54 protein-coding genes, 2 tRNA genes, 3 pseudogenes and 1 riboswitch (1 of these 60 only partly in view) are annotated in these 56085 nt (G+C 72.6%); of the genes and pseudogenes, 23 read left to right on the top strand and 36 right to left on the bottom strand.

Annotation, left to right across the window (positions count from 1 at the left end; all coding sequences use genetic code 11):
* Nucleotides 1-788: the 3' portion of a 3D-(3,5/4)-trihydroxycyclohexane-1,2-dione acylhydrolase (decyclizing) gene (iolD, locus tag ACFWJB_RS27240; RefSeq protein WP_386925435.1), read on the top strand. The gene continues 1084 nt to the left of window position 1, outside the view; the window shows 788 of its 1872 coding nt (coding positions 1085-1872); its start codon lies off the left edge, out of view; its stop codon occupies nt 786-788.
* A gap of 58 nt (nt 789-846) precedes the next feature.
* On the opposite strand, the gene ACFWJB_RS27235 is transcribed toward iolD, so the two are convergent.
* The gene (locus ACFWJB_RS27235; RefSeq protein ID WP_385460202.1) at nt 847-1311 is read right to left on the bottom strand and encodes an SRPBCC family protein; all 465 of its coding nucleotides are present in this window, start codon (nt 1309-1311) and stop codon (nt 847-849) included.
* Between the two features lie 840 nt (nt 1312-2151).
* Between ACFWJB_RS27235 and ACFWJB_RS27230 the strand changes: the two genes are divergently transcribed.
* Nucleotides 2152-2478 (top strand): GNAT family N-acetyltransferase, encoded by a 327-nt coding sequence (locus ACFWJB_RS27230; RefSeq protein ID WP_386925433.1) that lies wholly within the window; start codon nt 2152-2154, stop codon nt 2476-2478.
* Between the two features lie 121 nt (nt 2479-2599).
* On the opposite strand, the gene ACFWJB_RS27225 is transcribed toward ACFWJB_RS27230, so the two are convergent.
* Complete coding sequence (locus tag ACFWJB_RS27225) at nt 2600-2947, bottom strand: MerR family transcriptional regulator (RefSeq protein ID WP_386925431.1); 348 nt, start codon at nt 2945-2947, stop codon at nt 2600-2602.
* A gap of 491 nt (nt 2948-3438) precedes the next feature.
* Here ACFWJB_RS27225 and ACFWJB_RS27220 point away from each other — a divergent pair, with 491 nt between their 5' ends.
* Complete coding sequence (locus ACFWJB_RS27220) at nt 3439-4185, top strand: hypothetical protein (protein ID WP_386925462.1); 747 nt, start codon at nt 3439-3441, stop codon at nt 4183-4185.
* A 9-nt stretch (nt 4186-4194) separates the two neighbouring features.
* Here the strand turns inward: ACFWJB_RS27220 and ACFWJB_RS27215 are convergent, their stop codons facing one another.
* The gene (locus ACFWJB_RS27215) at nt 4195-4920 is read right to left on the bottom strand and encodes a dienelactone hydrolase family protein (RefSeq protein WP_386925429.1); all 726 of its coding nucleotides are present in this window, start codon (nt 4918-4920) and stop codon (nt 4195-4197) included.
* Between the two features lie 119 nt (nt 4921-5039).
* On the opposite strand from ACFWJB_RS27215, the gene ACFWJB_RS27210 reads away from it, so the two are divergent.
* Both ACFWJB_RS27210 and ACFWJB_RS27205 read left to right on the top strand, forming a co-directional pair.
* A complete protein-coding gene (locus ACFWJB_RS27210) occupies nt 5040-5480 on the top strand; it encodes an ankyrin repeat domain-containing protein (RefSeq protein ID WP_386925427.1) in 441 nt (146 codons plus the stop codon).
* Between the two features lie 242 nt (nt 5481-5722).
* Nucleotides 5723-7291: an MFS transporter gene (locus ACFWJB_RS27205; RefSeq protein ID WP_386925425.1), complete on the top strand. Its 1569-nt coding sequence runs from the start codon at nt 5723-5725 to the stop codon at nt 7289-7291.
* Nucleotides 7292-7433: 142 nt separating this feature from the next.
* Here the strand turns inward: ACFWJB_RS27205 and ACFWJB_RS27200 are convergent.
* A tRNA-Pro gene (locus ACFWJB_RS27200) sits at nt 7434-7507 on the bottom strand.
* Between the two features lie 100 nt (nt 7508-7607).
* On the opposite strand from ACFWJB_RS27200, the gene ACFWJB_RS27195 reads away from it, so the two are divergent.
* Together ACFWJB_RS27195 and cobF are read left to right on the top strand one after the other, a co-directional pair.
* Nucleotides 7608-8135: a DUF309 domain-containing protein gene (locus ACFWJB_RS27195; RefSeq protein WP_386925423.1), complete on the top strand. Its 528-nt coding sequence runs from the start codon at nt 7608-7610 to the stop codon at nt 8133-8135.
* Between the two features lie 69 nt (nt 8136-8204).
* A complete protein-coding gene (gene cobF, locus ACFWJB_RS27190) occupies nt 8205-8978 on the top strand; it encodes a precorrin-6A synthase (deacetylating) (RefSeq protein ID WP_386925421.1) in 774 nt (257 codons plus the stop codon).
* Nucleotides 8979-9033: 55 nt separating this feature from the next.
* On the opposite strand, the gene ACFWJB_RS27185 is transcribed toward cobF, so the two are convergent.
* Together ACFWJB_RS27185 and ACFWJB_RS27180 are read right to left on the bottom strand one after the other, a co-directional pair.
* A complete protein-coding gene (locus tag ACFWJB_RS27185) occupies nt 9034-9783 on the bottom strand; it encodes a cobalt-precorrin-6A reductase (RefSeq protein ID WP_386925419.1) in 750 nt (249 codons plus the stop codon).
* 140 nt (nt 9784-9923) lie between these two features.
* Entirely contained in the window at nt 9924-10625 is a 702-nt protein-coding gene (locus tag ACFWJB_RS27180; RefSeq protein WP_386925417.1) for a DUF4232 domain-containing protein, read from the bottom strand.
* Between the two features lie 281 nt (nt 10626-10906).
* Here ACFWJB_RS27180 and ACFWJB_RS27175 point away from each other — a divergent pair, with 281 nt between their 5' ends.
* The gene (locus tag ACFWJB_RS27175) at nt 10907-13216 is read left to right on the top strand and encodes an ATP-binding protein (RefSeq protein ID WP_386925415.1); all 2310 of its coding nucleotides are present in this window, start codon (nt 10907-10909) and stop codon (nt 13214-13216) included.
* A gap of 84 nt (nt 13217-13300) precedes the next feature.
* On the opposite strand, the gene ACFWJB_RS27170 is transcribed toward ACFWJB_RS27175, so the two are convergent.
* Genes ACFWJB_RS27170 through ACFWJB_RS27160 form a run of 3 tightly spaced genes read right to left on the bottom strand, consistent with a single transcriptional unit; the run spans nt 13301 to nt 16889 of the window.
* Complete coding sequence (locus tag ACFWJB_RS27170) at nt 13301-14074, bottom strand: sulfite exporter TauE/SafE family protein (RefSeq protein ID WP_385460180.1); 774 nt, start codon at nt 14072-14074, stop codon at nt 13301-13303.
* Nucleotides 14075-14134: 60 nt separating this feature from the next.
* A complete protein-coding gene (locus ACFWJB_RS27165) occupies nt 14135-15649 on the bottom strand; it encodes a long-chain fatty acid--CoA ligase (RefSeq protein ID WP_386925413.1) in 1515 nt (504 codons plus the stop codon).
* 52 nt (nt 15650-15701) lie between these two features.
* A complete protein-coding gene (locus ACFWJB_RS27160; protein WP_386925411.1) occupies nt 15702-16889 on the bottom strand; it encodes a thiolase family protein in 1188 nt (395 codons plus the stop codon).
* A 182-nt stretch (nt 16890-17071) separates the two neighbouring features.
* Between ACFWJB_RS27160 and ACFWJB_RS27155 the strand changes: the two genes are divergently transcribed.
* The 9 genes from ACFWJB_RS27155 to ACFWJB_RS27115 all read left to right on the top strand — a co-directional run bounded on the left by ACFWJB_RS27155 (nt 17072) and on the right by ACFWJB_RS27115 (nt 23696).
* A complete protein-coding gene (locus tag ACFWJB_RS27155; RefSeq protein WP_386925409.1) occupies nt 17072-17881 on the top strand; it encodes an alpha/beta hydrolase in 810 nt (269 codons plus the stop codon).
* Between the two features lie 47 nt (nt 17882-17928).
* Complete coding sequence (locus tag ACFWJB_RS27150; protein WP_386925407.1) at nt 17929-18201, top strand: WhiB family transcriptional regulator; 273 nt, start codon at nt 17929-17931, stop codon at nt 18199-18201.
* A gap of 53 nt (nt 18202-18254) precedes the next feature.
* Complete coding sequence (locus tag ACFWJB_RS27145) at nt 18255-18587, top strand: DUF3140 domain-containing protein (protein ID WP_385460170.1); 333 nt, start codon at nt 18255-18257, stop codon at nt 18585-18587.
* A complete protein-coding gene (locus ACFWJB_RS27140; protein ID WP_385460168.1) occupies nt 18587-19237 on the top strand; it encodes an endonuclease in 651 nt (216 codons plus the stop codon). Before ACFWJB_RS27145 ends, ACFWJB_RS27140 begins: the two co-directional genes overlap by 1 nt.
* Before the next feature lie 180 nt (nt 19238-19417).
* On the top strand, nt 19418-20281 hold the full coding sequence (locus ACFWJB_RS27135; protein ID WP_386925404.1) for a hypothetical protein: 864 nt from the start codon (nt 19418-19420) through the stop codon (nt 20279-20281).
* A gap of 137 nt (nt 20282-20418) precedes the next feature.
* On the top strand, nt 20419-20541 hold the full coding sequence (locus ACFWJB_RS27130) for a hypothetical protein (protein ID WP_386925402.1): 123 nt from the start codon (nt 20419-20421) through the stop codon (nt 20539-20541).
* Nucleotides 20538-21941, top strand: a complete 1404-nt coding sequence (locus ACFWJB_RS27125) for a glutamine synthetase (RefSeq protein ID WP_386925400.1) — start codon at nt 20538-20540, stop codon at nt 21939-21941. Before ACFWJB_RS27130 ends, ACFWJB_RS27125 begins: the two co-directional genes overlap by 4 nt.
* A 1-nt stretch (nt 21942) precedes the next feature.
* Nucleotides 21943-23088 carry an amidohydrolase family protein gene (locus ACFWJB_RS27120; protein WP_386925398.1) on the top strand — a complete coding sequence of 382 codons (1146 nt, stop codon included), beginning with the start codon at nt 21943-21945 and terminating at the stop codon, nt 23086-23088.
* 80 nt (nt 23089-23168) lie between these two features.
* Nucleotides 23169-23696, top strand: coding sequence for an NUDIX hydrolase family protein (locus tag ACFWJB_RS27115; protein ID WP_385460226.1), 528 nt, complete (start codon nt 23169-23171; stop codon nt 23694-23696).
* A 115-nt stretch (nt 23697-23811) separates the two neighbouring features.
* On the opposite strand, the gene ACFWJB_RS27110 is transcribed toward ACFWJB_RS27115, so the two are convergent.
* The 15 genes and pseudogenes from ACFWJB_RS27110 to ACFWJB_RS27040 form a co-directional block, all read right to left on the bottom strand.
* Nucleotides 23812-23885, bottom strand: a tRNA-Pro gene (locus ACFWJB_RS27110).
* A 108-nt stretch (nt 23886-23993) separates the two neighbouring features.
* A complete protein-coding gene (locus ACFWJB_RS27105) occupies nt 23994-25325 on the bottom strand; it encodes an MFS transporter (RefSeq protein ID WP_386925396.1) in 1332 nt (443 codons plus the stop codon).
* 208 nt (nt 25326-25533) lie between these two features.
* Entirely contained in the window at nt 25534-25893 is a 360-nt protein-coding gene (locus tag ACFWJB_RS27100) for an MmcQ/YjbR family DNA-binding protein (RefSeq protein WP_385460156.1), read from the bottom strand.
* A gap of 41 nt (nt 25894-25934) precedes the next feature.
* Nucleotides 25935-26468 carry a GNAT family N-acetyltransferase gene (locus tag ACFWJB_RS27095; protein WP_386925393.1) on the bottom strand — a complete coding sequence of 178 codons (534 nt, stop codon included), beginning with the start codon at nt 26466-26468 and terminating at the stop codon, nt 25935-25937.
* A complete protein-coding gene (locus ACFWJB_RS27090) occupies nt 26465-27058 on the bottom strand; it encodes a helix-turn-helix domain-containing protein (protein ID WP_386925391.1) in 594 nt (197 codons plus the stop codon). The genes ACFWJB_RS27095 and ACFWJB_RS27090 overlap by 4 nt, the downstream gene beginning before the upstream one ends.
* A 33-nt stretch (nt 27059-27091) precedes the next feature.
* Nucleotides 27092-28477, bottom strand: a complete 1386-nt coding sequence (locus ACFWJB_RS27085; protein ID WP_386925389.1) for a B12-binding domain-containing radical SAM protein — start codon at nt 28475-28477, stop codon at nt 27092-27094.
* Nucleotides 28478-28560: 83 nt separating this feature from the next.
* On the bottom strand, nt 28561-29463 hold the full coding sequence (locus ACFWJB_RS27080; protein ID WP_385460147.1) for a LysR substrate-binding domain-containing protein: 903 nt from the start codon (nt 29461-29463) through the stop codon (nt 28561-28563).
* A gap of 42 nt (nt 29464-29505) precedes the next feature.
* Entirely contained in the window at nt 29506-30699 is a 1194-nt protein-coding gene (locus ACFWJB_RS27075; protein ID WP_385460145.1) for a glycine C-acetyltransferase, read from the bottom strand.
* A gap of 29 nt (nt 30700-30728) precedes the next feature.
* Nucleotides 30729-31757, bottom strand: coding sequence for an L-threonine 3-dehydrogenase (gene tdh, locus ACFWJB_RS27070; RefSeq protein WP_385460143.1), 1029 nt, complete (start codon nt 31755-31757; stop codon nt 30729-30731).
* A gap of 166 nt (nt 31758-31923) precedes the next feature.
* Nucleotides 31924-32499: a GAF domain-containing protein gene (locus tag ACFWJB_RS27065; protein WP_385460141.1), complete on the bottom strand. Its 576-nt coding sequence runs from the start codon at nt 32497-32499 to the stop codon at nt 31924-31926.
* Nucleotides 32496-33131, bottom strand: a complete 636-nt coding sequence (locus ACFWJB_RS27060) for an ATP/GTP-binding protein (RefSeq protein ID WP_386925386.1) — start codon at nt 33129-33131, stop codon at nt 32496-32498. The genes ACFWJB_RS27065 and ACFWJB_RS27060 overlap by 4 nt, the downstream gene beginning before the upstream one ends.
* On the bottom strand, nt 33109-33483 hold the full coding sequence (locus ACFWJB_RS27055) for a DUF742 domain-containing protein (RefSeq protein WP_386925384.1): 375 nt from the start codon (nt 33481-33483) through the stop codon (nt 33109-33111). Before ACFWJB_RS27055 ends, ACFWJB_RS27060 begins: the two co-directional genes overlap by 23 nt.
* Before the next feature lie 2 nt (nt 33484-33485).
* Nucleotides 33486-33920, bottom strand: coding sequence for a roadblock/LC7 domain-containing protein (locus ACFWJB_RS27050; protein ID WP_385460135.1), 435 nt, complete (start codon nt 33918-33920; stop codon nt 33486-33488).
* A gap of 68 nt (nt 33921-33988) precedes the next feature.
* Nucleotides 33989-36181 carry an ATP-binding protein gene (locus ACFWJB_RS27045; protein ID WP_386925381.1) on the bottom strand — a complete coding sequence of 731 codons (2193 nt, stop codon included), beginning with the start codon at nt 36179-36181 and terminating at the stop codon, nt 33989-33991.
* A 373-nt stretch (nt 36182-36554) separates the two neighbouring features.
* Nucleotides 36555-36803 (bottom strand): annotated as a pseudogene (locus ACFWJB_RS27040) (long-chain fatty acid--CoA ligase); the annotation flags it as partial.
* 277 nt (nt 36804-37080) lie between these two features.
* Between ACFWJB_RS27040 and ACFWJB_RS27035 the strand changes: the two are divergent.
* From ACFWJB_RS27035 to ACFWJB_RS27025, 3 genes are read left to right on the top strand one after another with little or no spacing between them, the layout of a single operon-like run.
* A complete protein-coding gene (locus ACFWJB_RS27035; protein ID WP_386925378.1) occupies nt 37081-39156 on the top strand; it encodes a serine/threonine-protein kinase in 2076 nt (691 codons plus the stop codon).
* A gap of 47 nt (nt 39157-39203) precedes the next feature.
* A complete protein-coding gene (locus tag ACFWJB_RS27030; RefSeq protein WP_386925376.1) occupies nt 39204-39698 on the top strand; it encodes a hypothetical protein in 495 nt (164 codons plus the stop codon).
* A gap of 43 nt (nt 39699-39741) precedes the next feature.
* Nucleotides 39742-41391, top strand: a complete 1650-nt coding sequence (locus ACFWJB_RS27025; protein WP_386925374.1) for a serine/threonine-protein kinase — start codon at nt 39742-39744, stop codon at nt 41389-41391.
* Here ACFWJB_RS27025 and ACFWJB_RS27020 read toward each other — a convergent pair.
* The 5 genes and pseudogenes from ACFWJB_RS27020 to ACFWJB_RS27000 all read right to left on the bottom strand — a co-directional run.
* A pseudogene (locus tag ACFWJB_RS27020) lies at nt 41332-41526 on the bottom strand (hypothetical protein); the annotation flags it as partial. The gene ACFWJB_RS27025 and the pseudogene ACFWJB_RS27020 overlap by 60 nt on opposite strands.
* A 231-nt stretch (nt 41527-41757) precedes the next feature.
* Nucleotides 41758-42252, bottom strand: a complete 495-nt coding sequence (locus ACFWJB_RS27015; protein ID WP_386925460.1) for a hypothetical protein — start codon at nt 42250-42252, stop codon at nt 41758-41760.
* Between the two features lie 110 nt (nt 42253-42362).
* A complete protein-coding gene (locus ACFWJB_RS27010; RefSeq protein WP_386925372.1) occupies nt 42363-44144 on the bottom strand; it encodes an alpha/beta hydrolase in 1782 nt (593 codons plus the stop codon).
* Nucleotides 44145-44150: 6 nt separating this feature from the next.
* Nucleotides 44151-44615, bottom strand: a complete 465-nt coding sequence (locus ACFWJB_RS27005; RefSeq protein WP_386925370.1) for a hypothetical protein — start codon at nt 44613-44615, stop codon at nt 44151-44153.
* Nucleotides 44616-45634: 1019 nt separating this feature from the next.
* Nucleotides 45635-46828 carry an MBL fold metallo-hydrolase gene (locus ACFWJB_RS27000; protein WP_386925368.1) on the bottom strand — a complete coding sequence of 398 codons (1194 nt, stop codon included), beginning with the start codon at nt 46826-46828 and terminating at the stop codon, nt 45635-45637.
* Nucleotides 46829-46997: 169 nt separating this feature from the next.
* On the opposite strand from ACFWJB_RS27000, the gene ACFWJB_RS26995 reads away from it, so the two are divergent.
* Nucleotides 46998-47582 carry a carboxymuconolactone decarboxylase family protein gene (locus ACFWJB_RS26995; RefSeq protein WP_385460123.1) on the top strand — a complete coding sequence of 195 codons (585 nt, stop codon included), beginning with the start codon at nt 46998-47000 and terminating at the stop codon, nt 47580-47582.
* A 60-nt stretch (nt 47583-47642) separates the two neighbouring features.
* Nucleotides 47643-48263: a TetR/AcrR family transcriptional regulator gene (locus ACFWJB_RS26990; protein WP_385460121.1), complete on the top strand. Its 621-nt coding sequence runs from the start codon at nt 47643-47645 to the stop codon at nt 48261-48263.
* Nucleotides 48264-48390: 127 nt separating this feature from the next.
* On the opposite strand, the gene ACFWJB_RS26985 is transcribed toward ACFWJB_RS26990, so the two are convergent.
* Nucleotides 48391-49176, bottom strand: a complete 786-nt coding sequence (locus tag ACFWJB_RS26985; RefSeq protein ID WP_385460224.1) for an SGNH/GDSL hydrolase family protein — start codon at nt 49174-49176, stop codon at nt 48391-48393.
* 224 nt (nt 49177-49400) lie between these two features.
* Nucleotides 49401-50324, bottom strand: coding sequence for a peptidoglycan DD-metalloendopeptidase family protein (locus ACFWJB_RS26980; protein WP_385460119.1), 924 nt, complete (start codon nt 50322-50324; stop codon nt 49401-49403).
* A 4-nt stretch (nt 50325-50328) separates the two neighbouring features.
* Nucleotides 50329-50485: riboswitch (cyclic di-AMP (ydaO/yuaA leader) on the bottom strand.
* Nucleotides 50486-50924: 439 nt separating this feature from the next.
* On the opposite strand from ACFWJB_RS26980, the gene ACFWJB_RS26975 reads away from it, so the two are divergent.
* Complete coding sequence (locus ACFWJB_RS26975; RefSeq protein WP_385460117.1) at nt 50925-51722, top strand: tyrosine-protein phosphatase; 798 nt, start codon at nt 50925-50927, stop codon at nt 51720-51722.
* A gap of 25 nt (nt 51723-51747) precedes the next feature.
* Here the strand turns inward: ACFWJB_RS26975 and ACFWJB_RS26970 are convergent, their stop codons facing one another.
* The 5 genes and pseudogenes from ACFWJB_RS26970 to ACFWJB_RS26950 form a co-directional block, all read right to left on the bottom strand.
* Complete coding sequence (locus ACFWJB_RS26970; RefSeq protein WP_189231612.1) at nt 51748-51867, bottom strand: DUF6126 family protein; 120 nt, start codon at nt 51865-51867, stop codon at nt 51748-51750.
* On the bottom strand, nt 51864-52508 hold the full coding sequence (locus ACFWJB_RS26965; RefSeq protein WP_385460115.1) for a helix-turn-helix domain-containing protein: 645 nt from the start codon (nt 52506-52508) through the stop codon (nt 51864-51866). Before ACFWJB_RS26965 ends, ACFWJB_RS26970 begins: the two co-directional genes overlap by 4 nt.
* 77 nt (nt 52509-52585) lie before the next feature.
* Nucleotides 52586-53968: an aspartate aminotransferase family protein gene (locus ACFWJB_RS26960; RefSeq protein ID WP_385460113.1), complete on the bottom strand. Its 1383-nt coding sequence runs from the start codon at nt 53966-53968 to the stop codon at nt 52586-52588.
* The gene (gene dxs, locus ACFWJB_RS26955) at nt 53969-55885 is read right to left on the bottom strand and encodes a 1-deoxy-D-xylulose-5-phosphate synthase (protein ID WP_386925364.1); all 1917 of its coding nucleotides are present in this window, start codon (nt 55883-55885) and stop codon (nt 53969-53971) included. It abuts the gene before it with no gap.
* Between the two features lie 27 nt (nt 55886-55912).
* Nucleotides 55913-56085 (bottom strand): annotated as a pseudogene (locus ACFWJB_RS26950) (4-hydroxy-3-methylbut-2-en-1-yl diphosphate synthase); the annotation flags it as partial.

Raw genomic sequence — 56085 nt, 5'->3', positions numbered from 1 at the left:
ACCGGGTGGCGCCGGAGTACGAGGCGGAGTACCGCGCGGGCAAGGACCGCTGGGAGCAGGTCGTGGAGGCGGCCCTGACGGCGGACGACGACAACGCCGTCCCGACGCAGACCCACGTGCTGGGCGCCCTGGACGCGGTCGTCGGCGACGAGGACGTGGTGATCAACGCGGCCGGTTCGCTCCCCGGTGACCTGCACAAACTGTGGCGGGCCCGCTCCCCGCGCCAGTACCACCTGGAGTACGGCTACTCGTGCATGGGCTACGAGATCCCGGCCGCGCTCGGCGTGCAGCAGGCGGCGCCCGGCACGCCCGTGTGGGCCCTTGTCGGGGACGGTACCTATCTGATGAACCCGACGGAGATCGTCACCGCCGTGCAGGAGAACCTGCCGGTCAAGCTGGTGATCGTGCAGAATCACGGCTACGCCTCCATCGGCGGCCTGTCCGAGTCGGTCGGCGCGGAGCGCTTCGGCACCGCCTACCGCCACCGCGCCGCCGACGGCACTTTCACCGGCGCCCCGCTGCCCGTCGACCTCGCCGCCAACGCGGCCAGCCTCGGCATGGAGGTGCTGCGCGCCAAGACGGTGCGCGAGCTGCGGGAGGCGCTGGCGGCGGCCCGTACGGCGACCCGTCCGACCTGCGTCCACGTCGAGACGGACCCGGCGGTGACCGCCCCCGGCGCCGAGGCCTGGTGGGACGTGCCGGTGGCCGAGATCTCCGCCCGCCCGGCCGCCGCCGAGGCACGCGCACGGTACGAGCGTGCCGCCGCCGACCGCCGCCACCACCTCTGATGCCCCGTCACGCGGCGCCGGCTCGCGACGGCGCCGGGCGGGGCGTCCGGCTCGTCCGTCATCCCCCGGTCAGGGCCTGACCGTCCCGGCGGTGTTCGCGTACCGCGATCCGGGCCAGCTTCGTCAGCATCATGCCGTTGCGAATGGCGACGACGTAGTCGACGGGCAGGCCGTGCATCCGTGTCCCGGGCCCTCTGAGCGGATGCCAGTCGAGGACGAACAGCGTGTGCTCGCCCCAGGGGATCAGACGCATCGCGATGCGTGCCGCGCCGAAGGGGTCCGCCTTGGCCTCCAGCTCCAGCCGCTGGTGCGGCTCGCAGACGCGGACGACGCAGGTGTCGTCGAGCGTCAGAGGGCCGGCGCCCACTCTGACCCGCAGCTGTGCCCCCACGTCCGGCCAGTGCGGGTCCGCGGTGAGGACCGCTCGGGTCCCCGTCACCCATTCGCCGTAGCGGTAGCCGTCCGACAGCAGGCTCCAGACGGCGGACGGGGGGCTCAGGATGAGGCGTCGAGTACGGGACACGCGAACACTCCTCTTGGCGTCGGCCGGTACTTGCTGTCAGCGCGTCGAACACTAAGGCCGGCGGCGCACTCCGGCCCCGGGACAGGCCACGGTCCGCGCACTTCCACGACCCGACGTCACTCCTGTGGGCGCCGGGACCTGTGCCCCTGCCACGCCCGTCCAGGTCGAGCGTGCCGGTGGCAGGCCACAAATGCGTTGCTCGCGTACGTTCCCGGCCGTGATCATGGGGCCGATGCGCTTCCTTTCCGCCGCCGCGGACCCCACCGTCCTGGATCGTGCCGTCTCGTACCCGGCCGACGGTCCCCTCGCCGCCCTCACCGCCGGAAGAATCCGCGAGGAACTCGACGCCGGCCGGTTCCGCCCGGAGTGGATCTGGCTCGCCGAGGACGGCGGACAGGTCCTGGCCCGCGCGTTGTGGTGGGGCCGTGCCGACAGTGAACGCCCCCTCGCGCTCGACTGTCTCCAGGTCCGCTCCACGGCTACCGATCCGGTCGCCGTCGCCACCGGACTCCTCGAAGCCGGGCACGCCGCCCTCGGCACGCGCCCGCTGTACAACCTCTCCCTCCCGGCGGACTGGGACGGCCGCTCCGAACTGTCCGAGGCGGTCGCCTGGCGTCGCGAAGCGGCCCTGCGCACGGGGCTGAGCCGGGAGATCCGGCGCCTGCGCTACGAGTGGACTCCGGCGGCGGGACTGCCCGAGGCGGGCAGCCGGCTGACGTTCCGGGAGGGCAGCGACGAGGAGTTCCTGGAGGCCTTCGTCCGGGTCTCGGCCGGCAGCCTCGACGAGGCCACCCTGACGAACTGCGCACGAAGGACGCCGGGCAACTCGCCGAGGAGGACATGCGGTTCTACCTCGACTGCCCGGGCGAGCGCTCCTGGTGGCGGCTCGCGGAGCTGCCCGACGGCACGCTCGCCGGTCTGGCCGTCCCTTCGGCGACCCCGTACCACCGCAACGTCGGCTATCTCGGTGTCGTACCCGAGCAGCGCGGCAAGGGGCTGATCGACGAGATCCTCGCCCAGATCACCCGCTTCCACGCGGCCGAGGGCGCGGAGCGCGTCACCGCGACGACGGACACGACGAACGTCCCGATGGCCGGTGCCTTCGACCGCGCCCGCTACGACGTGACGGAGATCCGTCTGGTCCTGGAGGCGCCGGGGGCCGCTTGACCCGCCGGGCCGCTGCCCGGGGCGACGGGGCGGACGTCCCCGTGCTGCGGGGCGACGAGGGCGTCCGGCCTGCCCTTTGTGCCCCGCAGCTCAGCGGTCCGCCGACCGCGGCGGTCGAGCGTCAGACCGAGCTTTTCGGCTGCGTGCCGGTGCCCTGTGCGGCGCGGAGTTCCTCGTTGATGCGCTGGGCTTCTTCGAGCTGGTCTTCGAGGATGATGATCCGGCAGGCGGCTTCGACCGCGGTGCCGGCGTCCACCAGTTCGCGGGCGCGGGCGGCGATGCGCAGCTGGTAGCGGGAGTAGCGGCGGTGGCCGCCTTCGGAGCGCAGCGGGGTGATCAGGCGGTGTTCGCCCAGGACGCGAAGGAAGGCGGGGGTGGTGCCGAGCATCTCGGCGGCCCGGCCCATGGTGTAGGCGGGGTAGTCGTCGTCGTCGAGGTTGTCGACGGGGCGGGAACTGCCAGGGGGCATAGACCTCTTCTTCCGGGTGACGCGTCGGGGGGCCCGGGCGCCGACCGGCGCCCGGGCCCCGAGCTTTCCACACCATCTACCGGCTGACTGCGCCGGCCTTCTGTATCCGCATGTGCCGCCTGGAAGAGCGGGCTTGCGGGGATCGCGGCTGCGTGACCGGGGACCACCATCCAATCCGGGGTCTGCGGTACCCGGGCGGTTCAGCCCACCCGGGCGATCCTGATGGCGTTTCGCTCCTTACCTCTTTCGATCGATCCGTTCGTACTGGTGCTTGCACGGCAGTTCGTCTCTGCCGTGTCCTTCGACTTCTGGCTACACCCAGAACACTAGCGCCAACCCAAGGCAATGTCTACATCCGCCAGTGCAGATTTACTCCATCCGGTGACATGCGCAATCGCGTCCTCTCACACCCGGGACCCTCGGTTGGGCGCGTCAGTCCGCTCCAAGCGCTCCGGCCTGCCCGGGCGGCGGCCGTCTACCCTGGCCCGGTGATGGACACGGGAGACTTCCGGGCCGGTGACGTGCTGTCGGTCGCCTGCCCCTTCACACCGGCTCGCGTGGAGCGAGGTGTGACGTGGGGCCGCATCGCGGTGCGATGGCCGTGGTGGGACATCGACAGCGGCAGCGACTTCATCCACTGGAACGGCGTCGTCGCCCTTGGCGTGGCGGGGGACGAACGCTCGGAGCCCGAGGTGCGGGCGGAGCTGTTCCGGACCGACCCGCCGCCCGAGCGGCTGACGGCGGGCGACGTCTGCCGGGTCGGAGTACCGCCGACCACGGTGCACGTGACGGCCGTCGACCACCACGATCCCCCGCTCGAGACGGGCTGGCTGCCCCGCCCCCGTCTGACCGTGAGCGTGCTGCGCCGCGGCCTGTCCTATCGCGAGTTCCCGGACGACAGCCACCTCGACGGCACGGGGTACTGCCTCCACCCCGGCGACGGGATCCCCTTCACCTTCGACCTGTTGCTGCGGCCGTACGCGTGTCTCCGGCCGGGCGACGAGGTCGCGGACGCCGCCGGCCGGGCGTGGCGGTTCGACGGCCCCTGGGACTGGACCGCCTTCGACGGAGAACCGGCGGGAGCGGGCCCCGAGTGGCCGCTCGTCCTGCTCACGCGCGCGGGAACGCCGTGCACCGCCGAGGACGCGCGGGCGGTGGCCGCGAGCACGGCGAGCGGTTCGCACCAGCGGACGGTCCGGGACTGGATGTCGCTGACCAGGGCCTCGCCCACTCCCTGACCGACCGCGTCACTCCGCCACGGGCACGCATTCGGCGAGCAGGTCCACGATGTCGCGCCAGGCACGCGGCGCGTGCCGTGGGTGGTGCCCGACGCCCGGGAGCAAGGTCTGGTCGACCGGCGGGTAGTGGAAGGCGTGCTGGGCGCCGCCGTAGACCACGAGGCGCCAGTCGACGCCCGCGGCCTGCATCTCGGCGGTGAACGCGTCGCGTTGCGCGACCGGCATGATCGGGTCCTCCGACCCGACGCCGGCCCACACCGGGCAGCGAATGCGCGCCGCCTCGCCCGGTCGGCCGGTGTTCAGTCCGTTGACCGTCCCGATCGCCCGCAGGTCGACGCCGTCGCGCCCGAGTTCCAGCCCGATGATGCCCCCGGTGCCGTAGCCGACGGCGGCGACGCGGTCGGGGTCGGTGCGCGGCTCGGCGCGCACCACGTCGAGCGCCGCGTGGCCGATGTCCCGCATCCGGTCGGGATCGGCGAGCAGCGGCATGCAGCGGGCCAGCATCTCCTCGGGGTCGGTCAGATGGCGTCCGCCGTGGAGGTCGAAGGCCAGTGCCACGTAGCCCAGTTCGGCGAGTGCGTCGGCCCGGTGGCGTTCCACGTCGCTGAGCCCCGGGCCCTCCGGACCGAGCAGCACCGCGGGCCGGCGGCCGGTGCCGGCCGGCAGTGCGAGGTGCCCGATCATCGTCAGGCCGTCGGCGGGGTACTGGACCGTGCGCGTCGTCACCGTTGTCATGCGACGGGACTGTAATCACCGTCGAGCCGGCCGGGTCGATGTTCTGCCGCAGGCAGAGGACCGCGGGCGCCCCCCTGTTCGCGGCGGCGGCTCACGTCCGCCCACTAGGCTCGGTCGTCGTGACTCGAAGGCGGCGAAAGAAACTGTCCGGGCGTCTCGTCGACGCCGCGCTGATCGGCGACCTCACGCGGGTGCGGGCCCTGCTGCGCGCGGGCGCGCCCGCCGAGACGGCCAACTCCGCGGGCACCACGCCGCTGTACCAGGCGGCGGTCGACGGGGACGCCGGCATCGTCCGCGCCCTGCTGGCGGCCGGGGCCTCGCCCGACACGGAGAGCGGAATCGGGTCGGAGGGCACGCCGCTGTGCGGGGCGGCCTGCTGGGGTCACGTCGAGGTGGTACGCGCGCTCCTGGAGCACGGCGCCGATCCGAACCTGCGAGAGGACCACGGCACGGGCTGGTCCCCGCTCGACTGGGCGGCGAGGGGGCCGCATCCCGAGACCGGGGAGCTGCTCCTCGCCGCCGGGGCCCGGCGGCGAGGGGAGCTCGCCGAGCATTCCTGACCGACGTGACCGAAGAGCGGGGGCATGAATTCGACTCGGCCGCAACCCCGCAAAGGCATGGGATTCTTCGAAAAACAAATCGCGGCAGGGCACACAATTATTGATTCCGCAAATGCGGCAAGGGGCATACATTCCGTTCGGCCGCAACAGCCTCGGCGATATATTAAAAGCTTGACGGCGTCGTGGAGTTTCCTTAAAGTCCAGTCGTCCAGTTTCCCGCCGAGCGATATGCGATGGTGTACATGACCGTGCCTCCCGCGTTGCCGAAGGCCAGGCAGCAGTTGATCCTCGCTGTTCTCATGCTGTGTTCGCTGCTGATCTGGATAGACAACACCGTCCTGAGTACTGCGCTGGAGACCCTTGCGGACCCGGACCGTGGACTGGGAGCCGATCCCGGTGAGCTGCAATGGGCGACCGGTTCGTACACGCTGGCTTTCGCCACATTGATGTTCACCGCAGGCGCATTGAGCGATCGGTTCGGTCACCGGACTGTGTTCTCCGGCGGTTTGGTGATCTTCGCCGGGTCCTCGCTGTGGGCGGCCTACGCAAGCGACGCCGGCCAGCTGATTGCCGCCCGAGCGGCGATGGGGGTGGGCAGCGCGCTGATCACGCCTGCCATGATGGCCATCCTCATGTGGACCTTCACCGGTCCCGCGCGGGCTGCCGCGATCGGCGTCTTCTCGACGTCGGCCGGTGTCGGGATGGCTGCCGGCCCGGTACTGGCGGGGTCCCTGCTCGACCATTTCTGGTGGGGCTCGGTCTTCCTGATCAACGTCCCGGTCGCGGCACTGGCGTTGGTCGGACTCGCCGTGCTGGTGCCGAACTTCCGCAGCCCAACTCCGCGGCCACTGGACCTCGCTGGGATGCTGCTGTCGATCAGCGGGCTCGTGGCGTTGGCCTACGGGCTGATCCGGGCGGGGCAGGTGACGGCGTGGAGTCGTACCGATGTCTGGGCGCCGATCGTTGCCGGTCTGGTCCTGCTGGCCGTGTTCGTACTCCTCGAACTGCGCGTCAGGGTGCCCAGCTTCGATCCGCGGCTGCTCGCGCGGCGCACGTTCGGTGGTGGCAACGTGGCGCTCGGACTGCTGCTCTTCGGGGTGGCCGCCATCACCTTCTACAACGCGTTCTACCTTCAGGGCGCGCTCGGCTTCTCGCCGATGAAGGCGGGTCTGGCCAACATTCCGACCGCGGTCGGCGCGCTCGCGGGCGCGCCCCTTGCCTCGCGCCTGGTCCGCCGCCTGTCGCTGCGCGTTGTCACCGTGCCGGCGTTGACCGTGGCCGCGCTGACCATGGGCGGGTACGGGTTCCTCGGGCTGGACACTCCACTCGGCTGGATCGAGGCCCTGTTGCTGGTGCAGGGCCTCTCGATCGGCATGGTGATCGGCCCCGTCACGGCCGCGTTGATCGGCAACCTGCCGTTGGAGCAGGCCGGTGCGGGATCTGCCGTCACCAACACCGTGCGGCAGACCGGCAGCGTGATCGGCATCGCGGTGGGCGGCACGATCATGTCGATCGTGTACCGACGTGCGATCGAACCTTCACTGGAGGGTGTGCCCGGCCCGGTGCGGGATCAGGCGCGCGTGTCCGCCGAACAGACCCGCCACGTCGCCACCGCTCTCGACCAGCCCTCTCTTGCTCGGGCCGCCGATGACGCGTTCGTCCGTGCCATGCACGTCGGCGCGGGCTGGATCACGGTCATCGCACTCCTCGGAGCGGCCGTGCTGCTGATCGCCCTGCCCGCCGTGGAGAGGAAGGCTCCGGTACCGGAACCGGAGCACGACGAGGCCCGCAGCTTCGAAGGAAGCCACTGAGGGCGGATCCCGCCCGACGCCCTCGATCCGGCCGACTGCTTCACGGTGCCGGAGCAGTGGCAGCCGTACCTGATCCCCAGGAATGATCAAGGGCCGGTTTCGGAATCCTCCGAAACCGGCCCTGACCTGCGACTCTCACGAGTCGGGACGACAGGATTTGAACCTGCGACCCCTTGACCCCCAGTCAAGTGCGCTACCAAGCTGCGCCACGTCCCGATGTGCTCACGCGCGGTGCACCGCGCGATCACGCGGACAGCACTTTACCCCACACCCCGGGTGACGGCTAAGCGGGGACGGCCGAGGGACAATCAACCCCATGGACAGCCCTGCCGACAGCACAGCCTCGGACCACCCGGCGGACGAGCGGGACCGCGACGACGAGGGGCGGGCCCGCAACGCCCGGCCGCGAGACGGGCTCGGACGCCCGTTGCCGTACGGCGCGGAAGGCGTCCCCCGCCAGCCCGAGGGGGTCGTACGGGCCCCCGACGAGACGGTGGCCGAGGCGCAGCGGCTGCTGGACGAGGGCAAGCCCTTCCACGCGCACGAGGTCTTCGAGGACGCCTGGAAGTCGGGTCCCGAGGAGGAGCGGGAGCTGTGGCGGGGCCTGGCCCAGCTGGCCGTCGGACTCACGCACGCGGCGCGCGGCAACGCCACCGGCGGGGCCAGGCTGCTGCGGCGAGGGGCCGGGGCCGTGACGGAGTGGGCGGCGTCGGAGCACGGGCAGCGGCGGCCGTACGGGGTGGATCCGGACGCGGTCGCCCGGTGGGCCCGGGAGCTGGCGCGGGACGTGGAGGACGGCGCGCCGGTGGACGCGGGGACCCGGGCGCCGCGGCTGCGGGGCTGAGCAGCCCCTCCGCGGGGCCTGGGGCAGCCCGCCCGGGGCCCCGCCGGGGGCGTACGGCAGACTCGGGGCGTGCGGAAGATTCATGTGATCGGTATCGGCGCGGGCGACCCCGACCAGCTCACCCTCCAGGCGGTCCGGGCGCTGCGGAGCACGGACGTGTTCTTCGTCCTGGACAAGGGCGAGGCGAAGGCGGACCTGGTGCGGCTGCGCCGGGACATGCTGGAGACGCACGTACCCGAAGGCACGTACCGGGTGGTCGAGGCGCGCGATCCGGAGCGGGACCGCACCGCGGGCGGCACGGCGTACTCCCCCGCCGTCGGGGACTGGCGCAGCGCCCGCGCCGGCATCTACGAGCGGCTGATCGCCGAGGAGCTGGGCGAGGACGAGAGCGGCGCGTTCCTGGTGTGGGGTGATCCGGCGCTGTACGACAGCACACTGGGCATCCTGGAGGAGATCCTGGACCGGGGAACGGTGGCGTTCGCGTACGACGTCGTGCCCGGCATCAGCAGCGTCTCCTCACTCGTCGCCCGGCACCGCACCGGGCTGAACCGGGTGGCGCGCCCGGTGCAGATCACGACCGGACGGCGCCTCTCCGAGGGCTTCCCGGAGGGCGTGGACGACGTGGTGGTGATGCTGGACGCCCACCAGGCCTTCCGGCAGTACGCCGACCAGGACATCGACATCTACTGGGGCGCCTACCTGGGCACCCCGGACGAAATCCTCGTCTCCGGCCCGATCGCCGAGGCCGCGCCCCGGATCGAGCGGCTGCGCGCCGAGGCCCGGGAGCGCAAGGGCTGGATCATGGACACGTACCTGCTGCGGCGCAACCCGGGCGACCGGTAGGCAGGGAGCCGGACACCGTCTGCCGCCTCTTGGAGGCGCCCGGCGCGCGCCCCGGTCAGGGCGATCCGAGGCCCAGCCGTTCCAGGACGCCGGGCACGTCGGGCACCACGGGCACGCCTTCGGGCAGGGGCGGCCGGCGCACGACCACCACCGGCAGGGCGAGGTCCCGGGCAGCCGTCAGTTTGGCCGCGGTGGCCGCTCCCCCGCTGTCCTTGGTGACCACCACGTCGATGCGGTGGTCGCGGAGGACGGCGGTCTCGTCGGCCACCGTGAAGGGGCCGCGGGCCAGCAGGACCCGCAGGTCCGGCGGGAAGGGGGGCTCGGGCGGCTCCACCGAGCGGGCGACGAAGTGGAGGCCGGTCAGGTGGGCGAAGGCCCCCAGCCCGAGGCGGCCGGTGGTCAGCAGGACGCGGCGGCCGAGCCTCGGCAGCAGACCGGCGGCCTCCGGGAGGGACGCGACCTGGTGCCACCGGTCACCGGGGCCCGGGTGCCAGCCCGGCCGGCGCAGGATCACCAGAGGGGTCCCGCAGGCCGCCGCGGCGCGTGCCGCGTTCGCCGTGATGGTCGCGGCGAAGGGGTGGGTCGCGTCGACGAGGGCGTCCACGCGCTGTTCGCGCAGCCACACGGCGAGCCCGTCCGCACCGCCGAACCCGCCGACGCGCACCTCGCCGTCGACCGCGCCCGGCCGGGTCACCCGCCCCGCCAGCGAGGTCGTCACCCGCACCCCGGGCAGGCCCGCGAGGGCGGCGGCGAGGCGGCGGGCCTCGGTGGTGCCGCCGAGGACGAGGACGTGCGGGACCGGCATGGCGTCGAGGGTACGAGGTGCCCGGCCCGGACGTGCCGCCGGATCCGGTGGCAGCCCGCGGCCGCACCGGCGCGGGCCCGCGACCCGGGCGCCGGTGCGTGCGCGTCACCCCGGGTGACTGCCGTGCTCTGCGGCGGAGTTCAGAAGTCGTCCGCCCCGTTGCGCAGTTCGGGCGTCCAGTAGCCGGTGAGCGCCTTCGCCGGGTCGGCGGCGATGCCCTCGCTGCCGGGCGCGGTGACGGCGATGACCGTGGAGTCGCCCTCCAGCACGACGGAGAACGCCGACACGGGCTCGTTCTCCTCGTCGACGCCGCCGTCCGACACCCTCACCAGGGCGTAGGCCGGGGCTCCCGCCTCGAGCACGACAGGCGTGGCCGGCTTGCTCTTGGCGACGGCCGGGACGTCCTGCTTGTGGCTCTCCAGCAACTGGACGTGCGGGAAGCCCGCCAGACGGCAGGAGTGCCCGGAGCTGTTCCGCGCCGTGAGGACGATGTGGGTGTAGGGCGGGCCGTCCTGCGTGGCGGCGGTGACGCGGACGTCCCTGGCGGTGCAGACCGGGGTGGAGGCGGTCACCTGCTCGCCGTTCGCGCCGCTCTTCCCCGCGGAGGCGTCGGCGGAGTCCGCCGCACCGTTCGGTCCCGCCGAGCGCGCGGACCCGGCCGGTGCCGTCGTGCCGGACGTGCCGGCGCCCTCGCCGGCCGCCGGGGTCGACGCCACCGTGGCGGAAGTGGTCGGCGCGGAGGACGACTTGGTGTCCGAGTCGCCCTGGCAGGCGGTGAGGGACAGGACGAGGGCGGTGCCGGCGGCGAGCAGCGCGGAGCGCTGACGCAGAGTGGTGTTCATCTGAAGGGTTCCCCGTTTCGGTGAGCTACGGCACGTGTGCCACGGTCGTTCGACGGCGGATGGTCCGAGCCGTTCCCGGCCCGCACCTGCTCCGTCCCCTCGGCGGATCCGTCCGCCGGGCGTCGGGATCGCGCAGGCCCGGGAGGGGCGTTCCGCGTCGGCCTTCAGTCGATCATTTCCGGTCTCCGGCGCCCAGGCGGTTCTCCCGGCAGAAGTCCTGTCGGTGATACTTCTGCCGGTGGCTCGCGTCCGGTCGGGCCGGACGATCGGGGACGACGACGGTGCGTGACGGCACGTCTTCCGCAGGGGACTTCGGGCAGCGGTTGAGGCGCCTGCGGGACCGCGCCGGGCTCAGTCAGGAAGCACTGTCCCACGCGGCGGGGGTGAGTGTCAGGGCCTTGGCCGACATGGAACGCGGGCGCACCCGGGGGCCTCAGCGCCGTACGGTGCAGGCGCTGGCCGAAGCGCTGGGGCTCGGCGGCGAGGAGGCGAAGGGCCTGGAGCGGTCCGCCGCCCTCGGCCGTCCGCGCCCCCGGACGGCCACCGGCCCGGCCGGGCCCGGCACCTTGGCCCTGCCGCGCGACATCCAGGACTTCACCGCCCGCGGCCCGGCCCTCGCCCGGCTGCTGGACCTGGCGCGGGACACCGGTCCGGACCGGCCGGTGGTCACCGTGGTCGCCGGGCAGCCCGGTCTGGGCAAGACCGCGTTCGCGGTGCACGCGGCGCACCGCCTCGCCCCGCACTTCCCGGACGGGCAGATCGCGCTGGACCTGCACGGCATGGACCCCGAGCCGGCCACCCCCCGGGACGCCCTGGCCCGGCTGCTCGGTGCGATGGGGGTCGCCGACGCGGCGATACCGGCCGGCACCGACGACCGTGCCGGTCTGTGGCGTTCCCTGGCCGCCGGGCGGCGCATGCTCCTGCTGCTGGACAACGCCGTCGACGAGTCCCAGGTCGGCCCCCTGCTGCCCGGCACCGGTCCGTCCCTGACCATCGTCACCAGCCGCCACGCCCTGGCGGGTCTGGAGTCCGTGCACCGCACCGACCTGGCACTGCTGCGGCGTGAGGAGGCGGTGGAACTGCTGACCCGCATCATCGGCCCGGACCGCGTGCTGGCCGAGGCACAGGCCGCACGGGACCTCGCCGACCTGTGCGGGCACCTGCCGCTGGCCGTCCGGATCGCCGGCCAACGGCTCCTCAGCCGGCCGCACGAACGGCTCGGCAAGCTCGTCGCCCGCCTAGCCGCCGAGGGCCGGCGCCTCGACGGCCTCCAGGCCGGAAGTCTTCAGGTGCGGGCCGCGTTCGCGCTGTCCTACCGTCAGCTCCCGCCGGACTCGCGGACGGTGTTGCGCCGCGCCGCGCTCGCCGCCGGAGCGGACTTCGGCCCCGAGACCGCCGCGCTCCTGGCCGGGCTCTCCCACGACGAGGCGGTCGCCTGTGCCGAGGAACTGACCGACGCCGGGCTGCTGCAGAGCGACGCCGGCGCCGAGCGGTACCGCTTCCACGACCTGCTCAGGCTCTACGCGGCCGAACAGGTCGAGGCCGAGGACGGCCCCGAGGGCCGCGACGCCGCCCTCGACCGGACCGCGTCCTGGATGCTGCGCCGGGCCACCGCCGCCGCGCTGCACTTCGACGTCGACCACGAACGGGCCGCGCCGCAGGGCGACCCGGACCCGGAGACGGCGCCCACCGGCCGGGAGGAGGCGCGGGCCTGGCTGGAGGCCGAGCGGGCCCAGTGGCTCGCCGCACTGCGCCGGGCCCACGACACGGGCCGGCACCGGCAGGTCCTGGACACGGCGGAGGCGATGCACTGGTTCTCCGACCTGAACCAGCACTGGGAGCAGTGGGTGGAGGTGTTCCAGCGCTCCTCCGGCTCCGCCCGTGCGCTGGGCAGCAGGCGGGAGGAGGCCGTCCACCTCAACTACCTCGCCTGGGCCTACAACCTCTGCGTGCACGACCCCCGTGCCGCCCTGGTGAGCGCGGACGCCGCGCTCACGGCGGCCCGCGAGTGCGGGGACGGGCTCCAGGAGGGGTGGGCACTGGGCTACGGCGCGGGCGCGCTGCACCGGCTGGGGCGCATGGACGAAGCGCAGAGCCGGCTGCGCGAGGCCGCCCGCCGGCTTGCCTCGCAGGAGTCCCCGCAGGGGAGGCTGGCCGAGCTGTCGATCCTCAACACCCTCGGCGTGCTCGTGCGCAGCACCGGCCAGGTGGAGGAGGCCCTGGAGATCCACCGCCGCAGCGAGCGGCTCTGCCGGGCGGGGGTCCCGGGCCGCACGCAGGAGGTGATCGCGGTGTACCAGGCGGTGGCCCGGCAGCAGATCGGCAACGATCTGGCGGCCCTGGAACGCTGGGACGAGGCCGAAACTCCGCTGCGGCAGGCCCTCGCCGCCTTCGACGCCGCGAAGATGGCGGCCTGGACGGAGCAGGCCCGGCTGGACCTGGGCCAGGTGCTCGGCGCCATGGGGCACCCCGACGCCCGGGAGACGCTCCGCACCGCCCGCGACGCCCTGGCCGCCCTCCGGAGCCCGCGCCAGGTCGAGGCCGCCGCCGCCCTCGCCGCGCTCGACGAGGCCGCCGCCGGCACCGCCTGAGGGCCGTCGTCCGGATCATGCCGGCGTCGCGGGCCGGCCGGGGCGCACCGTCCCTCCCGGCCGGCCTCATCCGGACGACGGACCTCAGCGCAGGAGCAGTTGCAGGCCGCCCACGACGGTCGCCGCGATCACCAGTTGCTCGAACAGACGCTGGTTGATCCTGTTCACGGCCCATTTCCCGAGGAACGCACCGGGCACCACGAACACCACGAGCGCGGCGTCGAGGAGCAGCGAGCGGCCGTCGATCAGGCCCAGGCCGGCGCTGAAGGGCAGCTTGGAGACGTTGACGATCAGGAAGAAGAAGGCCGAGGTGCCCAGGAAGCCCAGCTTGCGGAAGCCCGCGGAGAGCAGGTACAGCGACATCACCGGGCCGCCCGCGTTGGCGACCATGGTGGTGAAGCCGCCGAGGACGCCGTACGAACGGGCCTTGATCCGGCCGGCCCGGGAGGTGATCGCGTCCGGCTGTCCGGCCGCGTCGCTCCGCCGGCGGCGCCACACGGTCACGCCGGCCATGAACAGCAGGATCGCCCCGATCGACGTGCGTACGACCGCGTCGTCGGCCCACACCAGGAACACGGTGCCCACGACCACGCCGACCCCCACCGCCGGGAACAGCCGCCACAGCGTGGGCCAGTGCGCGTGCCGCCGGTAGGTGAGGACGGCCAGGACGTCACCGGCGATCAGGACGGGCAGCAGGACGCCGGTGGAGGCCCGGGCCGGCAGGACCGCGGCGAAGATCGCGAGACTGACCGTGTTGGCCCCGCTCACGGCGGTCTTGGAGAAGCCGACGAGCAGGGCCGCGAAGGCGAGGGCGGCGAATTCCCAGCCGGTGAGGTGCCAGAGCGTCATGGTGTCCATTGCGGAGACCGATGCTATGCGCACCCGGCCGGTGCCCGGGAGGACCGTCTCGGCGGACGGTCACGTGCGGCCGGCGTACCGCGCCCGCAGTTCGCGCTTCAGCACCTTCATGCTCGGGCCCAGCGGCAGCTCGTCCGTGAACTCGACCCGGCGCGGGTACTTGTACCTGCCAAGGTGCTGCCGCGACCACTCGGTGATGGCGGCGCCGTCGGCGGCCGTGCCCGGGGCGGGGACGACCACGGCGCACACCTCCTCGCCGTGCAGCTCGTCCGGCAGGCCGATGACGGCGACCTGGGCGACGCCGGGGTGGCGCATGAGCACCTCCTCCACCTCGCGCGGATAGACGTTGTAGCCGCCGCGGATGACGACGTCCTTCTTGCGGTCGACGATCCGCAGGAAGCCCTCGTCGTCCTTGGTGCCGAGGTCCCCGGTGCGGAACCAGCCGTCGACGAGCGCCTCGGCGGTGGCCTCGGGGCGGCCGAGGTAGCCGGAGAAGACGTTGTGGCCGCGCACGACGACCTCGCCCAGCTCGCCGGGCGGCAGCAGTTCCACGCGGTCCTCGGTCTCGGCGCGGGCGATCTCCACGTCCACGCCCCACAGCGGGTGGCCGATGGTGCCGGGCCTGGTGCCGAACACGGGCTGGTTGACGGCCGCCGCGGGCGAGGTCTCGGACAGCCCGTACCCCTCGTGGATTCTGGCGCCGAAGGCCTCCTCGAAGCGCTCCAGCACGGCGACGGGCAGTGAGGCGCCGCCGGAGACGCACACCCGCAGGCCGGGCAGGGCGTCGGCCCCGGCGGCCGCGGCGGCGAGGGCGACGAACATGGTGGGCACGCCGTGGAAGGTGTTGACCTTCTCCCGCACCATCAGCTCGATCGCGCGCGCCGCGTCGAAGCGCGGCAGCAGCACGAGGGTGGCCCCCGCCCGCCAGGTGGAGTTGAGGGAGACGGTCTGGCCGAAGGCGTGGAACAGCGGCAGCGCGCCGAGCGCGATGTCGTCGGGGCGGATGTCGTTGGCGTCGAAGGCGTTGACGGTCGCGTTCATCACCAGGTTGAAGTGGCTGAGCACCGCGCCCTTGGGCACGCCGGTGGTGCCGCTCGTGTAGAAGACGACGGCCGGGTCGTCGGCGTCCCGCGTCACGTACGAGGGCAGCGGTTCGGCGTCCGCGGCGAGCTTGCCCAGTTCGTCGCCCAGGACGACGACCCGCACCCCCGCCTCCCGCGCGGCGGCGGCTCCCGTCTCCGCCTGCGCCGGATGCACCAGCAGCAGGGTCGCTCCGCTGTCGGTGAGGACGTGCCCCACCTCCGGCGGGGACAGCAGCAGGTGCACCGGGACGACGACGGCGCCGGCCGCGGCGATCGCGTAGTACGCCTGCGGGAAGTCGGCGGTGTTCGGTGCCATCAGGGCGACCCTGTCCCCCGGCCGCACCCCCAGGTCCACCAGGGCCCCCGCCTGGGCGCGGGCCCGCCGCCACACCTCGGCGAAGGTCAGGCGCAGGTCGCCCTCGACCAGCGCCTCCTTGTCGGGACGGCGCCGGGCGTTCTCGGCGAGGATGGCGGCGACGGAGAGGGTTGCCATGGGGTGTTGCTCCGTTTCCTTGCTGCGGCTCTGCAGAGGGGTGGCGGGGTGGCTAGGGCCGTTCGACCAGCACCGCGCTGCCCTGCCCAACGCCGACGCACATGGTGGCGAGTCCGCGGGCGGCGCCGGTGCGCCGCATGCGGTGGAGCAGGGTGGTCAGGATGCGGGCGCCGGAGCAGCCGAGCGGGTGGCCCAGCGCGATGGCGCCGCCGGTGGGGTTGACCAGGTCGGGGTCGATGCCGAGCTGGTCGACGCAGGCGAGGGCCTGGGCGGCGAACGCCTCGTTGAACTCGGCCTCCGCGATGTCGTCGATGCTCCAGCCGGCGCGGGCGAGGACCTTGCGGGTGGCGGGGACCGGGCCGATGCCCATGACGTCCGGGTGGACGCCCGCCGAACCGCCGGCCACGTAGCGGCCCAGCGACTCGAGGCCCAGGTCGTTCAGCGCCTCCTCGCTGACCAGCAGGAGGCCCGCGGCGCCGTCGTTCATCGGGGAGGCGTTGCCCGCGGTGACCGTGCCGCCCGCGCGGAAGACCGGCTTGAGGCGCGTCAGCTTCTCGACGGAGGTGTCCTCGCGGACGCACTCGTCGGCGTCGACGACCACGCCGTCGGGCCGCTCGACGGGGAGCAGTTCGGCGTCGAAGTGGCCGTTCTTGCGGGCCTCGGCGGCCAGGCGGTGGCTGCGCAGGGCGAACTCGTCCTGCCGTTCGCGCGACACGTCGTACCGCGCGGCGACCTCCTCCGCCGTCTCGCCCATGGCCAGCAGTCCGTGCAGGTCCTTCATCGCCGGGTTGACCAGGCGCCAGCCGAGGCGGGTGTCGGCGGTCTCGATGCGGTGCGGCAGGGCCTCGTCGGGGCGGGGCAGGACGAAGGGCGCGCGGCTCATCGACTCCGAGCCGCCCGCGAGCACGACGTCGGCCTCGCCCGCGGCGATGGTCCGGGCGGCGGTGGTGACGGCTTCGAGGCCGGAGGCGCAGAGCCGGTTCACCGTGGCGCCGGGCACGGTCTCGGGCAGGCCCGCGAGCAGCGCGGCCATGCGGGCGACGTTGCGGTTGTCCTCGCCGGCCTGGTTGGCGGCGCCCCAGTACACGTCGTCGATGCGGGCGGGGTCGAGCGCGGGCACGCCCGCGACCAGACCTCGGATCACGGTGGCGGCGAGGTCGTCGGGCCGTACGGCGGACAGGGCGCCGCGCAGCTTGCCGATCGGGGTGCGGCGGGCGGCCGCGAAGTGGACGGGACGCACGAGGTGACTCCTGACCGTCGTCGCTCGGCCGCCGGGCGACGTGCCGCCGGGCCGGCCTCCGCGAGCCTGCTTCCTTGATTCCCGCAGCCGTAATTAGCACTGCTAGTTTTGGACTATAGACCTCCGGCCGTCCCCCTGGGAAGATCCTCCGGGTGACCGGCACCGACGCAGCTGGAGGAGACATGGCCGAGGCCCGCGAGCACGTCCTGTCCGGAACCCGGGGGCGGATCGCCGTCCGCGAGTGGCCCGCCGGACGCCCCCGGTACGCGGTGCTGCTGATCCACGGCTACGGGGAGCACTCGGGCCGCTACGAGGAGGTGGCCGGGGTCCTGACGTCGCACGGCGCCGCCGTCTACGCCCCCGACCACCTCGGGCACGGCGCGTCGGACGGCGAGCGGGTGCTGATCGAGGACTTCGAGGACGTGGTCGCCGACGTGGACGCCGTGGCGGAACTCGCCCGGGCCGCGCATCCCGGCCTGCCGGTCGTGGTGATCGGCCACTCCATGGGCGGCCTGATCGCCTCCCGCCACGCGCAGCGCCACCCCGACAAACTCGCCGCGCTGGTGCTGTCCGGCCCGGTCATCGGCGACTGGGAGCTGCCGCGCCGCCTGCTCGCCCTGGACGAGATCCCCGACACCCCGATCAGCCCGTCCTCGCTCTCCCGGGACCCGGCGGTCGGCGCGGCGTACGCGGCGGACCCGCTCGTGTGGCACGGCCCGATGAAGCGGCCGACGCTGGAGGCGTTCGTGCGGACCCTGGAGACCGTCGCGAAGGGCGGTGACGTCGGCCGGCTCCCGCTGCTGTGGGTGCACGGCGACGACGACCGGCTGGTGCCGCTGCCCGGCAGCCGCGTCGGCGTCGAGCGGCTCGCCGGCGGCGACCTCACCGAGCGGATCTACCCGGGCGCCCGGCACGAGGTCTTCAACGAGACGAACCGGGCGGAGGTGTTCACGGACGTCACCCGCTTCCTGGACGGCGTGCTCGCCCGCTGAGCGGCCGGGGGCGTTTGCCCCCGTGCCCCACGGGCACCCGCGCCCCCATGGAGTGGACGCGCCACGCCGCCTGCGTGGATGAGGACCCCGAACTGTTCTTCCCGGTGGGCACCACCGGACCGGCCCTGCGGGACATCGCGGCCGCCAAGCGCGTCTGCGCCCGGTGCCCGGTGACCACCCAGTGCCTGGCGTCGGCGCTGGAGACGGGGCCGACGTCGGGCGTGTGGGGCGGCACCTGCGAGGAGGAACGCGTCGCTCTGCTCCGTGACACCCGAGCCCCGGCGGTGCGCGGCGGCAGGAGCGCCGCGGGACTGCCCTGACGCCCGGCGTACGCGCATCCGCACGACGAAGGACACGACGAAAGAGAAGCACCATGGCCGACGCCCCCGAACTCGACGCGCTGTGGGAGGACTTCCACCGCGTGGTGAACATGACGTCCGCCGAGCTCGCCGACTGGCTCCGGGTACGGGACTCCGGCGAGGTGACGGAGCCGCTGCCGGACGACGCCGGGCCGCCCCTGGGCCGGCACGTCCTCGCGATCCTGCAAAAGCGGCGCACGGACCTGACCGAGGACGACCTGCACGCGATGCGCAAGGTCGTGGACACCGTGACCTCGCAGGCGGACCTGGAGAACGAGCCCCGGTCCGACGACACCCGGCTCAGGCACCGGCTGATGACGATCGGCCACGACCCGCTGAAGCCGTAGTGGCGGGCCGCGACGAGCGCGTCGTACGGGAACTCGTCGGCGCGCACGGGCAGACGTACGCCGAGGAGGCCGGCATCCGGCTGAAGGACACCCCGCAGCCGCTGTACCGGCTGCTGGTGCTCGCCCACCTGCTCAGCGCCCGCATCCGGGGCTCGGTCGCGGTGGCGACCGCCCGGGCCCTCGACGAAGCCGGGCTCGGCGACCCGCGCCGCATGGCCGGCGCCCCGTGGCAGGAGCGGGTGGACGCCCTCGGCCGGGGCGGCTACCGGCGCTACGACGAGCGCACCGCGACGCAACTCGGCGACGGGGCCCGGCTGCTGATCGAGCGCTGGGGCGGGGATCTGCGCCGGCTCCGGACGGAGGCGGACGGCGCGGTGACGCAACTGCGCGGCCTGCTCCAGGAGTTCCCGGGCGTGGGACCGGCCGGTGCGGACATCTTCCTGCGCGAGGCCCAGCGGGTCTGGCCGGAGACGGCCCCCTACCTCGACCGCAAGGCCCTGCAGGGAGCACGGCACCTCGGCCTGCCCGAGGACGCCGAACGGCTGCTCGAGCTCGGCGGCGGCACAGAACCCGCCGTCCTGGCCGCCGCCCTGGTGCGTGCCGCCCTGGACAAGGACACGGTGCGGGACACCCTGGACCGCGCCGGCTGACCGGGTGCGCCGCGCGCCGCCACCCCGACGACAGGCCGTACGTCCACGGCTCCCGGGCACCGGCCGGAGCTCGGGCGCCGGCGGTCGCGGCGTCACCCGGACGGCCTCGAGCACTGGTGGGCCCTCCGCCGCGGTGATGCCCTGAGGACACCGTGCCACGTCCTCCAGGAGGCATCCGCGATGAGCCGTCGCCCGTCCCACCCCGTCCGCCTTCTCGCCTCCGCGCTCGCGGCCGGCGCGCTGCTGACCACGGCGGCCTGTTCGGACGACGGCGGCGACCCGGGCGCCGCCGCCCAGGAAGCGGCCCGAGCCGCCTCGCCCGCCGCAGAGGGTGACGCGGTGCGCAAGGCCCCCAGCGGTTCCCCGACCGGCTCCGCCACGGCCTCGCCGTCGGCTCTCACCGAGTCCGGCGCCAAGGCCGCGCTGATCACCGAGGCGGACGTGGAGGACGACTGGAACCAGGTGCCGGACGCCGAAAAGTGGCACGACAGCATGCTCGTCGGCAAGGTCGACGTGTCCGACTTCCTCTCCGCTAAGGCCGACGCCGCGGAATGCCAGCAGCTGCTCGACCGGCTCTACTCCGGCGATCTGCTGGGCAAGCCGTCCGGGGCGTCGGCGCTCACCGGCTTCGAGCAGGGCGACTCCCGTCTGCTGGAGCAGGTCGCCGCCTACAACCGCACCCAGCTGGACACCTCCCTGAAGTGGATGACCTCGCTGCCGCAGACCTGCGACCGGTTCACGGCGACCGACGACTCGGGCGACAAGCGGACGGTCCAGGTGACCGAGGCCTCCGTGCCGAAGGTGGGCGACGCCCGCGCGGGCGTGCACGTGACGGTGCAGGGCACCGCCGGCGGCAACCCCGCGACCCTCAGCCTGGACGTCGCCGCCGTGCGCGTCGGCATCAACGCGGTCGCGGTCACCGGCGGCGGCCTGAGCGGCGGCGAGACCGACTCCGTGCAGCAGGCGACGCAGCAGGGCACCGAACGGCTGCAGGCCGTCCTGGCGGGCAAGACCCCCTCCCCGCAGCCCGGCAACCTCGACTGACCGCGCCGCGCAGCACCCGCCCCGCGTCCTCGGGCGCGGGGCGTCGCCGTGCGCCCTGGCCCGATCCCGGGACACGGTGATCAACCGGACGGCACAATGGTCCGCGACGGGCGGCGCACACGCGAAGGAGCCGAGACGTGAGCGAGAACCGGACCCCGGCGAGCGGATCCGCGACGCGGGACACCGCCGCGGCGGACGCGGGCACCGCCCGGTCCGCGCCGTGTCCCGGCCCCGACAGGACCGCCGGGGAGGACGCATGACCACGCCCGACGGCCCCGTCCCCGGCGGTCGTCCCGGTGACGTCGAGCGGGCCGCCTCCCTGAGCGGCGAGCTGACCAGGCAGGGCGTCCACGGCGTCGTCCTGGCGTACGTCGACACCGCGGGGATCGGCAGGGTCAAGACCGTGCCCACGGCGAAGCTCGCCTCGGCCGCGGCCTGGGGCGTCGGGATGTCACCGGTGTTCGACACCTTCCTCGCCAACGACACCATCGTCTCCACGGACGTCCTCGGCTCCCCGGACGGCGACCTGCGCCTCTACCCCGACCTCGGCCGGCTGACCGTCCTCGCCGCGCAGCCCGGCTGGGCGTGGGCACCGGTGGACCGGATCACGCAGGAGGGCGAGCCGCATCCGGCCTGCGGGCGGACCGTGCTGCGCCGGACGGTGGCCGAGGCCGCCGAACGGCACGGGGTCACCTTCCGGGCCGCCGTCGAGATCGAGTGGGTCCTCGGCCGGGGAGACGTGCCCGACGACGCGTTCGTGCCCGCCGTGACGGGGCCGGCGTACGGTGCGGCCCGGCAGGTCGGGCTGAGCGACTGCGCCGCGGAGCTGCTGGCCGCCCTGGCGGAGCAGGACGTGGACGTCGAGCAGTTCCATCCCGAGTACGCGGCAGGGCAGTTCGAGGTCTCGGTGGGCGCGCTCGACCCGGTGGCGGCGGCCGACCGCAGTGTCCTGGTGCGCCAGACGATCCGGGCGGTGGCCCAGCGGCACGGGATGCGGGTCTCCTTCTCCCCCGCGGTGTCGGCGCGGGGCGTCGGCAGCGGCGGTCACCTCCACCTCTCGGCCTGGCGGGACGGGAGGAACCTGCACGCGGGCGGGGAGCGCCGGTACGGCATGACGGCCGACGCCGAGTCGCTGGTCGCCGGGGTGCTGGCCCGCCTCCCCGCGCTCACCGCGGTGACCGCGCCCAGCCCGGCCAGTCATCTGCGGCTCAGGCCCTCCCAGTGGGCCGGGGTGTTCACCGCCTGGGGCCGGGAGACCCGCGAGGCGGCCCTGCGCGTGGTGACCGGCACGGCCGGAGTGCGCGACGAGGCGGCGAACCTGGAGGTCAAGCCGGTCGACCTGGCCGCCAATCCGTACCTCGCCCTGGCGTCCGTGATCGCCGCCGGACTGCACGGCATGGCGTCCTCCGCCTCCCTGCCCGAGGAGATCACCGGTGACCCGGCGCGGCTCGACGCGGCCGAGGCCGCGGCCCGGGGTGTCCACCGGCTGCCGGTGTCGCTCGCGGGGTCGGTCGAAGCGTTCCGCGCGGACGACGTGCTGCGGAACGCGCTGGGGCCGGTGCTGGCCGACGCCGTGACCGCGGTGCGGCGGGGCGAGGTCGCGGCGGTCGACGGGCTGGACGACGACCGGGTGGCGGCGGCCTACCGCTGGGTCTACTGACGTGGCGGCCGGCCCGGTCCACGAGACCCTCGCCGCCCTCGACCTGGTCGATCACCACTGCCACGGCGCCGTCACCGACGATCTGGACCGTGCGGACTTCGAGTCGCTCCTCACCGAGGGCGAGGCGTGGCCCGGCTTCTCGTCCTTCGACAGCCCCGCCGGTCTCGCCGTCCGCCGGCACTGCGCGCCCCTGCTGGACCTGCCGCGCCACGCGTCGCCGGACGCCTATCTGGCCCGGCGGTCCGAGCTGGGCGCCGCCGAGGTGAACCGGCGGTTCCTGCGCGCCGCGGGCACCGGCGTGTTCTGCGTGGACACCGGGTACGCCCCGCACCCCGTGACCACGCCGGACGGCCTGGCCGGGGCGGCGGACGCGGTCGCGTACGAGGTGGTCCGGCTGGAGGGCGTGGCGGAGGCGGTGGCGGCCGGGGGTGTGGAGCCGGACGCGTACGCGGAGGCGTTCCGCTCGGCCGCCCGGGAGGCGGTGCGGCGGCCGGGCGTGGTGGGCGTGAAGTCGGTGGCCGCCTACCGCACCGGCTTCGACCTCGATCCGGCCCGCCCGTCGGCCGCGGAGGTGACGCGGGCCGCCCGGACCTGGCTCGCGCGCGGCGGCCGGCTGGACGACCCGGTACTGGTACGGCACCTGCTGTGGACCGCCGTCGAGCTCGGGCGGCCGCTGCAACTGCACACCGGGTTCGGCGACAGCGACATCCGCATGCACCGCGCCGACCCCACCCACCTGACCGACTGGCTGCACCTGACCGCCGGGACGGTCCCGGTCCTGCTGCTGCACTGCTGGCCCTACCAGCGGCAGGCGGCCTACCTGTCGGCGGTCTTCGAGCGGGTGTACCTCGACGTGGGCCTCACCCTGCACCACGTCGGCCCCGCCCGGGCGGGGGCGATCCTGGCGGAGGCGCTGGAGATCACGCCCTTCCGCAAGCTGCTGTACAGCTCCGACGCCTACGGAGTGGCCGAGTTCCACCACCTCGGGGCGCTGGCCTTCCGTCGCGGACTCGCCGGGTTGCTCCAGGAGCGGGTGGACGGGGACGAACTCGCCCTGCCGGACGCGCTGCGCATCGCGCGGTGGACGGGACGCGACAACGCGCGCCGGGTGTACGGGCTGCCCGGCGCCCCTCCGGACGACGGCTGAGCGACGTGGGGACGGTCACAGTCCCGGAGCGGCGCCCAGGAAGCACGAGACGCTGAAAGTATGATCAAGCGATGTCTGACATGACCGAAACCACGCCGGGCTGGCTGACGACCGACGAACTCGAGATGGCGCGCGCACGCATGCCGATCCTGTACGTCGAGGCCGTGCCCGTGCGCGTCGACGACAGCGGCGAAGTCACCAGCGTGGGCCTGCTGCTGCGCATCGGGCCCGACGGGACGGTCAGCCGGACCCTGGTCTCCGGCCGGGTGCTGCACCACGAGCGGGTCCGCGACGCACTGCTGCGCCATCTGGAGAAGGACCTCGGCCCGGTGGCGCTGCCCCGGGTGCCGTCCTCGCTCCAGCCCTTCACGGTGGCGGAGTACTTCCCGACGCACGGCGTCACCCCGTACCACGACCCACGGCAGCACGCGGTCTCCCTCGCCTACGTCGTGCCGGTGACCGGTGACTGCCGGCCCCGGCAGGACGCCCTGGACCTGGTCTGGTTCAGTCCGCAGGAGGCCTTGTCCGCGGCGGTGCAGAGCGAGATGCCCGGCGGGCACGCGGTGCTGCTGAAGCAGGCGCTGGCGCATGTGGGCTGCGTGATCTGACGGGGTCCGGCCCCGCGGGAGGGACCGGCGGGCATCGGCCTGCGGGTCCCTCGTCCGTGCCCGGAACCGACAAAAGGGTCCCGCGGGCTCTCGCCCGCGAAGACCCTTCGCTCTGTCGGGACGACAGGATTTGAACCTGCGACCCCTTGACCCCCAGTCAAGTGCGCTACCAAGCTGCGCCACGTCCCGTTGCCCGTGTGACCTGGGGTTTCCCCTAGCCGAACGCGCAGGAAAACCATACCGCACTCGGACCGGTGGTCGCGCACCGCTTTTTCGGGCCGGGCGGGGACCCGCAGGTCAGCTCCGGTCCGCGCGGGCCCGTCCGGGCAGCGTCCTCCGGTCCGGACCGGCCGTGCTCGCGTCGACGCGCACCAGGCCGCGTACCGCCGGTATCAGGAGCAGGGCGGTGCAGACCACGAAGCTCGTCGCGCCGGCGGTGAGCAGGACGTGGTCCGCGCCGAGGGCGGAGGCGGCGGGGCCCGCGAGGGCCTGGCCGACGGGCATCATGGCGAGGGAGCCCGCGACGTCGTAGGCGTGGATGCGGTTGAGGACGTCGGGCGGGACCTGGGTCTGCACGCTGGTCGCCCACATGACGCCCCAGAAGGACATGCCCGCGCCGGCGACTGCGGCTCCGGCGGCCATGGCCGGTACGCCCAGCCCGGCGCCGACGCTCGCCGGGAAGGCGGCGAAGCCGAAGAGGGCGATCGCGCCCGCGCGGAGCATGCGGCGCGGGCGCAGCCGCAGCGCGAGGAGACCGCCGACGACCGTGCCGGCGCCCAGGGCCGAGTTGACCAGTCCGTAGACGCGCGGGCCGTGCTGCTGCACGACCTCGGTCGCCACCAGGGGGACGGTCGGGCCCCAGACGGCGATCATGTAGACGCCCCAGACCGCGATGACGCCCCACAGCCAGGTCCGCGACCGGAACTCGCGCCATCCCTCGACGAGGTCGGCGCGGAAGGCCTCGGTGGCGCGGCTCCGGGGGGCGTCCGAGGCCCGGCCCCGGGGCGGGAGCGGGGGCAGGCGGAGCAGCAGCAGGCACAGGGCGCTGACCGCGTAGGTGGTGGCGTGGGCGGCGAAGACGCCGCCGGGCGAGGCGAAGCCGACGAGGAGTCCGGCCGCGGCGGGGCCGGCGAGCTGGGCCGCCGACTCGGCGACGCGTATGGCGCCGTTGGCGCCCTGGATGTCGGAGGCGAGCCGGGGCACGGTGCTGGCGACGCCGGGCTGGAACACGGCGCCCGCGACGCCGTTGAGGAAGCCGATCACGCAGATCTGCCAGAGAACCACGTGGCCGGAGAAGAAGAGGACGGCGGTGACGGCCTGGGTGACCAGGCGCACCAGGTCGGCGCCGATCATGAGTCTGCGGGTGCTGAACCGGTCGGCGAGCACCCCGCCGAAGACGACGAGTCCGGCGAAGGCCGCGGCCGTCGCGGCCATGGCGAGGCCGACGGCGCCCGCCCCGTACCCGTGCTGGAGCAGGCCGGCGGCAAGGGCGACGGGCAGCATGGTGTCGCCGAGCCGGGCGACGGCCCGGGCGACGAAGAACAGGGCGAAGTCCCGTGACCAGACGGGGCGTTCGGCCGTGCGCTGGGCCGGCCCCTCGTGCATGGACTCCGACGACGTCCCGGCCATCCCGCGCGCTCCCCTCCCGGCCGGTCACCGCCGGCTCCTGTGCTCCCCGGCCGGACCCACCGGCCCGGTGCCGCCCGCCGGGCGTGCGCCGGTCCCCCGGCCCATGGTCCCCACCGTGCTCCTGGCAGCCGGAGCCCCCCTCCGGCCCCGGCTGCCACGCTTGTCCCCGGGATCATGCCACGGGCCACCGACAACGCCCGAGGGCTTTTCAGCCCCCGGCCGGGAGTCCCAGGCGGGGATGCGCCTCCAGCAGCCGGGACGGGGCGGCCTGCCGCCAGGAGTCGGCGAGGATGTCGCGCAGCTCGTCCTCCCCGTCGAGGGCGGCGAGGCGGGCCCGCACCCAGGCGAACTGGGCCTCGTGACCGGCGATCCAGAACTTCTCCGGTTCGGCCAGCACCAGTTCGTCGCGCTCCTCCTTGGGGCAGCGCACCGCCATGGAGGTCTCGTCCTCGGGCAGCGTGGCGAACATCTTGCCCGCGACCCGGAAGGTGGGCATGCTCCAGGCGGTCTTCTCCGTGGTGTCCGGCAGGGACAGGGCGATACGGCGTACGTCTTCGGCGTCCGGCATGTCAGGCACCGTAGCCGCCGCCACTGACAACGAACGGGGAATCACCCGCCGGACGCGAGGGCTCCGACCTGCTTGAAGTAGAGGGTCGTCGGCCGCAGCACCCCGTCCGGGCTCGCCGCGTAGCCGGGGATCGTCCCGGCCCGCGTCCACCCGGCGGAGCGGTAGAGGTGCTCGGCGGGGCTGTCGGTCTCGGTGTCCAGGTGGAGCAGGGTGATGCCGGTCCGGGCGGCGGCCTCCTCGGCGGTGGCCAGCAGCCGGCGCCCGAGGCCCTGACCACGGGCCTCGCGGGACACCATGAGTTTCACCAGCTCGGCGCGGTGGCGGCTGTTGGGCTTGTCGGGCAGGGCGAGGCTCACGGTCCCGGTCACCCGGCCCCCCTGGTGGGCCACCCACACCGCCAGCCGGCAGGCGGCCACGGCCGCGGCCCGCCCGCGCCACCAGGCGAGGGCCTCGTCGCGGGCGAGGGGCGCCAGGAAGCCGACCGACGCGCCACCGTCCACGGTGTCGGTCAGCAGCTCGGCCAGGTCGCCCAGCAGCGCGGTCAGACGGCCCTCGTCCACACGGGTCACGGTCACGGCAGCACCACCGCCAGCACGTAACGCGCGTCCCGCGGGCCGGCGCACCGGAACCGGGTCGGCCCCCACACCCTCAGCCGCAGGCAGTCGCCGGTGCCGAGGTCGTGGGCGACGTCCTGCGCCGTCACCTCCAGCGCTCCTTCCAGGACCCAGATGTGCTGTTCCAGGCCCGGTACGGGGGGCCGGTCGTAGGCGATGTCGGCGCCGGCGGTGAGCCGTCCCTCGACGAGTTCGCCACGCAGGCCCGCGTGCGGCGGGGACACCGACCTGCGCACGAACCCGGCGGCGCGGTCCTCCCACCGCGGCTGCTCGCCGGCCCGCACCAGCAGGGCCGGTTCCGCCTCGACCTCGCTGAGCAGCCGGGACATGGTCCGTCCGTACACCGCGCACAGGCGGTTCAGGACGGCGGCGGTGGGGCTGATCTCCGCCCGCTCGGCCCGGGACAGCGTGGACCGGCTCACCCCGCTGCGCTCCGCCAGCTCGCCCAGCGACCAGCCGTGCTCGGCCCGCAGCTCGGCGAGGCGTGAGCCGAGCCGGACGTCGACCGGGTCCGCCTCGGGGACGGGTCCGCGCGCCTCAGTGTGTTTCATATCCGGGATGCTATCCCAGATCAGAGATACGGCTCAGCCGGCGACGCCGGACCGCCCGCCGAACGCGCTCAGCGTGCGCTCCAGCACCGGCAGGGCCCGCACGACCCGTCTCGACCGGATCAGCAGGTCCCAGGCGGGCTCGAACTTCTTCCAGCCCCCGGCGTACGCGAGGTGCCGCAGCCGCTCGTGCGCACCGGGCTGGGCCGCCGAGCCCCGCCAGATGCTGCTCCAGCGGTAGAAGTCGCGGTAGGCCCGCCAGTAGCCGTCCTCCAGCTGCCCGGCCGTCATGCCCCGGGGCCGGTGGACGACGTGGCGGGTGTCGTACAGGTCCCATTCGCGGTGCAGGATGCGGCCCTCGGCCTCCAGTTGCCGCCACAGTCCGGTCGACGGGTAGGGCGTCATGATGTGGAAGGTCGCCGTCTCGACGCCCTGTTCGACCGCCCACCGCACCGTCCGGTCGAAGACGTCCGGGCCGTCCTGGTCGAGCCCGAAGACGAAGCTGGCGTTGACCATCACCCCGGCGTCGTGCAGGCGCCGTACCGCCGCCCCGTAGTCCGTGCCGATGTTCTGGTTCTTGCGGCGTTCGGCGAGGTTGGCGTCGTTGACGGTCTCGAAGCCGACGAAGAGGCTGCGCAGGCCCGCCTCGGCCGCCCGTTCCAGCAGACCCGGTTTCAGCACGGAGTTGACCGTGCCGGCCGCCTGCCACAGCCGGCCCATGCCCTTCATGCCGTCGAAGAGTGCCTCGGCGAAGCGCGGGTTGCCGAAGAGGTGGTCGTCGAGGAAGTAGAGGTGGCGGCCGGGCAGGCGGTCGATCTCGGCGAGGGCGTCGTCGACGGCCTGCGTGTAGAAGGACTTGCCGCCCTCGAAGAAGGCGTCCTTGTAGCAGAAGTCGCAGTGGTGCGGGCACCCGCGCGAGACGACGAGGGAGTTGGGGACGAGGTAGAGGTCACGCTTGATCAGGTCGCGGCGCACCGGCGGCAGTCCGGCGAGGGTCCGCCGGGTGGAGTCGTAGCGGCGGGCCGGCACGCCGTCGCGGAAGTCCTTGAGGAACAGCGGCCAGGTGTCCTCGCCGGGGCCGGTGAAGACCGTGTCGGCGTGGGCCGCGGCCTCGTCGGGCAGCGAGGTGACGTGCAGGCCGCCCATGGCGACGTGGACGCCGCGGGCCCGGAAGTGGTCGGCGATCTCGTAGCTGCGCCGGGCCGAGGTGATGTACGGCTGGATCACCAGCAGGTCGGGGGTGGCCATGGCCGCCGGGTCCAGGCGTTCCACGTGCTCGTCATGGAGGGTGACCTCGTCGTCGGGGTCCAGGTAGCCGGCGAGGGTGGCGAGGCCGAGCGGCGGGAACAGCGAGTACTTGATGGGCCGGAACAGCGGGCTCGTCGCCTCGGTCAGGGCCGGGAGGATCATCGTCACGCGCATGACAGCCCAGACTGCGCGGGGCGGGCGGCCGGTTCCCGTCGTCGGCCGGGCCCGCGGCGTGCGGCGTGCGGCCCGCGGCGCCCCTACCGCTCGGCGACCGCCTCGAGCGCGTCCAGCACCGGCCGGATCAGCGGATGCCCCTCGGCTCCCCGGCGTACGGCCGCGAAGACCCGGCGGGTGGGAGCGACGCCGTCGACGGGGCGGACCACCACTCCGGCCAGGTCCATGCCGAGCAGCGCCGAGCGCGGTACGAGTGCCACGCCCGCGTCGGCCGCGGCGAGGGACACCACCGCGCGGAAGTCGTCCGAGGAGTGCTCGAGGCGGGGCTGGAAACCGGCGGTCTCGCAGGCCAGGACCACCACGTCGTGGCAGGGGTTGCCGGGGTAGGGGCCGATCCACGGGTCCTTGGCCAGCTCCGCGAGCGGCACCTCCGCGGCGTCGGCGAGCCGGTGGGCGACCGGGACGACGGCGTCGAAGGGCTCCGCGTACAGCGGGACGTGGGTCAGCCGCGGGTCGCCGGCGGACGGCGCCCCGCGGTACTCGACGGCGACGGCCACGTCGACCTGCCGGTCCAGGACCATCGGCAGGCTGGCGTCGCCCTCGGCGTCCCGCACGCGGATGCGTATGCCGGGTGCCGCCTCGGCGAGCCGGGCCAGCGCGGGGGCCACGACCAGGGTGATGCCGGTCGCGAAGGCGGCGACCGTGACCGTGCCGGCCTCGCCCGAGCCGTACGCGGCGAGCTCGGCCTCGGCCCGCTCGAGCTGGGCGAGGACGGCGTTGGTGTGGCTGAGCAGGATCTCGCCGGCCGGGGTCAGCCGTACGCCCTTGGCGCCGCGCTCGACCAGGCGGTGCCCGGTCTCCTGTTCCAGGGCGGTCAGCTGCTGGGAGACCGCCGACGGGGTCAGGTACAGCGCGGCGGCAGCCGCCGTCACGGTGCGGTGGTCCGCCACCGCTCGGAGGATGTGCAGCCGCCGTGCTTCGATCACGGCACCGATTCTCTCAGGCCCGGCGCACCGGGACGGACGGCGTCAGGCGTCCAGCTCCTCCCGCGCCGCCACGAAGGCGTCCACGGCCCGGTCGACGTCCGCGGTGGAGTGGGCGGCGGACAGCTGCACGCGGATGCGGGCCTGGCCCTGCGGGACCACCGGGTAGGAGAAGCCGATCACGTACACCCCGCGCTCCAGCAGCAGCTCGGCCATCCGGCCCGCCTTCGAGGCGTCGCCGATCATCACCGGCGCGATGGCGTGGTCGCCGGGCAGGATGTCGAAGCCCTCCTCGGTCATCCGGCGGCGGAACAGGGCCGTGTTCTCGGCGAGCCGGACGCGCAGGTCGTCGGCCGACTCCAGCAGGTCGATCACCTTGAGGGAGGCGGCGGCGATCACCGGGGCCAGCGTGTTGGAGAAGAGGTACGGCCGGGACCGCTGCCGCAGCAGGGCGACGATCTCGGCGCGGGCGGCGACGTAACCGCCGGAGGCGCCGCCCAGGGCCTTGCCGAGGGTGCCGGTGATGATGTCGACGCGGTCCATCACGCCGTGCAGCTCGGGGGTGCCGCGTCCGCCGGGGCCGACGAAGCCGACGGCGTGCGAGTCGTCCACCATGACCATGGCGTCGTAGCGGTCGGCGAGGTCGCAGATCTCGCGCAGCGGGGCGACGTAGCCGTCCATGGAGAAGACGCCGTCGGTGACGATCAGCTTGCGGCGGGCGTCGCCGGCGGCCTTGAGCTGGGTCTCCAGGTCGGCCATGTCGCGGTTGGCGTAGCGGAAGCGCCCGGCCTTGCTGAGGCGGATGCCGTCGATGATCGAGGCGTGGTTCAGGGCGTCGGAGATCACCGCGTCCTCGGGGCCGAGGAGGGTCTCGAAGACGCCGCCGTTGGCGTCGAAGCAGGAGGAGTAGAGGATCGTGTCCTCCTGGCCGAGGAAGGCCGAGAGCCGGGCCTCCAGCTCCTTGTGGACCTCCTGGGTGCCGCAGATGAAGCGGACGGAGGCCATGCCGTAGCCCCAGCGGTCCAGCGCCTCGTGGGCGGCGGCGACGACCTCGGGGTGGTCGGCGAGGCCGAGGTAGTTGTTGGCGCAGAAGTTGAGGACCTCGCCGGGGCGGCCGCCGGCGGTGACGTTCACGGTCGCGGACTGCGGGGTGCCGATCACGCGCTCGGGCTTGTGCAGGCCGGCGGCGCGGATCTCGTCGAGGGTGGCGCGCAGGTCGTCGCGCACGGAGTCGAACATCTCGGAAGCTCCTAGGAAAAGCGGATGTCTTACGCGGTCCAGTCGAGGATGACCTTGCCGCCCTTGCCGCTCGCGGCGTCGGCGAAGGCCGCCTCGAAGTCGCGGTGGCCGTAGCGGCCGGTGATCACGGGGGCGAGGTCGAGGCCCCCCTCGAGCAACACCGACATGGCGTACCAGGTCTCGAACATCTCGCGGCCGTAGATGCCCTTGACGGTGATCATCGAGGTGACGATCCGCGCCCAGTCGACGGGGAACTCCTCGGCGGGCAGGCCGAGCATCGCGATCCGGCCACCGTGGGTCATGTTGGCGATCATGTCGCGCATCGCCTCGGGGCGGCCGGACATCTCCAGGCCGATGTCGAAGCCCTCGCGCAGCCCCAGTTCGCGCTGGCCGTCGGCGATCGTGGCCCTGGAGACGTTCAGGGCGAGGCTGGCGCCGACCTTGCGGGCGAGGTCCAGGCGTTCGTCGCTCACGTCGGTGATCACGACGTTGCGGGCGCCCGCGTGCCGGGCCACGGCGGCGGCCATCAGGCCGATCGGCCCGGCGCCGGTGATGAGGACGTCCTCGCCGACCAGCGGGAAGGACAGCGCGGTGTGCACGGCGTTGCCGAACGGGTCGAAGATCGCGGCGACGTCGAGGTCGACGGGGACGCGGTGCACCCAGACGTTGGTGGCGGGCAGGGCGACGTACTCGGCGAACGCCCCGTCCCTGCCGACGCCGAGGCCGACCGTGGCGCGGCACAGGTGGCGCCGTCCGGCCAGGCAGTTGCGGCACTTGCCGCACACGAGGTGTCCTTCGCCGCTGACCCGGTCGCCGGCCTTGATGTCGGTGACGTCCCGCCCGGTCTCGACGACCTCGCCGACGAACTCGTGCCCGACGACGAGCGGGGTGCGGATGGCCTGCTGTGCCCAGCCGTCCCAGGCCCGGATGTGCAGGTCGGTGCCGCAGATACCGGTGCGCAGCACCTTGATGAGCACGTCACCGGGTCCCACCGCGGGCTCGGGGACGTCCGCGAGCCAGAGCCCGGGCTCCGCCTTCTCCTTGACCAGCGCCTTCAACGCTACGGCTCCTGACGGGTGTGGTCCCCGGCGCCGGGCATGCCGAAGCGGCCCGTGTCCGGGGACGGAAGTGGAATCGCACAGCAATCTGCCGTACGGGACCGCCCCGGGTCCATCGAGCCTTTCTTAAGCCCGGCCGCAGCTTTCCTTCACACCCGGCGACCGCTCACAGGGGCAGCCCGTCCTCGGCGCTGCGTTCGATGCGCCGTACGAGGTCGGCCGCCGACGACTTGACGGTCTCCAGGCCCGCCCTCCCCCAGGTGCGGGGCCGCACGTCGGCGGCGGACACCGTGCCCAGCACCGTCCCGGTGCTGTCGATGAGCGGCGCGCCGAGGTAGGCGTGGATGCCGAACCCGTCGACGACGGCGTTGCCCGCGAAGCGCGGGTAGTCGCGCACGTCCTCCAGGACCAGCGCCTTGCGCCGGACCACCACGTGCGGGCAGAAGCCGTGGTCGCGGGGCTGGACGCGGCCGAACTCGGCACGGGTGCCGTCCGCGCGCGTCACCGGCGGGACCTCGGGCACGCGCAGGCCCGCGAAGAACTGACCGCCCTCGACCAGGAAGTTGACCATGGCGTACGGCGCCTCGACGAGCCCGGCGAGATGGGCCGCGAAGGCGTCGAGGGCCGGATCCGGACGCTCCGCCAGACCGAGCCGGCGCAGCCGTCGCACCCGGGCCGGGGCCTCCCGGTCCTCGGGCGTGAGCAGCAGGCGCCCGACCGGGCGCGGCGGGTCGTAGCTCATGGGCGGGCTCCGTCGCTGTGGACGTACCCCGTCGCGGGGGCCGGTGTGTGGGCGATGAGGTGGCGTACGAGGGTGAGCAGCGTCTGCACGCCGGAGCTGGAGATCCGGGCGTCGCAGCGCACGACGGGGATCTCCGGGTGGAGGTCCATGGCCGCGCGTACCTCCTCGGGGTCGTAGCGGTGGCCGCCGTCGAACTCGTTGATCGCGACGACGAAGCCGAGGCCGCGCTCCTCGAAGAAGTCGACGGCGGCGAAGGACTCGTCCAGGCGGCGGGTGTCGGCGATGATCACCGCCCCGAGCGCTCCCTCGCACAGTTCGTCCCACATGAACCAGAACCGTTCCTGGCCGGGGGTCCCGAACAGGTACAGCACGTGCTGCGGGTCGAGGGTGATGCGGCCGAAGTCCATGGCCACGGTCGTCTCGAGCTTGTTCTCGATGCCGTCGAGGCTGTCGGTCGCCGCGCTGACGGTGGTGAGCAGTTCCTCCGTGCTCAGCGGTGCGATCTCGCTGACCGCGCCGACGAAGGTCGTCTTGCCGACACCGAATCCGCCCGCGACGAGGATCTTCAGTGCGGTGGGGAACAGGTTGGTGTCGTGGCCGTGGCCGTGGTCAGAGCTGTCGTCGTAGTCCATCGAGCACTGCCTCCAGAAGGGCCCGGTCCGTGGGGTTGCGGTGGAACGAGGCGGGGGGTTTGGTGGTCAGCGCGCCGCAGTCGACGAGGTCCGACAGCAGCACCTTGGTGACCGCGACCGGCAGCCTCAGGTGAGCGGCGAGCTCGGCGACCGGGAGGGGCGCCCGGCACAGGTCGAGTGCCTGTGCGTGTTCGGGTCCGAGGTAGCCGAGGGGCGTCGATCCCGTGGCCATCACCTGGGACATCAGGTCCAGTGCGACGGTGGGCCGGGTACGGCCGTTGCTGACGGTGAAGGGGCGGACCAGCCGTCCGGCCGCGTCGTCGAGCCAGGGCCCGTCGCCGGCCGTGGCCACCCTCAAGGCCTCATCGCCGGGGGTTCCACGGCGTGCTGCCGGGGTGCGGTGACCAGGTAGGGGCGGACGCTCTTGACCAGCATCGCCATCTCGTAGCCGAGCACGGCCGCGTCGGCCTCGCGGCCGGCCAGCACGGCGAGGCAGGTGCCGGAGCCGGCGGTGGAGACGAAGAGCAGGGTCGAGTCGAGTTCGACGACGACCTGCCGTACGTCCCCGCCGTCGCCGAACCTGACGCCGGCGCTGCGGCCCAGGGAGTACAGGCCGGAGGCCAGGGCCGCCATGTGGTCGGCGCTGTCCGCGTCGAGGCCGTGGACGGACTTCACCAGTCCGTCGCAGGACAGGAGCACCGCGCTGGTCGTGTGGGGTACGCGCTGCACGAGGCCGCTCATCAGCCAGTCGAGATCGGATACCTGGCCGGTCGGCGCGTCGCTCGCCATGGTGGATCGACTCCTTGGGGTACGAAGGTCTGCGGGAGCGCTGGTCGTGGGGGTGGGCGGGGGTGCGGTCATCCGGCCGGGGCGCTCCCGTCCTGCGGGGCGGTGCGGTCGGCGCGGGGCGCGGGCAGGCGGGGGGCTTCGGGGTACGCGGTGCGGGCCGGCTCCCTGGAGGACGCGTCGAGGGCGGCCCGCGCGGTGAGGGGCGGTTCCGGGTGGGCCGTCTCCAGGGGGGCCTGTTCCAGGCGTTGTTGGGTCTCGGCGAGACCGACGCCGCGCTGGAAGGCCGCCATCAGGCCGGGGTCGTGGCCGACGAGTCGGTCCGGGCCGGGCTCCGGGCGCGGTGCGGGGCCGCCGCGCAGCTGCGGCGCGATGTGCTCGTGGGCGCGGCGGCGGGGCAGCCGGGGTTTGTCCATGGTGCCGCGCACGGCACTGTGCCGCGGGACGGGCGGGGCGGCCGCGTGCTCCGCGAGGGCGTCCCGGTCGCCGGGCCGGACGCCCGGCACCGCGGCGGCCGGGTTGGCCCGGTCCTCACGCGCCCCGCGCACGGGCAGCGGCGCGGGTCCCCCGCCCTCCGTGACGCGGGCCGCCCGGGTCCCGGCAGGCACCGGACGGCCGGGGGCGGGGGCGCCGGAACCGGGGGCGGCGGGCGCGGGCTCGGGGGCACCGGGCACCCCGGGCCCGGGGGTCACCGGCGCCCCGGTGCCGGACAGGACGGCAGCGGACGCCCCGGACGCAGTCGCGACGGAGAACGGAGCCCCGGACACGGGCCCCTCGGCTACCGGCGCCCCGGTGCCGGGAGAAGCCGAAGCGGGCACCCCCGACGCAGGCGCGACGGAGACGGGCACCCCGGAGACGGGCACCCCGGACACGGGTCCGGCGGACACCTGCGCCCCGAAGATCAGGCCGTCGGAGACCGGCGTCCCGGACACGGGTCCGGCGTGCGTGGGTGGCAGCGCGGCGGCCGGTGGGCGTGACTGCTGCGACGGGACGAGCGCCGGCACGGACCCCGTGGCCTCCTGCGGCAGGCCCCCGGCGTCGGCGTCCGGGCTGCCCGGCTCCGTGCCCAACAGGGCCTGCGGGACGACCAGTACGGCCTGGACCCCGCCGTAGATGTTGGTCTGGAGGCGGACGGTGATGCCGTGCCGCTTCGCGAGCTGCGAGACCACGTACAGCCCGATGCGGCCGTCCGCCAGCAGGCGGGCGACGTTGACCTGGTCGGGGTCGGCGAGCAGGGCGTTCATCCGGCTCTGCTCGGCGACGGGCATGCCGAGTCCGCGGTCCTCGACCTCCACCGCGAGGCCCGACGTGACGAGGCTGGCCCGCATCAGCACCTGGGTCTGCGGGGCGGAGAACAGGGTTGCGTTCTCGACGAGTTCGGCCAGCAGGTGGATGACGTCGGCGACGGCGTGGCCGCGCAGGGTGCCGTCGATCGGCGGGACCAGCCGGACCCGGGAGTACTGCTCGACCTCGGCGATGGCGGAACGGAGCACCTCGGTCATGTCGACCGGATTGCTCCACTGCCGGCGGGAGACGGCGCCGCCGAGCACGGCGAGGTTCTCGGCGTGGCGGCGGATGCGGGTGGCGAGGTGGTCGACGTGGAAGAGGCCCTTGAGCAGGTCGGGGTCCTCGATCTCGTTCTCCAGCTCGTCCAGGAGGGAGATCTCGCGGTGCACCAGGGACTGCAGGCGCCGGGCGAGGTTGACGAAGACCTCCAGCTTCTGTTCGCTGCCGGCCTGGCTGGAGAGCTGGGCGGCCCGGACGACGGCGGTGACGGCGCCGTCGTGGGCGCGGGAGAGGTCGGCGGCGAGCAGCTCGAAGTCGTCGGCGTCGTCCGGCGGCCCGCCGCGCGGCTTGCGCCGGGGCGGGGTCTCACCGCTGCGCAACGCCTCGACCGCGGCGCGCAGATCGGCTTCCCCGCGCGCGGTGCTGCGGCGCAGCGCGCCGACGCGCTCGTGCACGGACCGGGCGGCCCGGCCGGCGGCGACGGCGGCGATGACGACGGCCGCCAGCGCGACCGAGACCGCTCCGGCGAGCACGGCCCACAGGACAGGCCCGGGCCGTGCGCCGGTGGAGCGGACGGTGAACAGCACGGCGGCACAGGCGCTGAGGGCGACCGCCACGGGCGGCAGCACGGCGAGACGCAGGAGTTGGGGCCGTAGGTGGGTCTCGTGCAGTGCGGGGGCGGTACGTGGGGCCGGCCGGCCGTGCCGCCCGCCCTCACGGCGGTCTGCTCGCGCGGCGGGGGCGCGGAGGTGAGACATCGGGGTCCTCGTACTGGTCCGTTGGTCCGTCGGGCCGGGGTGCCCGCGCGTGACGGCGGCGCCACGCGGGCACGCCACGCCATGCGGGCGTGCGCCGTCGCGGTGTCGTCCGGACGGGCAGGGGATCCGGCCCCACGCCGCCCGACGGACACTGACAGTAGTCGCCTGTGCGTCACGTGCGGTGGGCAGTTGCGGAAGTCCCACGGACAAGGTCCCGCTCTGGTATGAGGCGTCGTACGACAGACCGATAAGCCGGTGAAGGAGTCGTTCCCGAAGCGCCGACGCCGGTCCGATTCGATCAAAATCGGTCACCATGAGTGACCTCGTTGGACGTGCCGGCGGCTGCCCGGGAATGCGCGGTGCGGCTGGCCCCGTCGACCGGCATGGGCGCCGGCGCGCTGGCCGCGCACGTGACCCGGTCCAGGCCGCCGGCGGCCGGCAGTGGCGACAGGACGTCCCGGCGGGCCCCGGCGTAGCGCCCCTCCAGCTCGGCGGGCGGCGTCCGGCCGCGCTCGCGGTACCCGACGTGCTCGTGGGCCACCGCGGACGCCTCGTCGATGGCCGGTCGCTGCTCCGCCGGCAGCAGCGACAGCACGGCCCGCAGGGCCGCGGACAGCTTCTCCCGGAGTCACCGCGGGCAATGGGGGTGACAGAGGCTCCGCGGGCGGGGCGGTTCCGCACAGGAGAGCGGCCCGGCGACGACTCGCCGGGCCGCTCGTGTCCTGCCTTCGGGCGGATGCTCGTTCGGCCCGCTCACCTCGTCGGCGACCTTGCCGGAACCTCGACGAGTCCCGACCGTCCTCCACTACAGTGACGCACACTCCCGGTCACAGGAAAACCGGCCGCGATTCTCAGGAGCGAAGTCAAGGCGCACCACCTTCATCAGGGAGAGGCCGTCTGTGTGGGACCTGGCGCCGTCCGATCCGCGCACGGTGGGGCCGTACCGGACCCGCGCGGTACTGGGCGAGGGAGGCATGGGCCGGGTGCTGCTGGCCTCCGATCCGGCTGGCGACCTGGTCGCGGTCAAACTCGTACGCGACACCTTCGCCGCCTACGACAGCACCTTCCGGGAACGTCTGCGCCGCGAGGCCGTCGCCGCGCAAAGGGTCCGCAGCCCCCGCACCGCCCGAGTGGTCGACGCCGACGCCGACGCCGGAGTCCCCTGGCTGGCCTACGAGTTCCACCACGGACCCACCCTCCACCGCGCCCTGACCGAGACGACGGCGCTGCCGGAGAACACCGTGCTGCACCTAGCGGCAGGACTCGCCACCGCACTGCGCGACATCCACACCGCCCGCTTCATCCATCGCGACCTGTCGACCGCCAACGTCCTCCTGGCCGCCGACGGACCCGTCGTGATCGACTTCGGCATCGCCAGATCAGCCGGCCCGGCAACCGGCACACCCGACCAGACCCAACTCGTCACCGTGACCGGCACCGGCGTGGTCATCGGCAACCCGGCGTTCATGTCTCCCGAACAGGCCATGGGCCTGTCCGACCTCACCCCCGCCAGCGACATCTTCTCCCTGGGCACCCTGCTCGCGACAGCAGCCACCGGCCGCAACCCCTTCCAGGGCACGACCGGCGAACAGACCCGCTACAACGTCATGATGGCCACCGCGGACCTGGACCCCATCCCAACCGCACTGCGCCACATCATCGAACCCTGCCTGCGCCTCGACCCAACCCAACGGCCGGACGCGCAGACCCTCCTGGCCACCATCGGCGCACCACTTCCGGCCGCGCCCCTGTGGCCCGAAGCCGTCCACACGCTCACCCGGCGACAGCACACCGAACTGCGCCGCTACACCGACATCGACCCCACCGTCGTCCTTCCCGGGCCGCACGACCTCGACCCGACAAGGATCTTCACGACGGGAGGGGAGCCGAGCGCCAGTCCCGGTCCGCCCCCGGCCGGGACGCCCGGGAGGAAGTGGCGTACCGGGCTGCCCGTACTGGCCGCCGTAGTCGCCGTAGCCGTCGGCGCCGCCGTCGCTTGGCCGACCGACGACGACGGTGGAGCCGCGCCGGAGAAACCGGCCGAGAGCACGGCCGGCACCTTCCCCGTGCGGATCGAGCACGACTACGGAGAGACCGTTGTCCGGTCCAGGCCGCAGCGGGTGGCCGCCTGGGGCTGGGGCGCTGCCGAGGTCGCGATCGCGCTGGGCACGTTCCCGGTCGGCATCGCCGAGGAGGACTCCGAATCCGGCAAGGGGATGCTGCCCTGGATCGAGCAGGCCTACGAGGACAAGGGCCTCGACACCCCCGCCCTCTTCAGTGAGGGCGACTCGACGATCTCGTCGTTACCCGTGGAACAGATCGCCGCGACCGACCCCGACCTCATTCTCGCCCCCTACTCGGGCCTGACCGAGGAACAGTACGACGAACTCAGTGCGATCGCGCCGGTCGTGGCCCGCCCCGTGGGTGCCTCGGTGGAACCCTGGGAGGGCGTCATCGCCACCACCGCCAAGGCTCTGGGTGTGCCCGCGGAGGGCAAGGAGTTGCTCGCTAATTCCGACGCCCGGCTGGCCGAACTCGGTGATCGGCACGGGCTCACCGGGTCGTCCTTCGCGGTGGTCGTCAACGATCCGCCCGAGGGCGGGGTCCACGTCTTCTCCGAGGACAGCCCGGTCGTCCGGGTGCTCGAAGGGTTGGGCCTGCGGCTGGCGGACTCGGTGGTCGAACTGGATCACGACGGCGACGGCATGATGTACACCCTGGACTACGAGAATCTGGACCGGCTCGAATCCGATGTCGTCGTCCTGTACTCCACCACGTCCGAGCTGGCCGAACGGGATCTGGCCGACGAGAAACTGAACGCGCTGCCGGCCTTCGCGGCAGGGCGGATCGGTCAGTTGTCCGGCACCGACGAGTTCACCTCGGCCGCCTCACCGACGGTGCTCTCGATCCGCTGGCCCGGCGGAATGCCGGTGCTGGCCGAGTCCCTGGAAAAGGCGGAGACACAAGCGAACTGACCTCGCGTCACGCACCCTACCCGCAGCAACGGAAGGACCTGCTCCCCATGCTTCGTCCCAGCCTCGCACTCGCAGCCGGCCTTGTCTCCTTGGCCCTGTTGACCGCTTGTTCCGACCAGAAGGAGGACTCCTCCGCCCAGGCCGGCAGCACCACCGGCACCTCAACCCCTGCGGCAGGCCCGTCAAAGGAGGGTCTGGAGAAACAGGACGAGGTCCCCGACGACTGGCCCCCGGAGATCCCCCTGCCTCTCGGATACAAGATCGAGGCGGCCGGGGGGGAACCCATTCAGGGCCAGTACCACAGCGCGCAGGTTCTCGGCTTGCCCAAGGAAGCGGTGACGGCCACGCTCAAGGAGTTCGAGTCCAACGGATTCACCGACAAGAGCCTCAGCAAGGCCATGCAGGACAGAGGCTTCTTCCGCTACGAGAACAAGAAATGGTCGGTTGATCTCACCGCTGCCCCGATGGACAAGAAGGGGGAGCCCACGACGGAGGACACCGGGGTCTACACCTTGCTGTACTTGGTCGGCCCCGCGAAATAGCACGTTTCACTGAATCGATCGGGATTGTTGCGGGAGGCCGTCTGTGTGGGACCTGGCGCCGTCCGATCCGCGCACGGTGGGGCCGTACCGGACCCGCGCGGTGCTGGGCGAGGGAGGCATGGGCCGGGTGCTGCTGGCCTCCGATCCGGCAGGCGGCCTCGTCGCGGTCAAACTCGTACGCGACACCTTCGCCGCCTACGACAGCACCTTCCGCGAACGCCTGCGCCGCGAGGCCGTCGCCGCGCAAAGGGTCCGCAGCCCCCGCACCGCCCGAGTGGTCGACGCCGACGCCGACGCCGGAGTCCCCTGGCTGGCCTACGAGTTCCACCACGGACCCACCCTCCACCATGCTCTGACCGAGACGACGGCGCTGCCGGAGAACACCGTGCTGCACCTAGCGGCAGGACTCGCCACCGCACTGCGCGACATCCACACCGCCCGCTTCATCCATCGCGACCTGTCGACCGCCAACGTCCTCCTGGCCGCCGACGGACCCGTCGTGATCGACTTCGGCATCGCCAGATCAGCCGGCCCGGCAACCGGCACACCCGACCAGACCCAACTCGTCACCGTGACCGGCACCGGCGTGGTCATCGGCAACCCGGCGTTCATGTCTCCCGAGCAGGCCATGGGCCTGTCCGACCTCACCCCCGCCAGCGACATCTTCTCCCTGGGCACCCTGCTCGCGACAGCAGCCACCGGCCGCAACCCCTTCCAGGGCACGACCGGCGAACAGACCCGCTACAACGTCATGATGGCCACCGCGGACCTGGACCCCATCCCCACCGCACTGCGCCACATCATCGAACCCTGCCTGACCCGGGATCCCGCCCGACGACCGGACGCCCAGACCCTCCTGGCCACCATCGGCGCGCCACTTCCGGCCGCGCCCCTGTGGCCCGAAGCCGTCCACACCCTCACCCGGCGACAGCACACCGAACTGCGCCGCTACACCGACATCGACCCCACCGTCGTCCTTCCCGGGCCGCACGACCTCGACCCGACAAGGATCTTCACGACGGGAGGGGCGAACAGTCCGGAGCCGGAACCGGTTGCACGACCCTCGCGTTCACGGCGTACGCGGCCGGCCGTCCTCGCCCTCGCGGCGGTCGCGGTACTCGGTGCCTTGTGGGGCGGGATCGCGCTGACCGACGGGGGCGGCACGCCCGCCGGGAAGACGCCCCAGGCCGGTCCGTCCAGCGGCTCGACCCAACCCGGCCACGCCTTGGCCGGCGTATCCCGAGGCGACTGCTTCCGCAACAGCGGAACCATGCAGGACATGGACCTAGAGCCGGCCAAGTGCGGCGAGGATGGCGTCTTCGAGGTCCTGCGCGCTTTCGACAACACCACCGACCGCAGCGTGTGCGACTACGTCGACCACGTCGAGTGGCGCTACTCCGTCGGCGATCCCGACGTGACGGTCTGTCTGGCCTACCGCCACAGCGACGGCGCCGCGTACAACGCGGACCGCGGCGATTGCGTCGGCAGCGGACCCGCGGGGACGGCGTGGACCGTGGAGCGGTGCCGACCCTCCGGCCTCATGGTCGTCGGCCGTATCGAGGGCCGGAGCGCCTCCGGCGACTGCGAGCGATTCCCGCACAACAAGCGGGACCACTACTTCACCGTGGAAGGGTCACCCGAACTGAACGTCCGACTGTGTATGGGCATGATCCAGCCCGACACCGCCTCGTAGGGCTCCGTCAGGTCGCGGACGCCGCCACGGGTGCGCGATCGGGCCGGAGACCGCCCGCCACCACGGCTCCACCGGCAGCTTCCCCGCCGGCTCGAACGGCTCGCCCGGCCGCGGGAGCGCCACCGCCTGGCCGGCCACGAGCGCCTCCGCCGCCTGAAGACCGTCGCCTTCGCCCACATCGACTACCCGCACTCCCGCTAGGCCCTCCAAGTCGTGCGCTGGAGACGCGATCTGGGCACGGGCAAGCTGACGATCGAGCGGATCCACCTGGTCACGAGTCTGCCGCCCGGCGCGGTCAGCGGCAGCGAGCTCGCGGCCTGGATCCGCGGCCACCAAGGACCCTGCTTCAGAAGGCGGGCTGGTTTTTCAGCCCGAAGACGTCGGCGGGAGGGGTTCACTGGACGACCAGAAGGCGTCTTCCGTGTTGGGCCTCGGAATCGAATCACCGTAGTAACTGCGGCCGTTCACTTTCGTCGCCGGCGGGGCCACGCTGGACTCCTTTACGCAGGAGGTTTGGACGTCCAGAAAGAACTGGCCCTCCCCGCCGACCACCAAGCTCATGCGGAGCAGTCCGTCACTGCTTTCGGCGTAAATTTCCGGGAAATCGACACTAGGGTTGACGTCGGTGATTTTGTTTCCGTTCTTCTTCCAATGACGCTCGATGATGCCGAGCAGGGCACCCCTCCTCTCTTTCGAAACCTTTGTCATGACAACCGCGCGGCGCGTAACGTCCCCCAGCCCGGTCGACTCTCCACCACAGCTGCCGTGATCCGACACGTCGTGAGTCCACTCGATGGGGGGATTCACTGTCGAGAAAGTTTCGTAAACAAGCGCGTCGGCCTTGTCCGCCGCCTCCTGCATGTTCACATTCGAACCCTTCCGTGCGCCTTCCGAACGCCCATGGTCACCGCCGCAACCGATGACGGTGAGGAGTGCGAGTGAAATTCCGATCACTCCGATGGGAAACCTTTTCATCGTGACTCTTCTGTCGTGACTAGATCTGCTCTTCCGGAGACAATCTTGGCGATATTGTTTGCAGCGGACGGATTTCTCTCGGAATCGAAGTACCCCGAGTGGGCCGGAGTCGGGCCCTCACCGGAGAGCCAAAGAGGCAGTGGACCGTCGCCCGATTGTATGCGCGTGGCGCCAAAACTCTCGCTGACGGGGTCCCTGCCGAACCAGCGTTCGCCGTCCAGTGCGTTGACAATGGCAGGTGCGGGGCCGATAAGGCTACTGGGGGCCGGAAGCCAGGAAACTGGATCATTTCCGGCCGATGCGGCGAATACGTGACCTTTCCCGACGTTGAGTTCGTCGGCGGTCTGCGCACCGGTGCCGGGGCTGCCCAGGAGTACGATGTCGTCGACTCCGGGTATACCGCCCTCCTCTCTTGCCGCCGTTCCCACCAAGAGTGAGCCATAGGAATGGCCAATGGCCGTGACATGCGGATCGGCGTTCTCGTTGGTGGCCTGTATGCCTTCCATGAAGCTTCGGTATGCGGGAGCGCCCCTGTCGGCGAGAGTTGTGGACGTCACTTCGGTGAAACCGGGAGCGTCATAACCCAACCAGACGATGGAAGCGGTGGAGTGGTCGTACTTGTATGCCCCTTTTGCGGTCTGAAATGCTCGCCGGACCGTGTCGTCCGCGAAGTCGCCGTCAAGCGCTGTCCCTAGTCCCGGAGCGTAAGCGGATACGTTCCTTGAAGTGTCCGGGTTCCCGTAGCTTACGATCGCACGACCATTTCCTTCGTCCCCGATGCCGAGCAACAACATGGGTGGCTGACTGGGGCTGGCCAGCTTCTCCTGAATCCCTTTCATGCCCTCCAGTTTCGCCTTGGAAGTTTCGTCGTGCTGCCCTTCGAGTTTGGCGATGAGTACATGCAGATTCTCGCGGTTCACTTCATCACGCACCGCGGCCGGAATCCCGTCCAGGCTTCCGATGGTCTCAGGGAATGCGATCTTGTATTCTTCGCGCTGTTCGTCGGTGAGGGTGTCCCACCACTCTTTTCGGTCGGCGGGGGTCTTGTCGAGAGGGACGGTGTCCTGTAGATAATCGCGCGCGGCCGAACTGACAGCGTCTACGTCGTAGGCCACGTCCGCCCACGTCTTCGTGTTGACGTTCAGCCCTGGCGCCGCCTTGAGCTTGCCGAGCGCCTCGCTGTACCGCTCGTCGATCTCCGTGGCTTCCCGCAGGGCGTGGGCTATGCGGTCGGCTATGTCCTGGGCCTTCGCGAAGTGCGGGTTGCCGTGGTGGATGTCGATGCCGCTGGTTCTCGCATCGGGCGAATACAGTCCGTTGGGGCCAGGGCTGTACAGGGCTCTGTTGTCGGGACTCAGCATGCCGTTGTTGCCGACGGCCGTGCCGCCCGGGACCTCGCCTCCGGTTGCCTCGTTCTCGCCGCCTGCAGGAAAGGTGACGTCTCCAGCCGGGCTGACCGGGTATCCCAGAGCCGCCGCATCGTCCAACGCCTCGATCAGGCGGCGCCGAGGTGAGGCGATCTCGGCGGAGAAGCCGTTGAGCGACCCGCTGACCAGGCCGCACTCGACCTGGGTGTAGTGAAGGTTCTCCGCGAGCTTCTTCAGCTGCTTCTGCGCCGCTTCAGCGGCCTTTCCCTCGTTGGCCGCGTCCATGGCCTTGGTGATCTGCTTGCCGATGCGCTCCCTGGACGCGTCGGCTGTATCGCTCACCGCGCGGTATCCGTCCGCGGCTTCCGCGTACTCGGCCGGCTTGAGCGCCTTGAGGGTCTTGATGTCCACGACCGATCACCGGCCCTTGCCGTGGTCGGCGGACGCGTCCTTGGAACCGACACTCAGCGCGGCGATCTCGGCCTCGATCGCCTGGTCCGTCCTCAGCTGGTCGTTCCCCGTCTTCTCCAGAACACCGGCGAGACCCTCGCACCACTCGTCGAGGTCCTTCACCCGGCGCTCCCACGAGTCGAAGACCCCCTTCTGCGCCGCGGCGGTCAGAAACGCGGAACCCTCGTCGAGACCGGTCTGGGAATCCCCCAGCTTCGTCAACGCCTTGCCGAGGTTGGTCTGCACCTCGCCGAGCCCCTCCCCCGCCCTGGACCACGCGGCTTTGTCCGACCGCAATCTGCCCGACGGAGGACCATAGGTACCGCCGCCGCCCGTTCCTCCCTGGTCGGCCGGCAACTGGTTGAGCCGCATGTGCGCGGGCTGACGCTCAGCCGCCGCGGCCTTGAGCCGCTCCCACTCTTCCCACGCCATGCGTGGCCCCTCCCCGACTTCCTGGACCCACCACCGGCCGAACGGCCCCCGTTCACCGGCAATGGTGTGTGGACGAAGTGAACGCTAACGTGCCGTCACCACCGGCCCCACCCGTATCCGGCATCAAGAAGTCTGAGTAGCCGTACTCAGCCTGGAACAAGCCGCGAACTGGCCGGATCGTCGTTTCTCGTCGCAGCGCCGTCGCGCACCCGTCGCCCGAATGCGTGCGCATGCCCTACCCCGGCACCGCCGACAGGCGGGGCACGTCCGTACGGAGCCCGTGACGCAGCCGAGGAACCCGTGGACGCGCGATGAGGCGGGTTCGGCGACGCGGGGTTCGGCCGGGCTCCCCCTCACTTCCCGCGAAGAGGCCCTCGACGAGTAAGTCGGTGGAACCGATCCGGGGGACCGTGCGCAGACGACTCAGGAAATCGGCGAACTGCTGACGATCGTGTCGCCGGATCAAGAACTCCACACTGCGACCACGGCATTGGGACTCGATCTACTGCCGCCGCACGAGTCGTCCCTACGGGCATGGCTGAACGGTGACTGCAGACCGCAGCAAGTGCGAGGAAGCCGACGAGCGAGAACAGGTCATGCAGCAGAACTCCTGTGCGGGTAGGACGCTGGAGCTGAGCGGGGGCGCCGAACCACCCGAACGCGTTTGTGCCGGTGGTCCGCCAGCGGGTGCACTGGGCTCCTCACAGATCGCCTATGCTCGCGATCAATTGGCATGGCCAGGCCCCCACCGGTCGTCCGGAGCCGGGCGCCCTTCTGCCCGTCAAGGACACCGATACGGCGGCGCCCGCGCAGGAAGGTGAGGGCCAGAGACTCCTGTGGGGCGGCCCGGACAGCCATCTCGGGCGGCACAGGACACGTGCCGCGCAAAAGGTGCTCGGCACGGACGGAGAACTTCCACTCCACGGTGAGACCAAAGTCCAACAGCAAACGATCCAGCACCTCAGCCGGAAGACGCTTCAACATCTGGACCATCTCGCCCAGCTCGTCCCCGATCGACGTCACCGATCACCAGCGAGGTCGAGATCACCCCTGCTCGTCTCGGCCGCCCCCTGAGCGCCCCGCGGACGCCGCCACGGGTGCGCGATCGGGCCGGAGACCGCCCGCCACCACGGCTCCACCGGCAGCTTCCCCGCCGGCTCGAACGGCTCGCCCGGCCGCGGGAGCGCCACCGCCTGGCCGGCCTCCTCGGCCGCGTCCTTCGTCCACTCCCCCGGCTCGGCCCAGGCGTGCGGGGCCAGGTTGAAGGTCCCCCAGTGGATCGGCAGCAGCGCCCCGCCCGGAGCGCCTCCCTGGAGGTCCAGGTGGGCGCGTATGCCCTCCTCGGGCGTCATGTGGATGTCCGGCCAGAACTCGGCGTACGCCCCGATCTGGATCATCGTGGCGTCGAAGGGGCCGTGGGCGGCGCCGATGTCCCGGAAGCCGTCGAAGTAGCCGGTGTCCCCGCTGTGGTAGACGCGGTGCTCCTCACCGGCGACGACCCAGGACGCCCAGAGGGTGTGCTGGGTGTTGCGCAGCCCGCGTCCGCAGAAGTGGCGGGCCGGGGTGGCGGTCAGGGTGAGGCCGCCGACGCGCGTCGACTCGTGCCAGTCCAGCTCCCGCAGGCGGCCGGCGGGCACGCCCCAGTGTTCGAGGTGGGCGCCGACGCCGAGCGGCACGGCGAACAGGGTGTCCGTGCCGGCCAGCGCCTTGATCGTGGGCAGATCCAGATGGTCGTAGTGGTCGTGGGAGATCACCACGACGTCGACCGGACCCAGGGACGCCAGGGGCACCGGGGCCGGGTGCAGCCGCTTGGGGCCGGCGAAGGGGAAGGGGGAGCAGCGCTCGCCCCAGACGGGGTCGAAGAGCACCCGCTGTCCGTCGATCTCGGCGAGCACGCTGGAGTGCCCCGTCCAGGTCAGCCGCAGCCCGGTGGCGGACGGCCGGGCGAGGTCGGCGAGCGTGGTGGCGTGCACCGGAACCGTGCCCTGCGGGGCACGGCCGAGCCGCGACTCCCGGTCGAAGTAGACGCGGGCGAATGCGCGGGCCGAACCGGAGGGGCGGGTCCGGGCGGGGCCGCCGGGGTTCTGGAACACTCCGTCGCGGAAGTGCGGGGATCTGCGGATACGCGCCATGCGCTCACCGCCCGGGTCGACGCCGAAGGCGGCGGGCCGCGGCACGCGGAGCCCGGTACGGGGGGAACGGGGGGCGGCCACGGTACCTCCTGGTGGAGTGGGTCAGGCTCTCATTGTCGTCCTGTCCGACGTCACGTCGAACGACGGATGTCACATCCGGGTTCCCTCCACTCGTCGTACCGGTGAGGGCGCTCCCCACGGAGCGCCGGGAACGGATCGGCACGACCGACGGACAGGAAGGTGGCCCCCCATGGCCCGCGTATCCCTCACCCCGCCCCGCACCTTCTTCTTCCGCGTCATGGAGTGGTACTCCCGGCGCACCTACGGCAAGGTCCTCGACCCGGGCAAGGCCCTCGCGCACAACCCGCGCGTCCTCTGGAGCGACCTTCGGTTCGAGCAGTCCGTGGCCCGCTGGAACAGGCTGGACGCCGATCTGAAGGCGCTCGCGGTGATGGCCTCGGCGGCCTCGATCGGCTGCTCCTGGTGCATGGACTTCGGATACTGGGAGAGCGCCGGGCGCGGCATGGACCGCCGCAAGCTCCACGACGTGCCGCTCTGGCGGGAGAGCGACGCCTACACGCCGCTGGAACGCGACGTCATGGAGTACGCCGAGGCGGTGACGGCGACACCGCCCGCCGTCGACGACGATCTCGCCGAGCGGCTGCGGACCCGGCTGGGCGAGCCGGCGTTCGTGGAGCTGACGGCCATGGTCGCCGTCGAGAACCTGCGGTCCCGCATCAACGCCGCACTCGGCCTCACCAGCCAGGGCTTCAAGGACTCCTGCGACCTGCCCGGCGCGGGGCGCACGGGCGCGGCCACCGCCACGGCGGACTGAGCCGGCGGGGCCGCAGGTGGCCGTCGTGGCACGTGCGGGCGCCTGTATAGGGTGACGGGCGTGGCGAGAGTCCGGTTGAGTGTGGCGGAGCGGCGCGAGGAGCTGCTGCGCGCGGCCATCGAGCAGATATCGGCGCGGGGCGTGGCGGCGTTGCGGATCGCCGACGTGGCCGCGGCACTCGGGGTGAGCAGCGCGCTGGTGCTGTATCACTTCTCGACGAAGGAGAAGCTGGTCGCCGCCGCGTTCACCCGCGCCGCCGAGGAGGACCTGACCCGCCTGCGCAAGCTGCTCGGCCGCCGCACGTCGGCGCTGCGCCGGCTGCGCGCGGCCGTGCGGTGGTACGCCCCGACCGGCCAGGCCAAGGGATGGCGGCTGTGGATCGAGGGCTGGGCGGTCTCGCTGCGAGAGCCCGCGCTGCGGGAGGTGGCGCGGGAGCTGGACCGGCAGTGGAAGGCGGCCATCGCCGAGGTCATCGCGGAGGGTGTGGCCGCCGGGGAGTTCCCCTGCCCGGACCCCGACGGCGCCGCCCTGCGGCTGACGGCGCTGCTGGACGGGCTGGCCGTGCAGCTGACGTCGTACACGGGCGCGGTGTCCCGGGCCCGTGCGCTGGAGTGGGTGGACGGGGCACTCGCCCGGGAACTCGGCCTCGAACGGGAGGCGTTGACCACCCCCCGGCGCTGAGCGCGTGCCCCGGTGGGTCCGCTTGGCCGACCGGCCCCTCCCGCGGGGGCGAAGGGCCGAGCCGGAGCCGCCGGGCGACTTCCGCGGGGCGGCGGGGCCTCCCGCCGACGCCACCGGGGCCCCACCCTCACGCCACCGAGGCGATCCGCAGCTTGATGTCGTCCGCCGTCAGCGTCCCCTTGGCGATCACGTGGTCCCCCGAGGACCGGCCGCGCAGCCGGCGCCCGATCCACGGCACCAGGTACTCCCGCGCCCAGTGCACGTCGTCCCGCCGGATGTCGAGGGTGCCGCGCGGCGGCAGGGGCGGCCAGGGCTGGTCCGGGTCGGCCGGGACGGCCAGGCCGAGGACCTGGCCGGCGCGCAGCGCCACGCGGGTGTGCCCCTCGGCCGACAGGTGCAGCCGGTCGCTGTCCCAGGCCCTGCGGTCCTGGACGCTGCGCAGCGACCACAGGTCGAGCACCGGGCAGCCGTAGCGGTCGGCGATCGCCCGCACATGCCCGTTGTAGGTGGCGATCTTGCCGCGCAGGTGCTTGAGGACGGGTATCCCCCGGGTGTCGAAGCCGGTGGTCACCAGCACCGTGCCGGCCGTGGCGGCCAGCGCGGCCACGGCCCGCTCGAACCGTTCGGCCACCTCGTCCGGGTCGGTGCCGGGCCGGATGATGTCGTTGCCGCCGGCACAGAAAGAGACCAGGTCCGGTGCGAGTTCGACGGCCCGGGGTACCTGCTCCGCCACGATCTGGTCGAGCAGCCTGCCGCGTACGGCCAGGTTCGTGTACGTGAAGTCGCCCTCGGGGCGCCGGTCGGCGAGCAGTACGGCGAACCGGTCGGCCCAGCCGACGAACGACCCGTCGGGCCCGCGGTCGCCGACGCCCTCGGTGAAGCTGTCCCCCACCGCCACGTACGACCCGATCACTGCTCTGCTGTCACTCTTCGAATCGTCTGCCACGTCGGTCCATGATTCACCGTGGAATGTGACCTACGCGACCGTAGGAAGGGGTTGACGGGCGGTGAGAAAGGCCACTCCTAAAGTGTTCGCCAACTCAGGAATAAGCGGGGCCCGGTGACGGACGCACCGAAGGCCGGACCCGGGGATCGGGGTCCGGCCTTCGGTGGCGCGGGACTGCGCGGAGGACGTCGTCAGAGGGAGACGCCGTGCGAACGCAGGTAGGCGACCGGGTCGACGTCGGAGCCGTAGTCCGGCGTGGTGCGGATCTCGAAGTGCAGGTGCGGTCCGGTCACGTTGCCGGTGGCACCGGAGAGACCGATCTGCTGGCCGACGGTCACGGACTGACCGGCGGAGACGGAGATCGAGGACAGGTGGGCGTACTGGGCGTAGTAGCCGTCGGCGAGCTTGATGACGACCTGGTTGCCGTACGCGCCGCCCGGGCCGGCGGAGACGACGGTGCCCGCGCCGACGGCCTTCAGGGAAGTGCCGGTCGGGACGACGAAGTCGGTGCCGGTGTGGTAGCCGCTGGACCACATGCTGCCGGACTGGTGGTACGGGGTGCCGACGCCGGCGCCGGCCACGGGGGCGGTGTACCCGCTGGTGGTGCCGGCGGACTGGGTGCTCGTGCCCGAGGACTTCGAGGCGGAGGTCTTCGCGGTGTCCGACTTCTCGGCGGACTTCTCGGCCTTGGCCGGCTTCTCGGCGGCCTTCTCCGGAGCCGGGGAGGACTTGGCGGAGCCGGCCGCGGCCTTCTGGCCGATCGACAGCTTGAGGCCCGGGTGGATGAGCGACGGGTCGGAGCCGACGGCCTCGCGGTTGTCCGCGTACAGCTTCTTCCAGCCGCCGTCGACGTGCTGCTCGTTGGCGATCTTCGACAGGTAGTCGCCGTTCTTGACGACGTAGGTGTGCGAGGCCGAGCCCTTGTCGGCCGACTTCTGCGCACCGGCCGCGACGGACTGGACGGACTGTCCGGCGACGGAGTGCGCGGGAGCGGCGTTGGCGGCGGCGGCACCCATCAGCGGGAGCGCGAGCGCGGCGCCACCGGTTCCGGCGACGGCGATGGTGCGGGTGAGGCGCTGGGCCTTGGTACGGCGGTGCTTACCCTTCGCGGGCATGGCGAATTCCTCTCCGGCGCCTGCGAGGTGAGCTGTCGGGTGCGGGCTGGAGATGCCCGGCCGCGTCGTGACGCGGCTTTACCCCGAGCCGTTCCGGGAACCGGAACAGGCGTTGTACCTGTGGGTCCCCCGCTCCTGCCGTGTACGGGTGGTGGATGGATGCGGGCTCCGGTCGGCGGCAGGATTAGGCGTCCGTCCGGATCGGTGGTGAACGTAAGCGACCGGGATGCGAACGGACAAGCGAGTGATTCCGCGGACGGGTGTTTCGCTTGATCCTTTGCGGGGACGGGCGGTCACACTCCGTCGATTCCGTGAGCGCCCCTCTTCGTGAAGAGGCTTGAAACGCACGCACATTACGTGGACATGACGAGCCACGCACGGTCACCGTTATGACGCTGCTCACGGGAGATGCCCCAGCACCCCTTATTTGCCTACGAGTTCGGAGTAAAAGGCTAATTCGGACAGAAGCCCCGGATGCCCCTTGTTCGGACCTGCCGGCTGCCCCGCGAACAGCCCGTTGCCGCAGGCAAGGGATGCCGTATCGTCGGCTGGGCGCCCGTCGGCGAGCAGTGCCGGCGGGGCGGAGTGGGAGGAGCCCCCGTGACGCAGCAGGTCCCGTCGACCGAACCCGAGCTGGCCGGCGTGCGCAACTTCCGGGACGTGGGCGGACTGCCGACCGAGGACGGGCGCCGTGTGCGTCAGGGCGTGCTGTTCCGCAGCGGCCACCTCGCGCACGCCACCGGGGAGGACGCCGCGTTCCTCGCCTCACTGGGGCTGCACACGATCTTCGACTTCCGCAACGCCGCCGACCACAGGCTCGAGGGACCCGACGTCGAGCTGCCGGGCGTGCGCAATGTGAACCTGCCGCTGAGCGACCCGGCCGACGGCGCCGAGTTCTGGAGGATGGTCCGCGACGGCGACCTCGACCAGCTCCGCGAGATCCTGGCGGACGGCCGGGCGGTGAACCGGATGATCGCCTCCTACCGCACGATCATCAAGGAGCGCACCGCGGAGCACTCCCGGGTGCTGCACGCGCTCGCGGAGGACAGCGTCCCCGCGCTGATGCACTGCGCGGCCGGCAAGGACCGCGCGGGCCTGTCGATCGCGATCACCCTGCTCGCCCTGGGCGTGCGGCGCGACGCCATCGTGGAGGACTACCTGAAGTCGAACGCGACGCACCGCCGCTACAAGGTGCGCCGCAGCGGATCCGCTGCCTCGGCCTACTCCCCCGAGGTCATGGAGCTGCTCAGCCCCCTGTTCGACGCGCGCGCCGAATACCTGTCCGCGGCCTTCGAGACCGTCGAGGCGACCTGGGGCGGGGTCGACGCCTACCTGGAGAAGGGGCTGGGCGTCACCCCGGAGATCCGGGAGCGGCTGCGCGAGCGGATGGTGGACTGAGCCACCCGCTCACGGTGCCGGCCGGCTACTTGGCGCCGACCTCGAAGAGCAGGAAGAGGAAGCCCGCGACGACGTGCCCGAGGGCGATGTAGATGAGGAGTCGCACCCACAGGGCGCGCGGGAGCTTGTCCTGGATCGTGCTCATGGCATCTCTCCTGCGGTGTGACGGGTCGGTGTGGTGACGGGCCCCAGGCACAGCGCCGCCGTGGGGCTCTGCAGCAGGGTGTGGACGAAGAGGAGCTCGAGCCCGTCGGCGTCCTGGGCGGCGATCCGGTGCGGGGTCAGGGAGTCGAAGTGGGCGCTGTCGCCCGGGCCGAGCAGGTGAACGGCGTCCCCGAGGCGCAGCCGCAGCCGGCCCCGCAGGACGTGGAGCCACTCCTCGCCGGGGTGCACGCGCACGATGTCGCCCTGGGAGCCGTGCGGCACACGGACGCGCAGCGCCTGCATCCCGCGGCCGGAACCGCCGGCCTGCCAGTACGTCCAGCCGCCCGCGGCGGTCGGCTCCATGTCCCCGGCCCGCACGACGGCGTCCCGGTCCGCGGCCGTCTCGCCGAGCAGCTCCGAGACGGTCGTACCATAAATACGGGCGAGCGAGAGCAGCATCGGCAGCGAGGGCTGACGCTGCCCGGTCTCCAGCCGGGAGAGGTGCGCGGGCGACAGCCCCGCGGCGCGGGCCGCCGCCTCCAGGGTGAGAGCAGCACGGCGCCGCAGGGCGCGCAGCTGCGGGGCGACCACGGAGGACACGGCGTCCGCCGGCTCCCCCGACGGGTCGTTCGAGGAGGTCATGTCTCTATTCAGCCCCAGTTTTGCCTGCAAGGCAATTCTGTTGCCTCACAGGCAAAGGGACGGCCGGCCCCCGCCGGCTAGCGGTTCGCCACCGCCTGCCTGACCAGAGTCTTCCCGAAGTCCCACATCAGCCCGCCGTGGTGGGCGTCCTCCATCACGTCGGTGAAGGCGTCGACGAACCGGTCCGCGTCCGACGCGTCGATGACCAGCGGCGGGATCAGCTTGATCACCTCGAGATGATCGCCGGACACCTGCGTCAGAATCCGATGGCGTTGCAGCAGCGGCACCACCACCATCTGGGCGAAGAGCCCCTTCCGCGCGGCCTGCAGCATCGTCCAGCGGCTGCGCAGCCGCAGCGACTTCGGCCGGCCGAACTCGATGCCGATCATCAGCCCCCGGCCCCGGACGTCGGCGAGCAGCTCGTAGCGGTCCACCAGCTCCGTCAGGCGGGACTTGAGCCGCTCACCCACGGCGGCGGCGTTCGCCACGATCTCCTCGTTCTCCATCACCGACAGCACCGCGAGCCCGGCGGCCATGGCCTGCGCGTTGGAGCCGAAGCTCGCCGAGTGGACCTGCACCCGGTCCATCGAGGAGTACACCTTCTGGAAGATCCAGTCCTTGCCCAGCGTGGCCCCCACCGGCACGTACCCGCCGGACAGCGCCTTCGCGACGCACACCAGGTCGGGCTCGACGCCCTCCTCGTGCTGGTAGGCGTAGAACGCGCCGGTCCGCCCCAGTCCGGTCTGCACCTCGTCGGCGATGAGCAGCGCCTTGTGCCGGTGCAGCAGCTCCTGTGCGGCGCGCAGGTAGCCGGGCGGGGCCTCGTGGACGCCCTTGCCCTGGATGGGCTCGACGATCAGTGCGGCCACGTCGCCCCGGCCCAGCTCGCGGGCCAGGGCGTCCAGGTCGCCGAGCGGTACGGCGGTGTCGGGAAGCAGCGGTGCGAAGCCGTCCCGGAAGCAGGCCTCGCCGTTCACCGACAGCGAGCCGGTGGTCAGCCCGTGGAAGGCGTGCGAGCAGTACAGGATCCTCTGCCGGCCGGTCGCGTACCGGGCGAACTTCAGCGCGGTCTCCACGGCCTCCGTGCCGCTGTTGCCGAAGAAGACGCGGTCCAGGTGGGGGCTGTAGGAGAGCAGCCGCTCGGCCAGCAGTCCGGGCAGCGGCGGACAGTCGAAGCGGGTCAGGTCGGCCAGCGAGGCGTCGAGGACGTCGTGCAGCGCCTTGCGGACGACGGGGTGGTGACGGCCCAGGCCCATGACGGCGAACCCGGCCAGCATGTCCAGGTAGTCGTTGCCGTCCGTGTCCCAGAAGTGCGCGCCCTCGGCCCGCTCGTAGACCTTGTCGAAGCCGATGGTGCGCAGCATGCGCGGCAACTGGTGGTTGAGGTGCTTCGCGTGCAGCTCGTACCGCTCGGCGCCACGCTCGGCCAGCAGCGCGCCGAGATCGAACTCCTTGGTCATTCAGCTCTCTCCTTGCCCAGACTTGACGGTTCCCTCGTCCCCGGCCGCTTCCCTCGCGGCCAGGCTCGCGCTGATCCGGCCGGCGATCTCGACCGGGGTGAGACCGATGTCGGCGAGCACCTCGGCGCGCTTGGCGTGCGCGAGGAACTGGTCCGGAATGCCGAACCGCCGTACGGGCACGTCGACTTCGGCGTCGCCGAGGGCCAGCGCCACCGCGGAGCCGACGCCGGCGGCACGGCTGTTGTCCTCGACGACGGCCACCATGCGGTGCCGGGCGGCCAGGGGCGGCAGCGCCGGATCGACGGGCTTGACCCAGCGCGGGTCGACGACGGTGCAGCCGATGCCGCGGCCCTCCAGCAGCTCGGCGGCCCGCAGGCACACGGGCGCCATCACACCGACGGCGACCAGCAGCACCTCGGGCCGGCCGGCGGCGTGCAGGACGTCCATGCCGCCGACCCGGTCCACGGCCGTGAGGGCGGGCCCGACGGACTCCTTCGGGAAGCGCAGCAGCGTCGGTGCGTCGTCGACGGCGACCGCCTCGCGCAGCTGGGCGCGCAGCTGTTCGGCGTCGCGCGGCGCGGCGATGCGCAGGCCCGGGACGACCTGGAGCACGGACAGGTCCCACATCCCGTTGTGCGAGGCGCCGTCGACACCGGTGACGCCCGCCCGGTCCAGCACGAAGGTGACGCCGCAGCGGTGCAGGGCCACGTCCATCAGGAGCTGGTCGAAGGCGCGGTTGAGGAAGGTGGCGTAGACGGCGACGACCGGGTGGAGTCCGCCCGTCGCGAGTCCGGCGGCGGACACGGCCGCGTGCTGCTCGGCGATGCCGACGTCCCAGACCCGGTCGGGGAACCGCTCGGCGAAGGGCCCCAGCCCGACCGGGTGCAGCATGGCCGCGGTGATGGCCACGACGTCGTCGCGCTCCTCACCGATCCGCGCCATCTCCTCGCCGAACACGGCGGTCCAGGACGGCCCGTCCGAGGGGCTGAGCGGTGCGCAGGTCAGCGGGTCCATCACACCGACCGTGTGGAAGTGGTCCGCCTCGTCGCGCAGGGCGGGCTCGTAGCCGCGGCCCTTCTCGGTGAGGCAGTGCACCAGCACCGGGCCGTGGAAGCGCTTCGCGCGGCGCAGCGCCGACTCGACGGCGCCGATGTCGTGCCCGTCGATCGGGCCGAGGTACTTCAGTCCGAGGTCCTCGAAGAGTCCCTGCGGCGCGAAGGCGTCCTTGAAGCCCTTCTTGGCGCCGTGCAGTGCCTCGTACAGGGTGTCGCCGACCACGGGTGTGCGCTGGAGCGCCTCCTTGCCCCAGGCCAGCACCCGCTCGTAGCCGTCGGTCGTGCGCAGCGTCGCCAGGTGGTCGGCGAGGCCGCCGATGGTCGGCGCGTACGAGCGTTCGTTGTCATTGACGACGATGATCAGCGGCCGGTCCTTGGCGGCCGCGATGTTGTTCAGCGCCTCCCAGGCCATGCCGCCGGTGAGCGCGCCGTCGCCGGTGACGGCGACGACGTGGCCCCGCTCCCCCCGTACCTGGCGGGCCTTGGCGAGGCCGTCGGCCCAGCCGAGCGCCGTGGAGGCGTGGCTGTTCTCGATGACGTCGTGCTCGGACTCCTCGCGCGAGGGATAGCCGGAGAGCCCGCCCTTGCCGCGCAGCTTGGAGAAGTCCTGACGGCCGGTCAGGAGCTTGTGCACGTAGCTCTGGTGGCCGGTGTCCCACAGGATGCGGTCGGCCGGTGACTCGAAGACCCGGTGCAGGGCGACGGTGAGTTCCACCACGCCGAGATTGGGTCCGAGGTGTCCGCCGGTACGGGCGACCGCGTGCACCAGGAAATCACGTATCTCGTTCGACAGTTCGCCGAGTTGCGCCTTGGGCAGCGCTCTCAGGTCGCGTGGTCCGCGGATGCTCTCCAGAATCGTCACGCTCAAGCCCCCTTCGGTCCGTGCTGTTCAGTTCACGGTGACGGCCGGCTCCCCCGACGCGCCGTCCTTCTCCATCTGCTCGGCGAGCTTCATGGCCTCTTCGACGAGGGTCTCCACGATCCTGGACTCGGGGACGGTCTTGATGACCTCGCCCTTGACGAAGATCTGGCCCTTGCCGTTGCCGGAGGCGACGCCGAGGT

The organism is Streptomyces sp. NPDC127100, from assembly GCF_042724095.1.
Classification (GTDB): Bacteria; Actinomycetota; Actinomycetes; order Streptomycetales; family Streptomycetaceae; genus Streptomyces.
Note: the sequence above shows the minus strand (reverse complement) of the source record. Positions and strands in the feature narration are given on the sequence as shown.

Bases quoted from the DNA above. Each gene is read 5' to 3' on its own strand.
- ACFWJB_RS27105 (WP_386925396.1), bottom strand. From the start codon at position 25,325: ATGGCCGGGACGTCGTCGGAGTCCATGCACGAGGGGCCGGCCCAGCGC.
- ACFWJB_RS27125 (WP_386925400.1), top strand. From the start codon at position 20,538: ATGACCACGCCCGACGGCCCCGTCCCCGGCGGTCGTCCCGGTGACGTC.
- ACFWJB_RS27045 (WP_386925381.1), bottom strand. From the start codon at position 36,181: ATGTCTCACCTCCGCGCCCCCGCCGCGCGAGCAGACCGCCGTGAGGGC.
- ACFWJB_RS26960 (WP_385460113.1), bottom strand. From the start codon at position 53,968: ATGACCAAGGAGTTCGATCTCGGCGCGCTGCTGGCCGAGCGTGGCGCC.
- ACFWJB_RS27085 (WP_386925389.1), bottom strand. From the start codon at position 28,477: ATGCGCGTGACGATGATCCTCCCGGCCCTGACCGAGGCGACGAGCCCG.
- ACFWJB_RS26980 (WP_385460119.1), bottom strand. From the start codon at position 50,324: ATGCCCGCGAAGGGTAAGCACCGCCGTACCAAGGCCCAGCGCCTCACC.
- ACFWJB_RS27015 (WP_386925460.1), bottom strand. From the start codon at position 42,252: ATGCAGGAGGCGGCGGACAAGGCCGACGCGCTTGTTTACGAAACTTTC.
- ACFWJB_RS27225 (WP_386925431.1), bottom strand. From the start codon at position 2,947: ATGCCCCCTGGCAGTTCCCGCCCCGTCGACAACCTCGACGACGACGAC.
- ACFWJB_RS27180 (WP_386925417.1), bottom strand. From the start codon at position 10,625: ATGAACACCACTCTGCGTCAGCGCTCCGCGCTGCTCGCCGCCGGCACC.
- ACFWJB_RS27030 (WP_386925376.1), top strand. From the start codon at position 39,204: ATGCTTCGTCCCAGCCTCGCACTCGCAGCCGGCCTTGTCTCCTTGGCC.
- ACFWJB_RS27150 (WP_386925407.1), top strand. From the start codon at position 17,929: ATGGAGTGGACGCGCCACGCCGCCTGCGTGGATGAGGACCCCGAACTG.
- ACFWJB_RS26995 (WP_385460123.1), top strand. From the start codon at position 46,998: ATGGCCCGCGTATCCCTCACCCCGCCCCGCACCTTCTTCTTCCGCGTC.
- ACFWJB_RS27155 (WP_386925409.1), top strand. From the start codon at position 17,072: ATGGCCGAGGCCCGCGAGCACGTCCTGTCCGGAACCCGGGGGCGGATC.
- ACFWJB_RS26970 (WP_189231612.1), bottom strand. From the start codon at position 51,867: ATGAGCACGATCCAGGACAAGCTCCCGCGCGCCCTGTGGGTGCGACTC.
- ACFWJB_RS27065 (WP_385460141.1), bottom strand. From the start codon at position 32,499: ATGAGCTACGACCCGCCGCGCCCGGTCGGGCGCCTGCTGCTCACGCCC.
- ACFWJB_RS27060 (WP_386925386.1), bottom strand. From the start codon at position 33,131: ATGGACTACGACGACAGCTCTGACCACGGCCACGGCCACGACACCAAC.
- ACFWJB_RS27090 (WP_386925391.1), bottom strand. From the start codon at position 27,058: ATGAAACACACTGAGGCGCGCGGACCCGTCCCCGAGGCGGACCCGGTC.
- ACFWJB_RS27205 (WP_386925425.1), top strand. From the start codon at position 5,723: ATGACCGTGCCTCCCGCGTTGCCGAAGGCCAGGCAGCAGTTGATCCTC.
- ACFWJB_RS27135 (WP_386925404.1), top strand. From the start codon at position 19,418: ATGAGCCGTCGCCCGTCCCACCCCGTCCGCCTTCTCGCCTCCGCGCTC.
- ACFWJB_RS27005 (WP_386925370.1), bottom strand. From the start codon at position 44,615: ATGGCGTGGGAAGAGTGGGAGCGGCTCAAGGCCGCGGCGGCTGAGCGT.
- ACFWJB_RS27075 (WP_385460145.1), bottom strand. From the start codon at position 30,699: ATGTTCGACTCCGTGCGCGACGACCTGCGCGCCACCCTCGACGAGATC.
- ACFWJB_RS27220 (WP_386925462.1), top strand. From the start codon at position 3,439: ATGGACACGGGAGACTTCCGGGCCGGTGACGTGCTGTCGGTCGCCTGC.
- ACFWJB_RS27165 (WP_386925413.1), bottom strand. From the start codon at position 15,649: ATGGCAACCCTCTCCGTCGCCGCCATCCTCGCCGAGAACGCCCGGCGC.
- ACFWJB_RS26965 (WP_385460115.1), bottom strand. From the start codon at position 52,508: ATGACCTCCTCGAACGACCCGTCGGGGGAGCCGGCGGACGCCGTGTCC.
- ACFWJB_RS27195 (WP_386925423.1), top strand. From the start codon at position 7,608: ATGGACAGCCCTGCCGACAGCACAGCCTCGGACCACCCGGCGGACGAG.
- ACFWJB_RS27185 (WP_386925419.1), bottom strand. From the start codon at position 9,783: ATGCCGGTCCCGCACGTCCTCGTCCTCGGCGGCACCACCGAGGCCCGC.
- ACFWJB_RS27100 (WP_385460156.1), bottom strand. From the start codon at position 25,893: ATGCCGGACGCCGAAGACGTACGCCGTATCGCCCTGTCCCTGCCGGAC.
- ACFWJB_RS27145 (WP_385460170.1), top strand. From the start codon at position 18,255: ATGGCCGACGCCCCCGAACTCGACGCGCTGTGGGAGGACTTCCACCGC.
- ACFWJB_RS27170 (WP_385460180.1), bottom strand. From the start codon at position 14,074: ATGGACACCATGACGCTCTGGCACCTCACCGGCTGGGAATTCGCCGCC.
- ACFWJB_RS27050 (WP_385460135.1), bottom strand. From the start codon at position 33,920: ATGGCGAGCGACGCGCCGACCGGCCAGGTATCCGATCTCGACTGGCTG.
- ACFWJB_RS27115 (WP_385460226.1), top strand. From the start codon at position 23,169: ATGACCGAAACCACGCCGGGCTGGCTGACGACCGACGAACTCGAGATG.
- ACFWJB_RS27215 (WP_386925429.1), bottom strand. From the start codon at position 4,920: ATGACAACGGTGACGACGCGCACGGTCCAGTACCCCGCCGACGGCCTG.
- ACFWJB_RS27230 (WP_386925433.1), top strand. From the start codon at position 2,152: ATGCGGTTCTACCTCGACTGCCCGGGCGAGCGCTCCTGGTGGCGGCTC.